Source organism: Adlercreutzia murintestinalis, from assembly GCF_943192905.1.
GTDB lineage: Bacteria > Actinomycetota > Coriobacteriia > Coriobacteriales > Eggerthellaceae > Adlercreutzia_A > Adlercreutzia_A murintestinalis.
Window position 1 is genome coordinate 57,103 of sequence record NZ_CALPCC010000003.1, and the last position, 57,217, is coordinate 114,319.

The 57,217-nt window shown below is 59.5% G+C and carries 53 protein-coding genes (2 of these 53 running past the window's edge); 41 read left to right on the plus strand and 12 right to left on the minus strand.

Annotated features, from left to right (window positions below):
- From NFR19_RS01380 to NFR19_RS01400, 5 genes are all read left to right on the plus strand, one after another.
- Nucleotides 1-785 carry the 3' portion of a coiled-coil domain-containing protein gene (locus NFR19_RS01380; RefSeq protein WP_251211983.1) on the plus strand. It extends 241 nt beyond the left edge of the window, so 785 of the gene's 1,026 nt are visible here — the last part of the coding sequence; its start codon lies beyond the left edge, outside the window; it ends in the stop codon at nt 783-785.
- 123 nt (nt 786-908) lie between these two features.
- The gene (pheS, locus tag NFR19_RS01385; RefSeq protein ID WP_251211984.1) at nt 909-1,970 is read left to right on the plus strand and encodes a phenylalanine--tRNA ligase subunit alpha; all 1,062 of its coding nucleotides are present in this window, start codon (nt 909-911) and stop codon (nt 1,968-1,970) included.
- Between the two features lie 46 nt (nt 1,971-2,016).
- Nucleotides 2,017-4,497: a phenylalanine--tRNA ligase subunit beta gene (gene pheT, locus NFR19_RS01390; protein WP_251211985.1), complete on the plus strand. Its 2,481-nt coding sequence runs from the start codon at nt 2,017-2,019 to the stop codon at nt 4,495-4,497.
- Between the two features lie 171 nt (nt 4,498-4,668).
- Nucleotides 4,669-4,836, plus strand: a complete 168-nt coding sequence (locus NFR19_RS01395) for a hypothetical protein (protein ID WP_251211986.1) — start codon at nt 4,669-4,671, stop codon at nt 4,834-4,836.
- Between the two features lie 275 nt (nt 4,837-5,111).
- Nucleotides 5,112-6,032: an SPFH domain-containing protein gene (locus tag NFR19_RS01400; protein ID WP_251211987.1), complete on the plus strand. Its 921-nt coding sequence runs from the start codon at nt 5,112-5,114 to the stop codon at nt 6,030-6,032.
- Nucleotides 6,033-6,243: 211 nt separating this feature from the next.
- Here the strand turns inward: NFR19_RS01400 and NFR19_RS01405 are convergent, their stop codons facing one another.
- On the minus strand, nt 6,244-7,059 hold the full coding sequence (locus NFR19_RS01405) for an MBL fold metallo-hydrolase (protein ID WP_251211988.1): 816 nt from the start codon (nt 7,057-7,059) through the stop codon (nt 6,244-6,246).
- Nucleotides 7,060-7,220: 161 nt separating this feature from the next.
- On the opposite strand from NFR19_RS01405, the gene NFR19_RS01410 reads away from it, so the two are divergent.
- From NFR19_RS01410 to NFR19_RS01450, 9 genes are all read left to right on the plus strand, one after another.
- On the plus strand, nt 7,221-10,247 hold the full coding sequence (locus NFR19_RS01410) for a molybdopterin-dependent oxidoreductase (protein ID WP_251211989.1): 3,027 nt from the start codon (nt 7,221-7,223) through the stop codon (nt 10,245-10,247).
- Complete coding sequence (locus NFR19_RS01415) at nt 10,247-10,828, plus strand: 4Fe-4S dicluster domain-containing protein (protein WP_251211990.1); 582 nt, start codon at nt 10,247-10,249, stop codon at nt 10,826-10,828. Before NFR19_RS01410 ends, NFR19_RS01415 begins: the two co-directional genes overlap by 1 nt.
- On the plus strand, nt 10,825-11,826 hold the full coding sequence (nrfD, locus tag NFR19_RS01420) for an NrfD/PsrC family molybdoenzyme membrane anchor subunit (protein ID WP_251211991.1): 1,002 nt from the start codon (nt 10,825-10,827) through the stop codon (nt 11,824-11,826). The genes NFR19_RS01415 and nrfD overlap by 4 nt, the downstream gene beginning before the upstream one ends.
- Before the next feature lie 94 nt (nt 11,827-11,920).
- On the plus strand, nt 11,921-12,973 hold the full coding sequence (locus NFR19_RS01425) for a heterodisulfide reductase-related iron-sulfur binding cluster (protein ID WP_251211992.1): 1,053 nt from the start codon (nt 11,921-11,923) through the stop codon (nt 12,971-12,973).
- Nucleotides 12,974-12,979: 6 nt separating this feature from the next.
- On the plus strand, nt 12,980-15,217 hold the full coding sequence (locus NFR19_RS01430; protein WP_251211993.1) for a molybdopterin-containing oxidoreductase family protein: 2,238 nt from the start codon (nt 12,980-12,982) through the stop codon (nt 15,215-15,217).
- A 16-nt stretch (nt 15,218-15,233) separates the two neighbouring features.
- Nucleotides 15,234-16,097, plus strand: a complete 864-nt coding sequence (locus tag NFR19_RS01435) for a TIGR04282 family arsenosugar biosynthesis glycosyltransferase (protein ID WP_251211994.1) — start codon at nt 15,234-15,236, stop codon at nt 16,095-16,097.
- 150 nt (nt 16,098-16,247) lie between these two features.
- A complete protein-coding gene (locus NFR19_RS01440) occupies nt 16,248-17,573 on the plus strand; it encodes a radical SAM protein (protein ID WP_251211995.1) in 1,326 nt (441 codons plus the stop codon).
- Nucleotides 17,566-18,543, plus strand: coding sequence for a DUF169 domain-containing protein (locus tag NFR19_RS01445; RefSeq protein WP_251211996.1), 978 nt, complete (start codon nt 17,566-17,568; stop codon nt 18,541-18,543). Before NFR19_RS01440 ends, NFR19_RS01445 begins: the two co-directional genes overlap by 8 nt.
- Before the next feature lie 2 nt (nt 18,544-18,545).
- A complete protein-coding gene (locus tag NFR19_RS01450) occupies nt 18,546-18,980 on the plus strand; it encodes a GNAT family N-acetyltransferase (protein ID WP_251211997.1) in 435 nt (144 codons plus the stop codon).
- Here NFR19_RS01450 and NFR19_RS01455 read toward each other — a convergent pair.
- Entirely contained in the window at nt 18,977-19,426 is a 450-nt protein-coding gene (locus tag NFR19_RS01455; protein WP_251211998.1) for a PadR family transcriptional regulator, read from the minus strand. The two genes, NFR19_RS01450 and NFR19_RS01455, sit on opposite strands and share 4 nt — an antisense overlap.
- 220 nt (nt 19,427-19,646) lie before the next feature.
- Between NFR19_RS01455 and glmS the strand changes: the two genes are divergently transcribed.
- The 5 genes from glmS (at nt 19,647) to efp (ending at nt 25,512) form a co-directional block, all read left to right on the plus strand.
- Nucleotides 19,647-21,503, plus strand: a complete 1,857-nt coding sequence (glmS, locus tag NFR19_RS01460) for a glutamine--fructose-6-phosphate transaminase (isomerizing) (RefSeq protein WP_251211999.1) — start codon at nt 19,647-19,649, stop codon at nt 21,501-21,503.
- 1 nt (nt 21,504) lies between these two features.
- A complete protein-coding gene (acpS, locus tag NFR19_RS01465) occupies nt 21,505-22,035 on the plus strand; it encodes a holo-ACP synthase (protein ID WP_251212000.1) in 531 nt (176 codons plus the stop codon).
- Nucleotides 22,035-22,925, plus strand: a complete 891-nt coding sequence (locus NFR19_RS01470) for an NAD(P)H-hydrate dehydratase (protein WP_251212001.1) — start codon at nt 22,035-22,037, stop codon at nt 22,923-22,925. Before acpS ends, NFR19_RS01470 begins: the two co-directional genes overlap by 1 nt.
- Nucleotides 22,926-22,998: 73 nt before the next feature.
- On the plus strand, nt 22,999-24,885 hold the full coding sequence (locus NFR19_RS01475) for a hypothetical protein (RefSeq protein WP_251212002.1): 1,887 nt from the start codon (nt 22,999-23,001) through the stop codon (nt 24,883-24,885).
- A gap of 63 nt (nt 24,886-24,948) precedes the next feature.
- Complete coding sequence (gene efp, locus NFR19_RS01480) at nt 24,949-25,512, plus strand: elongation factor P (RefSeq protein ID WP_251212003.1); 564 nt, start codon at nt 24,949-24,951, stop codon at nt 25,510-25,512.
- Here efp and NFR19_RS01485 read toward each other — a convergent pair.
- Nucleotides 25,509-26,387, minus strand: a complete 879-nt coding sequence (locus NFR19_RS01485; RefSeq protein WP_251212004.1) for a LysR family transcriptional regulator — start codon at nt 26,385-26,387, stop codon at nt 25,509-25,511. The genes efp and NFR19_RS01485 overlap by 4 nt on opposite strands.
- A 189-nt stretch (nt 26,388-26,576) precedes the next feature.
- On the opposite strand from NFR19_RS01485, the gene NFR19_RS01490 reads away from it, so the two are divergent.
- Entirely contained in the window at nt 26,577-27,545 is a 969-nt protein-coding gene (locus NFR19_RS01490) for a TDT family transporter (protein ID WP_251212005.1), read from the plus strand.
- Here the strand turns inward: NFR19_RS01490 and NFR19_RS01495 are convergent, their stop codons facing one another.
- Nucleotides 27,546-28,670, minus strand: a complete 1,125-nt coding sequence (locus tag NFR19_RS01495; RefSeq protein WP_251212006.1) for an aldo/keto reductase — start codon at nt 28,668-28,670, stop codon at nt 27,546-27,548.
- 131 nt (nt 28,671-28,801) lie between these two features.
- Here NFR19_RS01495 and NFR19_RS01500 point away from each other — a divergent pair, with 131 nt between their 5' ends.
- Nucleotides 28,802-29,257, plus strand: coding sequence for a MerR family transcriptional regulator (locus NFR19_RS01500; RefSeq protein ID WP_251212007.1), 456 nt, complete (start codon nt 28,802-28,804; stop codon nt 29,255-29,257).
- A 16-nt stretch (nt 29,258-29,273) separates the two neighbouring features.
- On the opposite strand, the gene NFR19_RS01505 is transcribed toward NFR19_RS01500, so the two are convergent.
- The gene (locus NFR19_RS01505; RefSeq protein ID WP_251212008.1) at nt 29,274-29,753 is read right to left on the minus strand and encodes a zinc ribbon domain-containing protein; all 480 of its coding nucleotides are present in this window, start codon (nt 29,751-29,753) and stop codon (nt 29,274-29,276) included.
- A gap of 274 nt (nt 29,754-30,027) precedes the next feature.
- Here NFR19_RS01505 and NFR19_RS01510 point away from each other — a divergent pair, with 274 nt between their 5' ends.
- Entirely contained in the window at nt 30,028-30,873 is an 846-nt protein-coding gene (locus tag NFR19_RS01510; RefSeq protein WP_251212009.1) for a patatin-like phospholipase family protein, read from the plus strand.
- A gap of 690 nt (nt 30,874-31,563) precedes the next feature.
- Complete coding sequence (locus NFR19_RS08905) at nt 31,564-31,698, plus strand: hypothetical protein (protein WP_285813423.1); 135 nt, start codon at nt 31,564-31,566, stop codon at nt 31,696-31,698.
- 380 nt (nt 31,699-32,078) lie between these two features.
- On the opposite strand, the gene NFR19_RS01515 is transcribed toward NFR19_RS08905, so the two are convergent.
- Entirely contained in the window at nt 32,079-32,510 is a 432-nt protein-coding gene (locus tag NFR19_RS01515) for a cupin domain-containing protein (protein ID WP_251212010.1), read from the minus strand.
- A gap of 203 nt (nt 32,511-32,713) precedes the next feature.
- Here NFR19_RS01515 and NFR19_RS01520 point away from each other — a divergent pair, with 203 nt between their 5' ends.
- Nucleotides 32,714-33,169 (plus strand): hypothetical protein, encoded by a 456-nt coding sequence (locus tag NFR19_RS01520; RefSeq protein ID WP_251212011.1) that lies wholly within the window; start codon nt 32,714-32,716, stop codon nt 33,167-33,169.
- A 30-nt stretch (nt 33,170-33,199) separates the two neighbouring features.
- Here NFR19_RS01520 and NFR19_RS01525 read toward each other — a convergent pair whose 3' ends face one another.
- Nucleotides 33,200-33,748, minus strand: coding sequence for a hypothetical protein (locus NFR19_RS01525; protein ID WP_251212012.1), 549 nt, complete (start codon nt 33,746-33,748; stop codon nt 33,200-33,202).
- 151 nt (nt 33,749-33,899) lie between these two features.
- Between NFR19_RS01525 and NFR19_RS01530 the strand changes: the two genes are divergently transcribed.
- From NFR19_RS01530 to NFR19_RS01540, 3 genes are all read left to right on the plus strand, one after another.
- Nucleotides 33,900-34,835, plus strand: coding sequence for an AEC family transporter (locus NFR19_RS01530; RefSeq protein ID WP_251212013.1), 936 nt, complete (start codon nt 33,900-33,902; stop codon nt 34,833-34,835).
- A gap of 114 nt (nt 34,836-34,949) precedes the next feature.
- Nucleotides 34,950-35,903, plus strand: a complete 954-nt coding sequence (locus NFR19_RS01535) for an L-lactate dehydrogenase (protein ID WP_251212014.1) — start codon at nt 34,950-34,952, stop codon at nt 35,901-35,903.
- Between the two features lie 198 nt (nt 35,904-36,101).
- The gene (locus NFR19_RS01540) at nt 36,102-36,827 is read left to right on the plus strand and encodes a B3/B4 domain-containing protein (RefSeq protein ID WP_251212015.1); all 726 of its coding nucleotides are present in this window, start codon (nt 36,102-36,104) and stop codon (nt 36,825-36,827) included.
- A 66-nt stretch (nt 36,828-36,893) separates the two neighbouring features.
- Here NFR19_RS01540 and NFR19_RS08960 read toward each other — a convergent pair whose 3' ends face one another.
- Entirely contained in the window at nt 36,894-37,166 is a 273-nt protein-coding gene (locus NFR19_RS08960; RefSeq protein WP_432762712.1) for a ferrochelatase, read from the minus strand.
- A gap of 77 nt (nt 37,167-37,243) precedes the next feature.
- Here NFR19_RS08960 and accB point away from each other — a divergent pair, with 77 nt between their 5' ends.
- From accB to dxs, 6 genes are read left to right on the plus strand one after another with little or no spacing between them, the layout of a single operon-like run.
- Nucleotides 37,244-39,133 carry an acetyl-CoA carboxylase biotin carboxyl carrier protein gene (gene accB, locus NFR19_RS01545; protein WP_251212016.1) on the plus strand — a complete coding sequence of 630 codons (1,890 nt, stop codon included), beginning with the start codon at nt 37,244-37,246 and terminating at the stop codon, nt 39,131-39,133.
- 1 nt (nt 39,134) lies between these two features.
- Nucleotides 39,135-40,487, plus strand: a complete 1,353-nt coding sequence (gene accC / locus NFR19_RS01550; RefSeq protein ID WP_251212017.1) for an acetyl-CoA carboxylase biotin carboxylase subunit — start codon at nt 39,135-39,137, stop codon at nt 40,485-40,487.
- Nucleotides 40,484-40,834, plus strand: coding sequence for an Asp23/Gls24 family envelope stress response protein (locus tag NFR19_RS01555; protein WP_251212018.1), 351 nt, complete (start codon nt 40,484-40,486; stop codon nt 40,832-40,834). Before accC ends, NFR19_RS01555 begins: the two co-directional genes overlap by 4 nt.
- Nucleotides 40,835-40,838: 4 nt before the next feature.
- Nucleotides 40,839-41,288, plus strand: coding sequence for a transcription antitermination factor NusB (gene nusB, locus NFR19_RS01560; RefSeq protein ID WP_285813424.1), 450 nt, complete (start codon nt 40,839-40,841; stop codon nt 41,286-41,288).
- Nucleotides 41,281-41,622, plus strand: coding sequence for an exodeoxyribonuclease VII small subunit (locus NFR19_RS01565; RefSeq protein ID WP_251212020.1), 342 nt, complete (start codon nt 41,281-41,283; stop codon nt 41,620-41,622). The genes nusB and NFR19_RS01565 overlap by 8 nt, the downstream gene beginning before the upstream one ends.
- Nucleotides 41,615-43,492, plus strand: coding sequence for a 1-deoxy-D-xylulose-5-phosphate synthase (gene dxs, locus NFR19_RS01570; RefSeq protein WP_251212021.1), 1,878 nt, complete (start codon nt 41,615-41,617; stop codon nt 43,490-43,492). The genes NFR19_RS01565 and dxs overlap by 8 nt, the downstream gene beginning before the upstream one ends.
- Before the next feature lie 50 nt (nt 43,493-43,542).
- Here dxs and NFR19_RS01575 read toward each other — a convergent pair whose 3' ends face one another.
- Both NFR19_RS01575 and NFR19_RS01580 read right to left on the minus strand, forming a co-directional pair.
- Entirely contained in the window at nt 43,543-43,881 is a 339-nt protein-coding gene (locus NFR19_RS01575) for a P-II family nitrogen regulator (protein WP_251212022.1), read from the minus strand.
- Nucleotides 43,882-43,893: 12 nt separating this feature from the next.
- Nucleotides 43,894-45,165 carry an ammonium transporter gene (locus tag NFR19_RS01580; protein WP_251212023.1) on the minus strand — a complete coding sequence of 424 codons (1,272 nt, stop codon included), beginning with the start codon at nt 45,163-45,165 and terminating at the stop codon, nt 43,894-43,896.
- A 185-nt stretch (nt 45,166-45,350) separates the two neighbouring features.
- Here NFR19_RS01580 and NFR19_RS01585 point away from each other — a divergent pair, with 185 nt between their 5' ends.
- The 3 genes from NFR19_RS01585 to NFR19_RS01595 all read left to right on the plus strand — a co-directional run bounded on the left by NFR19_RS01585 (nt 45,351) and on the right by NFR19_RS01595 (nt 48,182).
- Nucleotides 45,351-45,599 carry a TIGR03905 family TSCPD domain-containing protein gene (locus NFR19_RS01585; RefSeq protein ID WP_251212024.1) on the plus strand — a complete coding sequence of 83 codons (249 nt, stop codon included), beginning with the start codon at nt 45,351-45,353 and terminating at the stop codon, nt 45,597-45,599.
- 96 nt (nt 45,600-45,695) lie between these two features.
- A complete protein-coding gene (locus NFR19_RS01590; protein ID WP_285813425.1) occupies nt 45,696-46,919 on the plus strand; it encodes a threonine/serine exporter family protein in 1,224 nt (407 codons plus the stop codon).
- 69 nt (nt 46,920-46,988) lie between these two features.
- Entirely contained in the window at nt 46,989-48,182 is a 1,194-nt protein-coding gene (locus NFR19_RS01595; protein WP_251212026.1) for a bifunctional 3,4-dihydroxy-2-butanone-4-phosphate synthase/GTP cyclohydrolase II, read from the plus strand.
- 56 nt (nt 48,183-48,238) lie between these two features.
- Here NFR19_RS01595 and ahcY read toward each other — a convergent pair whose 3' ends face one another.
- Nucleotides 48,239-49,501, minus strand: a complete 1,263-nt coding sequence (gene ahcY, locus NFR19_RS01600) for an adenosylhomocysteinase (RefSeq protein ID WP_251212027.1) — start codon at nt 49,499-49,501, stop codon at nt 48,239-48,241.
- A gap of 152 nt (nt 49,502-49,653) precedes the next feature.
- Here ahcY and NFR19_RS01605 point away from each other — a divergent pair, with 152 nt between their 5' ends.
- Nucleotides 49,654-50,964 (plus strand): glycosyltransferase family 2 protein, encoded by a 1,311-nt coding sequence (locus tag NFR19_RS01605; RefSeq protein ID WP_251212047.1) that lies wholly within the window; start codon nt 49,654-49,656, stop codon nt 50,962-50,964.
- Nucleotides 50,965-51,068: 104 nt separating this feature from the next.
- On the opposite strand, the gene NFR19_RS01610 is transcribed toward NFR19_RS01605, so the two are convergent.
- Nucleotides 51,069-51,812, minus strand: coding sequence for a ComF family protein (locus NFR19_RS01610; protein ID WP_251212028.1), 744 nt, complete (start codon nt 51,810-51,812; stop codon nt 51,069-51,071).
- 365 nt (nt 51,813-52,177) lie between these two features.
- Between NFR19_RS01610 and NFR19_RS01615 the strand changes: the two genes are divergently transcribed.
- The 4 genes from NFR19_RS01615 to NFR19_RS01630 all read left to right on the plus strand — a co-directional run.
- Nucleotides 52,178-53,080 carry a substrate-binding periplasmic protein gene (locus NFR19_RS01615; protein ID WP_251212029.1) on the plus strand — a complete coding sequence of 301 codons (903 nt, stop codon included), beginning with the start codon at nt 52,178-52,180 and terminating at the stop codon, nt 53,078-53,080.
- 78 nt (nt 53,081-53,158) lie between these two features.
- Nucleotides 53,159-56,068, plus strand: coding sequence for an insulinase family protein (locus NFR19_RS01620; protein ID WP_251212030.1), 2,910 nt, complete (start codon nt 53,159-53,161; stop codon nt 56,066-56,068).
- A gap of 57 nt (nt 56,069-56,125) precedes the next feature.
- Nucleotides 56,126-56,449, plus strand: a complete 324-nt coding sequence (locus NFR19_RS01625; protein ID WP_251212031.1) for a hypothetical protein — start codon at nt 56,126-56,128, stop codon at nt 56,447-56,449.
- 32 nt (nt 56,450-56,481) lie between these two features.
- A protein-coding gene (locus NFR19_RS01630) for a histone-lysine N-methyltransferase (protein WP_251212032.1) crosses the window boundary here: on the plus strand, nt 56,482-57,217 show its 5' portion. Its footprint extends 230 nt past the window's final position; only the first 736 of its 966 coding nucleotides appear in the window; the start codon lies at nt 56,482-56,484; its stop codon lies off the right edge, out of view.

Sequence of the window (57,217 nt, forward strand, 5' to 3'; positions counted from 1 at the left end):
TCTACGAATACCGTGGCGGCTCCATCTCTACCATCTTGGGCGTTTTGATGGGATCAACCGATATCGCTGAGCTCACGCGCAATGTTGGGTACGTGAACCAGATCATGGATCACCAAGCCGAAGAGATCAACACTCAAAAAGAGCTCAAAGAGCAGTTCACGAAAGTATCCGACCAGCTTACTGCTCAAAAAGACGAGCAGGATGAGAAGCTGGAAGAGTTGGCTACTAAACGCGAAGAGGCCACGGCGGTGGTCGAAGAGGCCAGCGTGAAGGTCGAGGCCGACAACGCCCGTATCGAGCAGATGCGCAAGCAGGCAGATCAGTTCATTTGGGGCGGAGTGAAGGAAGAACCCCAGCCTGAACCTGAGCAGAAGCCTGCGTCGTCGAGCAGTTCGTCAAGCAACAACGGCGGCGGTGGTGGTGGCTCATCCGCAGCGCCGGGCGATCTGTCCGGTTTCCGTTCGGTGGTCGCCTCTGCGTACGGCGGCAGCAGTGATCCGAGCACCGGTGCGGTGGCAACCACGGCTACCGGCGCAATCTGCAATGATAGCTCAATGGGTGTTGCCATTCCGCTTTCATGGAGCAACCGTGCTAGCTATTACGGCAAAACGGTGGAAATCGTCTATAACGGACGTTTGGTCTACGCCACCATCAACGACTGCGGCAACATGGATAAGTACGGTTGCGAGCTTGATCTGCAGCCCGGCGTATGGAAAGCGCTTGACCCCAGTTGCACCACGTGCAACCAGTGGGGTCACCGCAACGTCAAATACCGCGTTCTTTAAGAGATAAGGCGGCATCATGCCGCCCGCATTGCGCTATAGTAATCCGCACAGAAATTCGATTCGGTACGCGATGGCCCATGGTCGTCGCGTGCATGCACATATCGCGAAAGGGAAGAGGCGACCATGGCATTGACGGACGAACTTGAGGGGTTGCGCAGCGACACGCTTGAACGGGTGGCCCGTGCGGAGGACCTTGCGAGCCTGGATGAGGTTCGCGTGGCGGTCATCGGCAAGTCTGGAACCTTGACCAGCTATCTGCGCAATATGGGCAATGTTGCCAAGGAGGAACGGGCCGAGGTTGGCAAAGCGGTCAATGCGGCACGTCAGGCGGTAGAAGACGCTCTTGAGACGCGGCGCACTGAACTAGCTGCCGCCGAGCTTGATGCGCGCATTCAGGCGGGTGCGGTGGATATCACCCTTCCCGGACGTGCTCAGCAGATGGGCAGTCGCCATCTCATCAATCGCATGATAGACGAGCTCAACGACATCTTCTTGGGGCTCGGGTACACGGTCGAGTCCGGTTTTGAGGTCGAGACCGACTACTACAACTTCACGGCTTTGAACGCGCCTGCCGATCACCCGAGCCGCAGCATGCAGGACACGTTCTACGTGAAGGATCTCTCGGGTGACGCTGCCTCGGTGCGCGGCGAGAGCGACGTGCTGTTGCGCACCCAAACGTCCGGCGCTCAAGTGCATGCCATGGAAGACTGGGAGCTTCCGATCTACATGGTATCCCCTGGCAAGGTGTATCGGCGTGACGTGGCCGATCCGAGCCACCTTCCCCAATTCCATCAGATCGAAGGGCTCGTCGTGGATAAGGGCATCACGTTCGGCGATCTGAAGGGCACGCTGGAATACGTGTGTCGAGCTATCTTCGGACCCGATCGGCGCACGCGTTTTCGCGCGCACTATTTCCCTTTCACGGAGCCTTCCGCTGAGGTCGATGTGAGTTGTGCGGTGTGTGGCGGTGAGGGATGCCGCATGTGCAAGCATACAGGCTGGCTTGAGATCCTCGGCTGCGGCATGGTGGATCCGAACGTGTTGCGCATGAGCGGCATTGACCCTGAGGTATATTCCGGTTTCGCGTTCGGCTTTGGAATCGAGCGCGTGGCTGCGCTCAAATACAACGTGCCCGATCTGCGCATGCTGCTGGAGGGCGATATGCGCTTTTTGCGCCAGTTCTGATGTTGGGGCGGATGTGGTGAAGGGCCGATAGGGAAAGAAGTAGACGATGCTTGTTTCATTGAAATGGTTAAGCGAATACGTGAAGGTGCCAGAGGATCTGCAAGCGTTTTGCGATCGTCTGGACTTGACCGGCACTGGTGTAGAGGGCGTCGAGCAGGTAGGGGATGCGTTTGCCAACATCGTGACAGCGAAGGTGGTCGGCAAAGAAGCGCATCCTGGCTCTGACCATCTCTGGGTTTGCCAGGTGGATGTGGGAGCGTGCAACCTTGATGAGACTGGCCAGCCACAACCTTTGCAGATCGTCTGTGGCGCGCAGAATTTCAACACGGGCGATCATATCGTGACCGCGCTGATCGGCGCCGAGCTGCCGGGAGGCGTCAAGATCAAGAAGGGCAAGCTACGCGGTGTGGCATCGTGTGGGATGAACTGCTCTGAGCGAGAACTGGGCCTGGGGAGCGGGCATGACGGCATCATGATCCTGCCCGAGGATGCGCCAGTGGGCATGCCGCTGGCGGAGTATCTGGGAAAGAGCGATACGGTCCTCGACCTTGAGATCACACCGAATCGTCCCGATTGTCTTTCGGTGACGGGCATGGCGCGCGAAGTCGGTGCGATGTATCAAGAGGACTGGGCCGATCCTCTGTTGGATGCGGCAGCACGGTTGGGCCTTGCTGGCGAGGCGCCTGCCGATCGCGTGAGCGTGACGATCGAGGATGCGACGCGGTGTCCGCGCTACACAGCGCGGGTGATCCGTGGCGTGAAGATCGGCCCCTCGCCAGACTGGCTGGTTGAGCGTCTGGCGGCGCTTGGACAGCGCTCTATCAACAACATCGTGGATGTGACCAACTACATCCTGTTCTTGTACGGGCAGCCGCTCCATGCGTTCGACATGGAGAAGCTGGCGGATGCAGCGGGCAACGTGGATGTGGTGGTACGCGCTGCTCATGCGGGCGAGAAGCTGCAGACCCTTGATGGACAAGAGCGCGTGTTGAACGAGGACATGACCGTGATCGCCACACCGAGCGCCGGTGCGGTCGCGCTTGCGGGCGTGATGGGCGGTCTGGAAAGCGAAGTGACGGAAGAAACGACCGATATCTTCCTTGAGGCTGCGACGTTTCAGCCTGGTCGCACGAGCCGCACCAGTCGCAATTTGGGTCTGATATCCGAGAGCAGCATGCGCTACGAGCGCGGCGTTGACGACCATGGCATGCTGGAGCGCTCGGCGGCAGCGGCGGCGCTCATGGTGGAAGTAGCAGGGGGTCAGGTGGTGCCGCTTGCGGGCGAGGGCTTCATCGACGAATGGCCGCAGCCGAGCGAGGCACCTCATCTGACGTTCCGCATTAAGCGTTTCCAAGAGTTCGTCGGTGCTGATATCCCGTCCAGTTTCACGATGGATACGCTGCGGCGGTTAGGGTGTTCGGCGGAAGATACGGGAGAGGGCACGCTTGAGGTGATTGCTCCTACGTTCCGCCCCGACCTTGAGCGAGAGATCGACCTGTACGAGGAAGTGCTGCGCTTGTGGGGAATGGATCGCGTTTCCTCCACGTTGCCCGCAAGTCCCCATCGAGTAGGTGCTCGTACGCCGCGCCAGCTGATCAACATGAAGGTGAACGAGGTGCTTCGCGCGGCTGGTCTCAATGAGACCATGACCTATTCGTTCGCGGAGCCAGCTGACGTGCAGCGCCTTCGGCTGGAGGAAGGCGCGCTCGGCTTAGCGGTCGAGGTGCTCAACCCGCTCAACGCTGAGCAGTCGATCATGCGTCAAACGTTGCTGCCGGGGTTGTTGCGCTCGCTTTCCTATAATCAGAATCGCGGCGTACCGAACGTTCAGCTCTACGAGATAGGCACCGTGTTCACCGCGACCGAGGGTCGTAAAAATCCCAAGGAGCGTACGAAAGTGGCCAGTGTTCTCGCGGGCCATATGCTGGCGCGAACATGGAACAGTGATCCTGCTGCGTTTGACTTCTTCGATGGCAAAGGAGTGCTCGAGAGCCTTGCACGTGAACTTGCACTGCCCAAGGTGCGCTTCAAGGCTCTGGATGCCGATGAGGCGCCTTATTTGCAGCCGGGTCGTGCTGCGCAGATGCTCGCAGGTGGTATCGTCATCGGCTGGGTGGGCGAGGTGCACCCGCTTGTGAGCGCAGCTTTCGATGTTGACGGTACGGTGGTTGCCTTCGAGTTGGATATGGATGCGCTCCAAAAGGCGTCGCAGCCCGCGCGTCCCTTCAACGACGTTCCCGCCTTCCCGCCGATCGAGGTCGATCAGAACCTTGTGGTTGCCGAAGAGGTGACTCATGAGAAATTGGTGCAGGTGATGTCGTCTGCGGGTGGCAAGCTCTTGGAAAGCATTCGTCTGTTCGATGTGTATCGAGATGATGCGCGCGTGGGTGCAGGGAAAAAGTCCATGGCATATACGCTGACCTATCGTGCTCCCGATCGTACGCTGACCGCTGATGAGGTGGAACGCGCTCACGAACGTGTGGTGAAGAAGACCGCGAGCGCTACGGGAGCTGAGGTGCGCGGGTAGTTGCGCGATGCAAGGGCTTTTCTGTGCATGAGCGCGCACGCGCGCACTGAGAAGGTTACGCCATGGTAAAGGCAGTGTATCAGGCTCTTTGCGCTTGGCGCTCGGGGTCTCTTTCTTCATGCGCGCTGCCGATAATGAATTCCAGAGAGGCGCAGGCGATCGGACTGCGTCATGGCAAGCGAACTGGAAGAGGTGGTCGAGATGGCAACTGAAGAGAAGATCGGTCAGACCGAGGTATTCGACTCTTTCGAGTCGAACGTGCAGAACAAGATCTCAGAGCCGAAGGCGAAGGCGCAAGAAGCAGTAGCCGAGAAGGTGCGCGCTACTGAAGGCAAGTAAGCGCTTGCATTCGAGAGACGCTTGAAAAGAGCCCGTAGTCGGATGGCTGCGGGCTCTTTTCATATGCGCGATCGATCCCCTCGCGCAAGATCGGACACGCTTAAAACCGTGCTCATAGTGGTGGTGTGGATGATAACATCGCCTATTCTGCTTATACTTCTCTGGAGAGCGTTCTCATAAGGCCCTTTGCGCAGGCGCAATCGCTTTCGCAGGGAAGAGGGAAGGAGGGCGCATTCGCTTTTCATGGTTCGTGGTTCGAGTGGAAAGGAGCCTCCATGCTCTTCACGCTTCTCTCATCGGTGTCCTTCATTGCTTTTGTGGTGCTCGTTGTCGTTGCGGTGGGGATCCTCGTTGCGGGTATCTATGTGGTTCCGCAGCAAAGCGTCTATATCATTGAGCGCTTCGGCAAGTTCCACCGGCTTGCCGATCCCGGCATTCACGTGAAGATACCTCTGGTTGATCGCATTGCGACGAAGGTGTCCATGCGCATCCATCAGATGGATCAATCCGTGACCACCAAGACGGTCGACAACGTGTTCGTGAACCTGAATGTATCGGTGCAGTATCGCGTTGACGAAAAGAACATCGCGGCATCGTTTTATGAGCTGAGCAGCCCCGAGACGCAGATCCGTGCGTATGTGGAGGACAATATCCGCAATGCGGTGCCCACGCTCACCCTTGATGACGCCTTCGTGCAGAAGGACAAGATCGCCAACGATGTCGAGGATACCCTGCGCGCCTCCATGAGCCAGTTCGGTTTCGTCATCATCCGCACGCTCATAACCGATATCGAGCCGGATGCGGCCGTGCGTGATGCTATGAACTCCATCAACGAGAGTCAGCGCCGCAAGGAGGCGGCACGTGAGCTGGCCGAGGCCGATAAGATCACGGTGGTGGTGAAAGCCGAGGCGGAAGCTGAGCAAGCGAAGCTGCATGGTGTGGGCATCGCCAATCAGCGCAAGGCCATCGTGGATGGTTTGCATCGCAGCTTCGAAGAGTTGAAGCAAGACGGCATGACGGAAAGCGAGATCATGTCCATCATCTTGACTGAGCAATACCTGGATGTGCTGAGCCGCTTCGCGGACAGCCCGAACATGAAGGTGCTTATGATGCCCTCGGATATTGGTGCGGTAGGGGAGATGCAGCAGAGCATCATCGCCAGCATCGAGGCCACCAATGCCTCGTGCGGACGCTAAGGCTTGATGCATCGGGCGAGCAGCCGACCAACTACGGGCAGAGATCGTCTTCTGCAAAGCTTCGATGCGGGCAGCGCACCTTCGGTAGAGGCGCAAGGGGCGCGATCAGGTCGCCAATTGCTGATCAGGAAAGAAAGCCCGCGCGCCCTTTCTGCTTTCAGATCTATCGCTTTCGTTTGTCAGGTGCGGATGCGACGTATCACTGCGCGCATCAGATGGCGAGTGAGAGCCCATCTTGCGCGACCTTTACGCGTCCCTCGTAGCGTTCAAGATAGTCAACCAGCTCAGCGTGGGTGATGGGCTCGTCGTAGTGCATGCAAAGATGTGTGAGGTAAGTGGTTCCAGCATCAAGGGAGAGACCCTCGGCGATGCATTCTTGGATGGAATGATGATCGTTCGGATTCCAGTTGTTATTCCAGAACGTGGCATCCATGGCTAAGATGTCAACTCCGCGGATGCGCTCGGCGGTTTCGGAAGGCAAAGGCCCGGTATCCGAGGCGTAGAACAGGCGCGTCGTGTCCGTCTCTATCAAGTAGCCGTACGTGCCCGGCGCGTGCGTGACGGGCAGTGCTGTGTAGCGCACTCCGTCAAAGACATGCTCATCGAACGGCTCGATCTGCTCGCAGTCCAAGCAATAGCCCATGTAGTGGAATTCGGCCAAGATGCCCTGCAGCGCCTCAGGTGAGGCACCCACGGGCAGTGGTGCGCCCTTGCGTACGAGCTGCACGAGGTACTCGTATTCCCCCAGGCCGCCAATGTGGTCGAAGTGGCAGTGGGTGAACAGGATCTCGTCAACATGGCGCACCCCTTCGCGCAGAAGCTGATGGCGCGCATCAGGTGGCGTGTCGATCACGAGCGTGGGCGTATCCGCTTCGGGTAATCCCGACCGGCGCACCATCACACCGCAATCGCCCCGTGCAAGCTGCGGGTTCGCCCGCGCTTCGGTGCAGGCCGGACAATCGCAGAAGAACGAGGGCACGCCGCAGCCAGCGGCGGTGCCCATGAACGTGAAAAGATGGTCTGCCATGGTTCCTCCTTTTATGCCCGATTATAGCCGCAGATGGGAAAAGTGATGGCCCCTGTCTAGTATCGGGCGCGCTACGGTGGCTATAATGAGCGCAGCAAGCATACAGCGGGTGCTGCGCATCCGCTGCCGTGCTGTAAGAAACGAGGAGAAGAGGAAGGTCGATGGCCGAGAAACCGAGCATTTTCGACGAAGGCGTAGAATGCATCAAATCGCTGTGCTATTTCTGCCATGCGAATTGCGGCGTCCTCGCTTACGTCAAAGATGGCGAAGTATTCAAGATCGAAGGCGATCCTGATTACTCCAGCCAGGGCGGTCTGTGCTGCCGCGGAACGAGCGCTCTGCTTCATGTGAACCATCCTGCTCGCGTCAACCATGCGCTCAAGCGCGTGGGCGAGAAAGGTGAGGGAAAATGGGAGCAGATCGATTACGATCAGGCGATCCAAGAGGTTGCCGACAAGCTGAACCAGATCAAGGCGGAAAGCGGTGCTGAGGCTGTGGCGTCCGCTGGTGGCACCACGCGTACCGATGACTGGGCACGCCGCCGCTTCTTGAATCAGTTCGGCACCCCGAATGGCTTCCACAATGCGCTTTTGTGCTGGATCCCGACCTTCATGGCCGAGACCTGCGTGGCCGGTTGGTCTCCATTCGAGACCGATCTGGGCGCGGCGCGTTCGCTGATCCTGTGGGGCATGAATCCGGCTGCATCCACGCTGGGCGGCATGCACGGCTACACCGATCTGAAGATGAACGGCATGAAGATGATCGTGGTGGATCCGCGCTACTCTGAGACCGCTTCGAAGGCCGATCTGTGGCTGCCGCTGCGACCAGGTTCTGATGCGGCGCTGGCAATGGCTATGCTGCACACCATCATCTTCGAGGGGCTCTACGACATCAACTTCGTGACCGAGTGGTGCGAGGGCTTCGATGAGCTGCAAGACCACATGATCGACTACTCGCCCGAGTGGGCAGCGCCCATCACGTGGCTTGATTCCGAGCAGATCCGTGCTGCGGCGCGCATGTACGCCATGAACAAGCCCGGCTGCATTCAGTGGGGCTGCACGTGGGACCAGAACGGCTCCACGTCCACCACGGCAAGCCATGCGCTGGCGCTCATCCGCGCCATCTGCGGCAACCTGGACATCCCGGGCGGCGACGGCATGCCCGGTCCGGCGCTCAACTTCCTGACCGACGAGGAACTGGAGCTCAACCAGCTGCTGCCCGAAGAGGTGAAGGCCAAGCAGATCGGTTCTGACAAGTTCAAGCTGACCAGCTGGCCGGGCTATCAGCTGATCTCCGATAACGCTATGCGCAAGTGGGGTAAGACGCTGCCGACCGAGTGGTTCTGCGAGGCTCATGGCCCGAGCGTCTTCAAGGCTATTCTGACCGGTGACCCGTATCAGATCCGCGCGCTGATCTGCAATGCCACGAACCCCATCAACTCCTATGGCGATGCCAAGATGACGTTGGCTGCGCTCAAGAAGGTGGAGTTCTTGGTGGTGGTGGATTACTGGATGACGCCGACCGCTCTGCAGGCCGACTACGTGTTCCCGGCCGCAGGCGCGCTGGAGCGTCCGACCATCATCACGCACTATGGCGCCACCGACTCGCTCATGGGCGGCCGTCGCGCCATGCAGCCGAAATACGACCGCCACACCGACATGGTGTTCTGGCGCAAGCTGGGCTTGGCTTGCGGGCAGGATCCGGCCAACTGGCCTTGGGAGACCGAGGAAGAGGCATACTGGGCCGTTATCGAGCCTTTGGGATTGCCGATCAGCAACTACAACGAGTTCGTCGATCAGGTGCGCATGTACTTCCCACCGCTGCACCAGACGAAGTACGTGCAAAATGGCGGCTTCTGGACGCCTTCGGGCAAAGTGGAGTGCAACAGCTCCATCTTGCGCACGCTGGGTTATTCGGGCATGCCCATCTACACCGGCATGGCGGAAAGCGAACTGACCACGCCTGAGGTAGCCGAGGAATATCCCATCGTGCTCACCACCGGCGGCGGCTTCATGCCATATCACCACTCCGAGCACTTCCAGATGCAGGGCATCCGCTACCTGTATCCCGATCCGTTCTTCTGCATCAATCCCAAGCTGGCTGAGAAGCTCAAGATCAAGAATGGCGATTGGTGCTGGATCGAGACGCGCCGCGGTCGCATCAAGATGCGCGCGGGCGTGGAAGAGATTGTGGATCCGCGCGTGGTCATGTGCCCGCGTGGTTGGTGGTTCCCTGAGCGCGACGGTGCGGCTGATCCGGATAACCCGTTCGGCTGCCTTGAGTCCAACGTGAACACGTTGACCTCGGTGGACGACTGGGATTGCGACCCCATGGGCGGTTCCTGGAACAACCGTGGCCTGATGTGCAAGGTGTACAAGTGCGGCGATCTGGACGTGAAGTTCACGCACGATGACGCGCAGTTCTCCATCCCGGGCTCTGCCAAAGAGCCGGGCATCCACATGACCTACTCCGAGATGAAGACATGCCGCGAGCCCATTCCGTTCGAGGCGCCCACGACCGACCGCGAGGTGCCGGAAGGCTACGTGTGGACGTGGCAGGACGACAGCATCTACCAGAAGGGCACCGGCTTCAAGCTGGATGACTCCGGCTGGCTGATCGACCCGAAGGACAAGTCCTACGTGGATGCCTACACCGGTTGGCGCTACGACGACAACCAGAAGTGCCTGGTGGACATCACTACGGGCAAGAAGTACACCCTCGAGCGTGAGGAGATCCCCGAGCTCGCAGGCATTCGCCTGTATCCCGGCGTTGAGACCGCGCCGTTCGAGATCGCCAGCGAATTGCTGGTGTGGGATGCCGCGAAGGGATACGCCACGTTCGCCGGCGCCAAGGGCGACGGCAAGATCTACAACCCGGATACCCAGTGGGTCATCGGCATCGAGGACAACGTCTATTACGACCAGTATCGTGGCTACGCCTATGATCCGACCGACAACACGTTGGTCGATATGGAGAGCGGCGTGCGCTACACCATGGCCTATGAGCAGATAACCGGCAACGACGAGCTTCCGGTGAACACGGTGGCGGCTGAAGCTGAAGCGGCTGCGAGCACCGATGCGGCCGTTGAGGCTCACATCGAGGCCGATGAAGCAGCTGCTGAGTTGGCTGCCGAGGGCGACTACGCTGACGCTCAGGCTGCTGCTGAGGCTTCGAAGGAGGTTAACTAATGACGCGTTATTGCATGGTCATCGACCAGCGGCGCTGCATCGGCTGCCAGTCTTGCACGGTGGCATGCCGCACCTGGAACGAGCTGCCGCTCGATATCGTCTACAATCCGGTGCTGACCGAAGGTGTGAAGGGCGAATGGCCCAACGTGCACCGCAACTGGGTGCCGACGCTGTGCATGCACTGCGAGAAGCCGGCGTGCGTGCCGTGCTGCCCGACCGGGGCGAGCCAGCAGGATGCCGACGGCACCGTGTGGATCGACTACGATAAGTGTATGGCATGCTTGGCATGCGTGAACGCGTGCCCCTACGGCATGCGCGATCAGTCCAAGTTGCAGCCGCATCTGCATCGCTTCGTGCGGAAGTGCACCTTCTGCCGCGATCGCCGCAACACCGAGCCGGGTCGCGACCCGTACTGCGTGCAGACGTGCCATCAGAAGGCGCGCATCTTCGGTGATCTGGATGATCCCGAGTCAGAGGTTTCCAAGCTGATCGGCTCTGCCGAGACGTTCCGCCTGTTGGAGGACATGGGTACTGGTCCGCAAATCTATTACATTCCTGACCTTGGAGGTACGGCAAAATGAGACATCACTTTTGGAAATGGCCGATACCCGTCTATCTGTTCCTCGGCGGTCTCGGCGGCGGTATCTTTTGCCTTGCCGCTATCCTTACGCTGTTCGTGTTTCCCGGAGTGGAAGCGGTGCCGCAGGCGCTGGCATGGCCGGGCTTCATCTCCATCCTCTGCCTTGGCTTCGGCTGCTTGATGTTGGTGGCCGACCTGGGTCAGCCCATGGTGTTCTATCGTGCGTTCGTGAAGAGCACCAGCGTGCTGGCTTGGGGTGCTCGCCTACTGACGGTATGCATGATCTTCGGTCTGCTGTGGTTCGTGAGCTACATTCCGTGGGAATGGTTCAGGCCCATCGCTGACTTCTTCGTGTTCTTCCGTCCGCTCAACATTGCCATCGCAGGCATTGCTGGCACGTGCATCATGCTGTATACCGGCATCTTCCTGTCCACCTTGAAAGCCCATGCCTTCTGGGCAACGCCGGCACTGCCGGTGCTGTTCACCATCTCGGCGCTCTCAACCGCCTGTGCGGCCATCGCGCTCTCCATCGGTTGGTGGCCGGCGGATACCTCCATCCAGAGCGCTGCGGGTCTGGCGGTTCTTGAGTACTCCGCGGAGGCAAGCCATATCCTGCATCTGGTGGATGTCATCTTGGTGGTATGCGAGATCGTGGTGCTGCTGGTCATGGTGCTCTCCTTCCTGGGCGCGGGCAACAAGACGGCGAACAAAGTGGGGCACAAATGGGTGCACGGTTCCTACGCGCTAGCGTTCTGGGGCGGCATGATGGTGATGGGCTTGGGGCTGCCCGAGTTCATGTATATCTTCATGGACGGTACGGTCGCGTCAACGACTATCGCTCCCATCCTGGTGCTCTGTGGTGGCTGCTTGCTGCGCTTCATGGTCGTGAACAGCGACGAGCGCGCTCCGCTGCCTGGTGAGGACCAGTTCTTCGAGAAGCTGCCGCCGCGCGATGCGGAGTTCATCACGAAGTGGACGTACGGCGAGAACATCTACTAAGCGCTGTGTTTCTTTCGGGTGCGCCAATCGCCTGGAAGAGTGAGTTATTATGAAGGAAGGGCCTCGCCCTTCCTTCATGCTATCAGGAGGCTTCGTGGAGGATTTCGTATTCATAGATGCGCTCAGCGGGGATGCTATCGGGCTGACCTATGCGGGCGGCGACGCGACGATGCAGCGCGGAGATGGCACGCTGCCGGCATGCACATCGGTCTTTTTCCCTGGCTGCTCGTTTCTCAACTATGCCATGCCGCTGGTATCGGCGGTCTATGACACGCTGGTGGATGCCGGGCAAGTGGACGGCATATCGGTGTTGTGCTGCGGCAAGATATTGAGCTACGAACCCAATGGCGAGTCGGTGCGCGCGGCTTTTGAGGAAGAACTGTGTGACGCGGTGGCGGCATCGGGCATCCAGCGTTTTGTCTGCGCGTGCCCAAACTGCGTCAAAGCGCTTCGCGAGGCGTTCGCGTCGGATGCGCGGACGGCTCACGTAGAGATAGCGGTGCTGCCGCACGTGCTGGCTGATCTAGGATATCGTCTCGAGAAGGACACCTGTGCCCTTCTGGTGAAAGGCGATGCGGACGCGCCGGTGCTCTTCTGCACGCACGATTCGTGTCCTGACCGTGAGTACGGTGACTTCGCCCGGGGATTGCGGGCGCTCATGCCCGATGAGCTGTGGAAGGATCCTATGCACTGTCGGCGTCGTTCGATCTGCTGTGGGTCGCTGCCGCGCGCGGCGGGCAAGTTCGAGCAAGCCGATCGCTGTGCGGATCGCAACGGCCAAGAGGCGCTCGAGATAGGCGCCGATGCCATCATCACGGCCTGCGTAAGCTGCGATTTCCAGCTCAATATCGCCCAAAGGCATCTGCCGTGCGTGCATTATCTTGAGATGCTGTACGCGTGGCGCATCGATTGGCGGGCTGCGGCAGGCTGGATGAAGTTGCGCTTTTTGTTCAACGGAACACTCGGTGCTCTTGAGAAGGGTGCGGGAGAGCGCGCGTTCGCCGGCGTTGGTGCGCCCGTAGGCGCGCCGCCAGCAACCATCGCCGATACGGTCGTAGGGGAGCACGAGCCGGAACTCTCAGAGGCGGATCGCCTTTCCGCGTCGGATGCTGCTCTGAGCAACCGCAACACCTGCGAGATGGATTGAGGGCAGATGAAGGTCGAGAAGCAGACGAACTGCCATTTCTGCGGCTATTTATGCGGACTGATCGCCACGGTTGAGGATGGACGGGTGGTCGATGTGCGTCCCGACCCGACCCGCTACCCTTACGACGAGCGCATCATGGCGGGGTGTCGGCGCTGGCGCATGAATCTTGATGTGCTCGATGGCGCCGATCGTGTGAACTATCCATTGCGGCGCGTGGGAGAGCGCGGATCAGGTCAGTGGGAGCGCGTGAGCTGGGATGCCGCGCTCGACGATATCGCAGCACGGCTTGAGGCGTTGCGCGCAGAGCATGGGGCCGCTACGCTTGCCTCGATGATCGGGGGACCGCACACATCGTTTTGGCCTTTGCATCGGTTCATGACGCTCTTCGGATCGCCGAACAACATGGGCATCGGGCAGATATGCTGGAATCCACGCATTTGGATGGATGTCATCACGTTCGGCTGGACGGTGGAGGCCGATATCCGTCCTGAGACCGGATGCGTTTTCATATGGGGCACGAACCCGGCTGAATCTGACAACTCTCTATTCTGGCGCACGGTGCTCAAGACGGGAAAGGATGAGACCACCAAGCTGGTCGTCATCGATCCGCGCTTCACCCGTACGGCTCGTGCAGCCGATTTATGGTTGGCACCGCAGCCGGGCACCGACTGCACCTTGGCGCTCGCGTTTCTGAACGTGATCATCGACGAGGACCTCTACGATCACGCCTTCGTGGACGCCTGGTGCCATGGTTTTGACGAACTGGCGGCGCATGTGCGTTCGTATACGCCCGAGCATGCGGCTCAGGTGTGCGGCGTGAAGGCGGACGATATCCGCATGGCGGCCCGCTGGTTTGCTTGTGAGCGGCCGAGCGCTTTGGTGTCAGGGCGCGGAATCGACCAGGTGGGCGCCTCCGTTGCCCCTACTCACCGCGCCATCTGCTGCCTTCGGGCGATCACGGGAAACGTGGATGTTCCCGGTGCTTGCGTGCTGGCTGATGCGAGCGACTTCATTCAGGAAGCCGACCTTGAACTGACCTTGGAACATGCAGACGAGCTCTCGTCGCGCTGTCTGAACACAGCGGAAACGCCCTTGCAGTGCTATGAGGGCTACGCGCAGGTGGAGGCGCTCACCGAGCGTTTCGGTCGCAAGCTGCCGGTGCGGTATTTGACTTCCGCTCATCCTGATCTGGTGCTGCGTGCCATGGAGACCGGCGAGCCTTATCCGGTGCGCGCTCTCATCGTCGAGGCGACCAACCCGCTTCTCACCTACGCAGACACTCATCGGGTTTATAAGGCGCTGATGGGTCTCGATCTTATAGTAGTGCTGGAGTATTACCTGACGCCCACCGCGCAGCTTGCCGATTACGTGCTTCCCGCTGCCGGTGCCATCGAGCGCCCGACGTTCCAGGCACACGGAGGGGTGGGAAACATTGCCTATGGTGGTGCGGCGGCGTGCGCTCCCTATTACGAGCGTAGAACGGATTACGAGATACTTCGCGCATTGGGGTTGCGCTTGGGGCAGCGGGATGCTTGGCCTGACGCCACCTTCGAAGAGGCCATCGCGCGCACGTTGGCGCCTGCGGGCATGACATGGGAGCACTATTGCGAGCAGGGGATGTACTTTCGCCCGCCCTGGTATATGAAGCACGAGATGACCGATGATGCCATGCGACCAAAAGGATTCGCGACGACGACAGGCAAGATCGAACTGGCGAGCGAGCTGTTGCCGAAGCTGGGAGGTGCGCGTCTGCCGCAGCCGGACGAGCCTCGTGCGCTGTGCAGTGACGCGTTCATCGCGGAGCATCGGAGCAGGGGTTGGCAGCATGTGAAGCTGATGACGGGCGCTCGCAAGCAGCCCTATAATGCATCGATGTATCTGAACAACACCGCATTTCGTGCGGCTGTTCCCGAGCCGGTGCTTGAGATGAGTCGGCGTACCGCTGAGGATCTAGAGCTTGTGGCCGGAGATACGGTGCAGATAGCATCTGATAGTGGCAAGGCGCTCTTCAAGGTTGCTACAATCACGATGGCAGACGGTGTGGTGCAGGCCGATTATGGCTGGTGGCACCCCGAGTGGCCATGGGATGATCGCGAAGGCGGTATGTGGGAGAGCAATATCAACTGCTTGACCTCGTGCGCGCTCGATCAGACGGAGCCGTTGATCGGCACCTGGTCCTACAACGCGATCGATTGCATGATAAAGAAGACGGATGAGACCCTCAGCTGGGAAGAGCTGGGGTAGGTATCAGGAGGATACTATGGCTGAGAAGAGACAGGCGCTGCTGATTTTCAGCAAACCGCCCATTCCGGGCATGGTGAAGACGCGTCTGACCCAGGCGCATGGCGGCTTTCTCACCGACGAGCAAGCGGCACAGTTCTTCAAGTTGTCGCTCTACGATGTGGCTGAGGCCAGCATGCAGGCGCTGATGGAGCTGCAAGCGGAAAACGATGCCTTGGTTGCAGCCGACCCAACGGCTGATCGCATCAGATACGACTTCTTCGTATCCACCACGCCCGCACAGAATCTTGAGCTCATGCGGCAAACGTTCGATGCCATCGGTCCGTGGCCCATGGAGATCCACTACATCACTGATGAGGGCGCCACCTTCGACGATCATTTCGATGATGCGTTCCGTCAGATATTCGCGATGGGGTATGAGCATATCGTGTCGGTGGGAGGCGACATCCCCACGATGCCGAAATCCCATGTGACGCAGGCATTCCAGTGGCTCGATTATTACCGCTCGCTTGGCACGCCTGGGTTCGTATGCGCGCCGTGTCAGGAATGCGGGACCTCACTGGTGGGCTTTAGTTGCGACACGCCCATCAATCATCAGGGGGTCTACTACAACACCAACGGGGTAGCTGCGCTTGATGCGTACATGGCCAAGACTGCTGCGATGGGCATTCCGGTATCGTATTTTGCGCCCATCGCCGATATTGATGAGAAGGTCGATCTGGCGCATGCGATCAGCTGCATGAACGCCATCGCGCAGGCGGCGCGGTATCAGCATGAGCTGTTCGTGCCCCATCGCGTGCTGAACTGGGTGAATTTCATGGGTATCACCGTCAGCACGCCGCCTAACGAAGAGCATGATCCGCGGCAGTACATCGACTCCTAAGTGGACGCTGCGGCTCTCACCAGCGCATGCATGTGTTGCCCAAGCGCTCGCCGCGTAGCGAAGGAGGCTACGACGCGCTTTTAGGGCAGTGATAAGCTCTGGGAAAACCTTTGTCGACCGACTACGCTAAACCAGCAACGTGAGGTGCTTGTGAACGAACTCGAGAAGAAGCGGGTCCTTCATCGTACCGGGGCGCTGTGCCCGGTGTGCTTGAAGGAGTATCCGGCCGAGGTGTACGCCGATGCAGACGACGTGGTGTGGATGAGCCGCACGTGTCCAGAGCATGGGCCTTTGACCACGCGCATGTGGCCCGATGCCACCCATTACGAATGGCTGCGCTCTGGGGCGTTCCCGAAGGTGCGCCCCGAAAACCCCGAACCGATACGCGACGCGTGTCCGTTCGGCTGTGGCACCTGCGCACGCCATGAGCGGCGCGGCACGTTGCTCGAGATCGAGGTGACGCGCAACTGCAATCTGCATTGTCCGGTGTGCTTCGCAAGTTCTGAGACGGGTGAATACGATCCGACCATGGATGAGATTTCTGCCATGTACGACGCGATTGAGCGTGCCGTGGGCACCGATGGCGCGGTGCAGCTGACCGGTGGCGAGCCGACGTGTCGCAAGGACTTGCACGAGATCATCTTCATGGGGCGAGCAAAGGGGTTTTGGGGCATTGAGGTGAACACGAACGGATTGGTGATCGCCTCGCGCCCCGGTTATCTGGAGGAACTGGTGGCGGCGGGCCTGACGGGGGTGTATCTGTCTTTCGACGGGCTGACCGGTGAGGTGTATGAGGCCACGTGCGGGCGCGATATCTTGGATGTGAAACTTCGTGCCATCGAGCGATGCCGCGAGGTGGGCATCCAGGTGGTGTTGTCGGTGGCGGTGGTGGCTGGTCTCAACGATAGGCAGATCGGCGATATCGTGCGCTTCGCGCTTGAAAACTCCGATGTGGTGGCCGGGGTTGCCTTGCAGCCCGCCTTCACCTCGGGGCGTTTTGAAGCTGATCGCGCCATGCCCATGAGCGCGGGGGATGTCATCTTCGCGCTGGCTGAGCAATCCGAGGGATTGCTTGACGTGCGCGATATCTGGCCGCTCGGATGCAGCAACCCGCTTTGCGATACTGGCGTCTTTCTCGTGAAGGATGCCACATCTGAGCACCCTTCGGGCTTCTATCCTGCAACGCGTCGCATGACCTCGCAGGAATACGCCGAAGGGTATAGTCCCGATTCGCCCCAGGGTTCGGTGTTCTTGGATATCCTGCACAACAAGGGCGTTGAGGTTGATAGCGGGGTATCGATCATCATCATGAACTACATGGATGCGGTGAGCATGGACACCCAGCGGTTGCGCGAATGCTCCATGATGGTGTGCGTGCCGGATGGTCGCGCGCTGCCGTTTTGCGCATACCATCTGACCGATTCATGCGGCAGACGTATCTACGCCCCGTGGTGCAAGGAGGATATCGATGGCTGAATACCGGATATCACATAATCCCGACCTATGCGTGCGCTGTGGGCTTTGTGTAGCATTTTGCCCCATACCCGGCATCTTGGAAGAGGGGCCTGACGGCGCTCCTGTGGTTGCAGATGTTGAAGCGTGCGTTGGTTGTCAGACCTGTTCGGGTAACTGCCCCAAACGCGCTCTTACGATCGAGGCGATCGGCGATGCCACGTTCGATCCCTTCGCGGACGAACCGCGCGCCGAACCGATATCGCCTGAAACGCAGGAGCAGTATGCCTCGTGGCAGCGCATATGCATGGAAAAGCTGGGACTGCGTTGGCAACCCATCGCGGTCAGCTTGATCGATCGCGACGAGCTGTTGCCCGATGTGCCGATGCCGCCCGAGAACCTGCGCTTTTGCCAGGCTATGATGGCGGCGCGCCGAGGAGCGTCCATTCTGATGCCGCCGCACCGACACTCGTGCCCGGATGGAACGTCCATCTTCGGCATGACCGGCGTTCCGGAGAAGCTCGCCACCGGTGAGATCTACGTGCTGTTCCACAAGCTGGTGAATGCCGAGGCCGCTGCGCGCATGGTGGCCGAGCGACCCACCTTGCCGGAGAAAAGCCGTCGGGCCACCTACGTGGCGCCGCTTGCGAAGACGGTGCGCGAACCTGAGGTGGTCGTATTCACGGGAACGCCCGAGCAGATGATGTGGTTGTGCATGTCGATGAGCTACTACACAGGCCATCGATTCGACTTTCATGCGAGCGGATATAACTCGATGTGCGTAGAGGCGGTGCTCTATCCGCTGATGGAGCATGAACCCAACATTACGTTTGGCTGCTACGGTTGCCGCGCGGCGAGCGATATCGGCGAAGATATGATGTTCATGGGGGTGCCTACCGCGATGATGCCCACCGTCGTGCAAGGGCTCACCGAACTGGCGAAGAAGGCGATCTCGGATTCGCGTAACAAGATCTACGTCGAACCGATCATGTAGCTATGGCGGCACTGTTCACGTTGCGCGCTGCGCGCGAAGACGATCGAAGGTATCTGGATTCCTATACGTATCGCGAAGGGATGGACTACCTGCCATCACTTGAGCGCGTCACGGTGGCGGTGAATGCCGATGACGAACCGGTTGGCTTTATTCGCATCTCGCTTGGCAGAGCGGGCGTGGCGCGCGTGAATCCCATCGTCGTGCATGAGAGTTGGCGGGGGTACGGCGTTGGCCGCGCGTTGATCGACGAGGCTCAGGACGCCTACGGTGAGCTCAGGCTCGTGTCGCGCGGATCAAGCAAAGCATTCTACGATGCTCTTGGTTTCGAACCCTGCGCGTGGGATCTGATCGAATCGGACGTAATCGAGGATTGTGATGGCTGCCCGCTCTTCGATGAGTGCGAACCATGCCCCATGAGGCGGGCGGATCGCAGCTAATCGTCCTCGTAGCGCGGATGCGAGCAAACGGGCGTGGGGGGCAGATCGATGCCGAGCGCTGTTGCCGCCTGGGCGCGCAGCTCTTCGATGGTGAGCGTATAGCAGGCGAGCGCATCGATCCAGCGGCGCAGGCAGTCGTACCCCTTCTGCGTCAGGGAGAACATGCGCTTGGCTGAGCCCTCTTCGGGCGTTTCCCATTCCGAGGTGACGAGACCCGCTTCTTCCATGCGCTTGAGCGCGCGGTAAATACCCGTTGCGTCTGGCTTTTTCCCGCCGAACATGGGGGAGTCTGCCGCTTTTTGCACGATGATGTAGCCATGCATGGGCTTGCCGTATTGCGCCATGATGATCAGGATGGTTGGCTGTGAAAGGCGGCTGAGCGATTTTCCGAGCTCGGCGCATTCTTTCATGTCTTCGTCTGATCGGGGATGGCAGCTGCTCCACATGTTGGCAGTTCCTTTACTTGAGCGGATTCGTCATGATTCGTTGTATTAAAGCACACCTATTGTCAGTCTGCCAATAGTTTGATAATGAACGGTTTCAAAAAGCCGCTATTTCGGGATGCCATCCCATTATGGACGCGAAGGCGCGCGTTGAGGCGATATGAAGGGGCTCCCGCGCGGTGCATCCTTTACAATGACGCATACGCAAACGAAAGGCGAGACAATGTGCGGCATAGTTGGGTACACCGGTACACGCCAGGCATGCGAGGTGCTGCTTGAAGGTTTGAGTAGGCTGGAATACCGAGGATACGATTCTGCGGGCATTGCCGTGCAGCATGGTGGTGCCATGGAGGTCATTTGCCGCACGGGCAGGGTTTCGCAGCTACGTTCGTCGGTGGAGGCGGTCGGTGTGCCGGGGACATGCGGCATCGGTCATACGCGCTGGGCAACCCATGGGCGCCCTTCCGAGGCGAACGCGCATCCGCATACCTCGTGCGACGGGCGTATCGCGGTGGTGCATAACGGTATTATCGAGAACTTCAACGAGATACGAGAGAGGCTTGCAGCTGCGGGGCATGACCTGCGCAGCCAGACTGACTCGGAAGTGGTGGCGCACCTCATCGAAGAGGCGTATCCGCGTGCGTGCGCAAAGGAGGGGACGGATGCGCTCGTGCGCGCGGTGGCCGATACCGTTGAGCAGCTGAGCGGTTCGTATGCGCTGGCCGTGATCTGCGACGATGAACCCGATGCCATCGTGTGCGCGCGCAAGGATTCGCCGCTGGTGGTGGGCATGGCCGAAGATGGAGCCTATGTGGCATCTGATGTGATCGCCATGCTGGATGCCACGCGCGATATCGTGGTGCTCGCTGATGGTCAAATCGCACGGTGCACGCCGGATGCCCTTACCTGCTTTGCGCGGTGCGGGGATGATCTGCGCACCTTCGACGCTCAAACCACCCACATTGATTGGGATATGGATGTGGCCGAGAAGACGGGGTATCCCGACTTCATGTTGAAGGAGATCCATGAGCAGCCTCGCGTCATTCGCGACACGCTGGCTGGACGGTTGGTGGGGAACAGCATCCAGATCGATGAGCTGCAGCTCACGCCCGAAGAGCTGAACTTGATCGATCGCGTGTACATCATCGCATGCGGCACCAGCTATCATGCAGGGCTCATTGCGAAGAACCTGATAGAGGGGTGGGCGCGCATTCCGTGCGAAGTGGAGGTGGCGAGCGAATTTCGCTATCGCAATCCCATCATCACGCCCACCACGTTGGTCGTGGCGGTCTCGCAGTCAGGCGAGACGGCGGATACATTGGCGGCCATCCGCGATGCACGGGTGAAGGGCGCGCGCGTATTCGGCATCACGAACGTCATCGGCAGCCCGGTAGCGCGCGAAGCTGACGGGGTCATCTACACCAAGGCGAACAAAGAGATCGCTGTGGCGTCAACGAAGAGCTTCCTTGGACAGGTGGTGTCTTTGACGTTGTTGGCGTTGGTGCTCGCGCAGGCGAAAGGGAAGATGACCTCGGGCCATATTCGACAACTCTACACCGAGCTGGCCAACACCGCCGAGTTGGTTGAGCGGGTGCTTGAGGATACCACGGCCATCGATGAGGCGGCCCATGCCTGTACGGATGCGGCAAGCGCGCTGTTCATCGGACGCGGCATGGGTGCTGCGGTTGCCCATGAAGGCGCGCTCAAGCTCAAGGAGATCAGTTATCTTCATACGGAGTCGTATGCGGCGGGCGAGATGAAGCATGGGCCTATTGCGCTCATAGACGAGGGGTTTCCCGTCATTGCGATCGCAACGCGCTCGGCGGTCTATGACAAGGTGGTCTCAAATCTGCAAGAGGCTCGGGCACGTGGTGCGGTCGTGGTGGCTCTTGCGACCGAGGGTGACGAGGATATTCGCGCGCATGCAGACCATGTGCTCTTCATTCCTCCGGTACGCGATGCGTTTAGCCCCATTGTGGCGAGCGTGCCCTTGCAGCTGTTCGCGCGCTCGGTGGCGCTTGCACGTGGGTGCGATGTGGATCAGCCCCGAAACCTGGCAAAGTCTGTGACGGTGGAGTGATATGGCACGTTCAAAGAAAACCCAAGCCGCGCTGGATGAGGCGCTGGCGGCTCCCATGACGCAAGGTCAAGTTGGCCTGGGCGTCGATATTGTGCCCGTTGCGCGCATGCGGGCGATCTTGAAGCGTACCCCGTCGTTTCCTGCGCGCGTTTACTCGGCCGACGAGCGCGCATACTGCGATGCGACGGCCGACCCGGCCATTCATTATGCCACCCGGTTCGCTGCGAAAGAGGCGGTGGTGAAGGCGCTCGGGACTGGCTTTTCTGGCGGCGTGGGTGTGCGCGACATTGAAGTGCGGCGTGCGAAGAACGGCAGGCCGTATGCGGTGCTGTTCGGTGCCGCCAAGCGCAGAGCCGAGCAGTTGGGCGTCACCGAGGTGCCCATCTCGCTTTCCTATACAGCAACCGATGCCATCGCATGCGCTATCGCCATTACGCGCTCATCGCTTGAAGCGGGAGAGAAGCGCATCGATGCTGCCGAGGAACTGTCGAAGCGCTTCAAGGAAGCGCGCGGCATGCTGGATGATCTGTGATGCATATTGACGAATATTCCGCAGAGAGGCTGGTGGCGTTGTTGCCCCATCCGGCGCACGATGCTAACAAGTACACGCGCGGGAAGCTGGTGTTCGTGGGCGGGGCCGCGCAGTATCCAGGTGCGGCGGCGTTGGCGATCGGCGCCGCGCAGCGGATGGGGGCTGGATATGTGGAGGCATATTGCGATCCATCGGCGGTTTCGGTGGTGCGTAGTACGCGCCTCTCGGCGGTTGTGCGCCCTTGGAATGAATTGTCCTGGCCAGACCATCCCAGCAGCGCCAAGCACCCATGGGCTTGCCTGATGGGAAGCGGCATGGATGCCACCGATGCTCTCCAAAAAGCGCAGGTGCTCGAAGCACTCGCTGCCTGTACGGAGCCGCTCGTGCTCGATGGGGGCGCGCTTGGCTCCCTTGCCTGTGAAGCGGGGTGCGCGCGAGCGGCTGCTCGTGCGGATCGGGGTGAGTCGCTCGTGCTGACTCCCCATGGAGGCGAGGCAGCGCGGTTGGCTGCGGCGGCGGGCATTCAGCCGCCAGACGCTGATGCCGGTTTTGAGGATCGTGCCGCGTTCGCGTGCGAGCTGGCCTGCGCGTGGGGTGCGACCGTGCTGTTGAAAGGTCCTGTCTCCTTCATCGTTTCACCTCGGAACCCGGATCGAGCCATCATCATGCGGTGCGGGACGCCCGCATTGGCGAAGGCGGGAACGGGCGATGTGCTCGCTGGCATGGTGGGTGCGCTCAGCGCGCAGGGGATGGGTGCGACCGAGGCATGCGTGCTGGGAGCCACCTTGCATGCTCAGGCGGCTCGGTGCGCCGAAAAACGGTGGGGAGATATCGCGATGATCGCCGAGGATGTGCTTGCCTGCCTTGGAGAGGCTACGCTAATTCTGTAAACGTTGTGTAACATGAAAACCACGAACCTGCGCCGATATCAGGATGCGCAGACCCGTGTGTATAATGTTCACAATGGCATTTTATCCTGACAACCACGGCTTAGAGGACGACCTGGACAGCATAACGCTGCAAGAGCTGGGACCTATGAATTCCAGCCCTTATGTGCGCATATCCTTGGACGTGCCTCCTGAGACTGCTACCAGCGTAGAGCGTGAGCAGCGCCGCCGTCAACGCGAGGCTGAGCGGCAGCGTGAGATCGAGCGTCAGAAGCAAGCCGCGAAGAAGCGTCAGGCTGCCGCACAACAGCGTCCGCGCACGCCCGATCCATCGCTGCATGTCATCATCGAGCGTGCCTCCGAAGATCTTCCCCCTGACGATCATGGGTATGATGCGCCGACGTATCGTGGCTACGACAGCGCTCCCATTCCCGAACCCACCGTTCGGCAACCGTCAACATCCGAGCGCACGAAGCCCGAGGGGCATTCCCGGGGGAAAGCAGAGGCATCCGAGCGTTCGGCCAGCTTCCCGCGCATTCCGGATAACATGGTGTATCAGGTTGACGAGCCAGAGCCTTCGGCGCCGCCTTCGGTGGTGCTGCCCAATGGAGGCTGGGGTTCACAGCGCAGCCACTATCCGGGCATGACGCCCAGCCCGTCTTCGCCGTATGGCTACGACGGGTTCAGGCCGCAGGCGGTCTCGACCGACATTCCTCTGTACTTCAATTCGTCGAACGGCTCATCGGGTACCGCCGAGCGCCGACCCAAGATAGAGCCTTTAGGAGCGCACACCACGCGCGAGTCTGCTTCTGGCGTCATCAAGCGTCCTTGGTCGGAGTCGGCATTCAATGATCATGCGGCGTTCGCGTCTCACCAGACAGGAGCGCCCACCGTTCCAACGCCGAGCGCTCCGGCAGGACAGGTTGCTGCATCTCCCAATGCGCAGCCCACCCCACCGCAAAGGCAAGCTCCCACGACCCCTACGGTAACGCTGAACGGATTCAACCGGCAGACGCCAAGCTCACAGCCAACGCAAAGTCTCGATCGGGGACGCGTTGAGCAGCGTCCCTTCAACATGGGGGAGGACCCCTACGCTGCGCCGCGCGGGATGGGTTCGTGGAAGCGCAACGCTGCTGAGGCGGTTCGGCGCGAACAGGCGAACAATCCGCGTCCGGTGGGCACGGGCACGGTCAATATCCAGATGAACCCTGCGGCTGCCCCTCCGAATGCCTCCGAAGGCGGCAACCTGCATCTGAGCCGCGAATCGCTCAACAGCATGGGTGTCAATCTGCCGCCTCAGCGCCAGAGCACGGTTCGCACTTTCAGCACGCCGCTGATAGAGGATAACGCGCTGAAGGAATCGGTGATGTTCGAGGAACCGCCGATCTCCATCGCTGATGGCTTGAAGTCGGCCGACAGCAGACGCAAGCGCCGACGCGGTATCATCATCGCGGTCGTGGTGGTGATCCTTGCTGCGGCCGCCCTTTTCGGGGCGCTGCTCTACACGGGCACCATATCGCTGAACGGTTTCGGGGCATCTTCGTCGGCGCATACCTCTGCGGGCACTCCCGGCAGCGCCTCGCACGGTGCTGCTGCGAACAGCGCCTCTTCTTCGTCGTCGTCGCGCTCATCGAGCGCGAGCGACCAATCGGGCACGGTGATCTATGAGTATACGGCCACTACCTCTGACGGCGTGTCGTATAAGGTCAACGATACAGTGACCTACGATGCGGAAGGGAAGTGCCAATCCACTACGATGAAACTGGAGTTCCCCGACGAGGCTGCCTGCAACGATTTCCTGGCGAACCTTGAGCGCGATTACGGCAGTGCCTATCGGCTTGATACGCAATCGGGCACTACAGCCACGGTCACCATCGATATCAGCGCTTTGAAATTCGATCGTGAGGAATACGAAGATGCTTTGCGCTACAGTGTTGAAGAATTGACGGTTTTGAAGAAGTGACGCGGGCTTTCCGCGACTGGTATAATCAACTCATCCGCGTAACAGAATACCTATGGAGGGAACATGGCGACCATTTCAACGGCCGATTTCAAGAACGGCATGTGCATTATCTTCAATGGCAAGATGTACACCATCATTGAATTCCAGCATGTGAAGCCGGGCAAGGGGTCAGCGTTCGTGCGCACCAAGCTGAAGGACATCAAGTCCGGCCGCGTCATCGACAATACGTTCAATGCTGGCGTGAAGCTGGAGAACGTGCGTTTGGAGACGAAGAAGCTCCAGTATCTGTATAACGACGGTGTTGATTACCATTTCATGGACAACGACACCTACGAGCAGATGAGCATGCCCGCCTCTGATGTGGGGGACGCTGCTCAGTGGTTGAAGGAAAACGATGAGGCGTCGTTGCTATATGCAGGCGATGAGCTCATTTCGGTGGAGCCGCCCATGTTCGTGGAGCTTGAGGTGACTCATACCGAACCTGGCTTCAAGGGGGATACCGCAACCAATACCACGAAGCCCGCCACGTTGGAGACGGGCATAGAGTTGCAGGTGCCCACGTTCATCGAGATCGGTGATGTGCTTCAGATCGACACGCGCGACGGCCGCTTCATCAAGCGCGTTTAGAGCGCAAGTTCCGCGAACAGGCGCGACAGCTCGCTGGTGAACACGCTGTTGCGCAAGCGAACGAATGAAATATCGTGCTGTATGGGGGCGCCTTGGAGGGATACCACTTGCAAGGCGCCTTCTTCTATCTCGCGCTCGACGGCAGCCTCGTACATGAACGAAATGCCAAGTCCTTCCGAGACGAACACCTTGATGATGTCGAGGCTATCGATCTGGCATGTGTCCGCAAACGACGAGAGCGAGAGATTGCGCGTGGCCAGTGCTCGTTCGAGCACTTCGCGCGTGCCCGATCCCTTCTCGCGAATGAACAGCTGCATTCCGAGAAGCTCTTCAAAGGAGCGCTGTCCGCGCGGCATTCTACCAGGCGCGCATACGCAGACGAGGCGTTCGGTGCAATACGTGTCCCATTCATAGGGCTCCTTGTCGAAATAGCCTTCGACGAAAGCGCAGTCGAGCGTACCAGCGTCAAGCGCCTCAAGGAGCTCTTGGGTGCTCGCGGAGCGCACGGTGGCGCGCACCTCGGGATGCTCGGCAAGATAAGCTGCAAGGGGAGCAGCTACGATGTATTCGCCCGCGGTGAGCGTCATGCCGATGCGCAGCTCGATCCGGGTGCCTGATGCGAGCGCTGACACGCGCTCACGCAAGAGCGTTTCGTCGTGCGCCATGGTGGAAAGGGCGTTGCGCAGCATCATGCCAGCAGGGGTGAGGCTCAATCGCTTGCCGTCGCGCCGGAAGAGTTGAGCGTCGTATTCGCGCTCGAGGAAAGCGATATGCTGGGAAACAGCGGGCTGGGTGATGTGAAGCGCTTCGGCGGCGCGGGTGTAGTTCATCGTGCGGCATACTTCGAGAAACGTTCTGACCCGTGAGTCTTGCATGGGGCGCTCCGCTCAACCATAAGAAATCATTATGAAACTATAATAGATGATAATTTTACATTCTGGTATCCCTCGTTGATAATGAACACATCAAGCGTTCCCCCTGCTGCTGAGCGCAAGACCGGCAGCGGGGGTCTGAACCAGAGTAATCAAGCATTGAATGCGCTATGAACCGAGAGGGGACGCGTTATGCGCGAAGTCATAAAGAATGTGCCCATACCAGCAGCGGGAGTAGCGTTAGGGCTCGCTGCGCTGGGGAACTTGCTGCAACCCTATGCGGGTGCGGTATATTCGCTCTGCGGCCTGTTGGCTGCGTGCGTTGCTGCGTTGGTGGCCGCAAAAGCCATCCTGTTTCCCGAAATGGTGGCACAGGATTTCAAGAATCCACTTCTTGCCAGCGTATCGGCCACGTTCTGGATGGCGGGGATGCAGTTGAGCACCTACATCGCGTCGCTCGCGTTCATTCCAGCGGCGTGCCTGTGGGCTGCATGCGTGGTGGCGCACCTCGGGCTTATCTGCTGGTTTACCGCACGCCATGCGCGGCAGGTGACGCTCGACCAGGTGTTTCCCACCTACTTCATCTGCTACGTGGGCATCATCGTCGCTTCAGTCACCTCTCCCGTATTCGGTATGGAGTCGCTGGGAAGCGCGCTCTTCTGGTTTGGGTTCGCCTGCTATCCGGTGCTGCTGGTGGTAGTGACGGCGCGCTACGTCTGCTGCCCGCCTCCCGATGCGGCGCGGCCGCTGTTCTGCATTTATTCGGCACCAGCCAGCTTGTCCCTGGTCGGGTACCTGGCCATCGCGCCACAGCCGAATATCACGTTCGTGGCGATCATGCTGATGTGCGCGCAGGCGTTCTTCATGGTGGCGTTGGCGCGGGTGCCGCGGTTCGTATCGCTTGGGTTTTATCCCAGCTTCGCGGCGATGACGTTTCCCTTCGTGATCACCGCGACCGCGCTTGGTCAGGCGCTTGAGGCGCTGAATGCATCCGGCGTGCCGTTCTCGCCCGTGTTTGACATGCTCGTGCTCGTTGAGACGGCGATTGCGGTGGCGATGGTGGCATTCGTGGTCATCCGCTACGCTATATTCCTGACCGCGCCCCTGCGCGAGCGCGGTCAGTCAGATGCGATGGTGGAGATAGAGGGAAACGTCGCATGATTATTCGTAGCAGTCCGCAGCTGCTTCCAGCTGGTTGATGATGTCGATCTGCTGGGGGCACATCGTCTCGCAGAGCCCGCATTTGATGCACGTGCTCGCTTTTCCCTCGGCTGCTTGCCAGCTGTACAGACCCTTGACGAACTCATGGTCACCCGTCATGGCCTCAAGGTTCAAAAGTCCCATGATCTGGGGGATCTTCACGCCAGCCGGGCAACCCTTCACACAGTAATTGCACGCAGTGCATGGCACCGACGTCAGGGCGCGCAAGGAGGCGATGGCCTGGTCGAGCGCCGCGCGCTCCGCAGGTGAGAACGGCTCGTTCGCGGCGTAGGATGCAAGGTTCTCCCGCGCTTGCTCTACCGTGGACATGCCGGAGAGCACCGCGATCACATCGGGCAGGTTCCAGCAGAAGCGGTAGGCCCATTCGGCTTGCGTGGAACCCGGTTTTGCGGTTGCCAGGACCGCGGCTGCCTCGGCGGGTAGATCGCACAGGCGTCCGCCACGCGCCGGTTCCATGATGATGACCGGCTTGCCATGGGCTTTCGCCACCTCCACGAGACGGCGCGCCTCGTTGACGGGGTCATCCCAGTCGAGGTAATTCACCTGAAGCTGCACGAAATCCATCTCCGGGTGCTCCTTGAGCAATGCATCTAGGCAATCGGCATCGTCGTGGATGGAGAAGCCGACGAAGCGCACTTTGCCCGCTGCCTTCTGTTGCTGCGCATATGCCCACATATCGTATTCGTCGAACTTTGCCGTGCGCTGACCGCCCACATTGTGTAACAGGAAGTAGTCGACGTAGGCGATGCCAAGCCGTTTGAGAGACACATCCAAGCAAGCTTGCGCGGCCTGCTTGTCGGGCATGGCCCATGCGAGGCATTTCGTGGCGATGGTGAACGATTCGCGCGGATAACGCGCGACGAGCGCCTGCCCGAGCGCCACTTCCGATTCGCCTTCATGGTAGACAAATGCGGTGTCGAAATAGGTGTTACCCGCTTCCATGAACAGGTCGACCATTTGGGTGAACTGCGGTAGGTCGATGCTCTTCGGGTCGTTCTCGTCGGTAAGGGGCAGGCGCATGCAGCCAAAGCCCATCTTGGAAGTGGGGAATATCGTGGTGTCCATACCGATCCTCTCATCCTCTCTTTTCGGATTCACGTACCTGCTTTGCAGGCATGAAGAAACCTGGTAAAGTTCGATTTATATCCTAATCATTAAAGCGCGCTTTAAGTCAAGCGCTTTTCAGGGAGGACGGCATGGTCTATTCGATTGCGGATGCTGCGAAGGCTGCAGGTGTGCCTGCGTCGACGCTTCGCTATTACGACAAAGAGGGGTTGCTGCCCGAGGTGGAGCGTCTGGGTGGCGGCTCGCGCGTATTCTCGGAGCATGATCTTGCTTGGATTCGCGTCATCGAGTACCTCAAGAAGGCGGGATTGACCATCAAGGAGATACGCCGCTACACCGATCTGGTGCAGCAAGGCGATGACACTCTGGATGCTCGACGTGCGCTGCTCTACGAGCGACGCGATGCGGTGGAAGCGGAACTAGCACGGGTGCAACGCACGTTGGATTTCATCACGTACAAGTGCTGGTTCTATGATGAGGCGGTGCGCTTAGGCAGCGAAGGGGCGGTGCAGGCGCTGCCCGATCAGGATGTTCCCGCTGAGATGCTCGCTATACGGAAGAGGTGCTTGGAAGGTGACGAGCAGTGAGGGGCTGCAAGAGCGCTCACTGCTCGCTTGAAGATGCCCGTAGAGGCTGGCCCCATCGCTTGAGATGCGGTAGCAGCGTTGCCATCAGCGAGACAGCTTCTTCGCGCGATATGCCCATGGCGTCGGCTTCCATTTGCGCGGTCGCCTCGATGAACTCGTCCATATCGACACCTTTTGCGGTGAAATCGCCTTGCTGATAGCAGTATTTGCAGTAGTTCTCGCTTGGGGAGCCGTCAGCTTCGGTGCCATGCAGCTCTGGTTGTGGAATGGGCATTGAGCAGCATTGGCAGTAGTACTCCAGCGGCATATCGAAGAAGCGCTCAAGCGGCACCTGAAACGTGGTACAGATGAGCTTCACCATATCGATGCTCGGAGCGGTTTCGCCGGTTTCCCAACGTGAGACCGCTTGCCGGGTCACGTAGAGCTTGCGTGCCATCTGTTCTTGGGTGAGGTCCTGCTCCTCGCGAATCTGCGCGATGGTATCCTTCATTGCCATGATATGCCTTCCGTAGCGGTTGGTATGATGCTCTCGATTATTCCGCATCCCATGCGGTTTGCAAGCAACAGCTTGTTGCGCACAGCGCTCAGTCGTCATGTGCGTGTTCGAAGAAAGGGCCTCCTTGTTCTTCTGGTGCTGCTGCGAGGTGTTGAAATTGGCGTGCAGGAGTAGCTGGATTGTAGAGTACGAGCCATCTGCTACGTTTTGCGCACAGCGAGCGAAAGCTCTATAGTCGGGATCGAGCAATTGGACGCGTACGAGGGTTGTGACCATGGGAAAGATTGGTTTGGTAGATGTTGGGGGCGGGTTTCGCGGAATCTATGCCGCTGCCGTTCTTGACCGCTGCCTTGATGAGGGCGTTACGTTCGATCTGTGTATTGGCGTGTCTGCGGGCAGTGCCAACATCGCTTCGTTCGTGGCGCACCAGAAAGGGCGCAACTACCGCTTCTATACCGAGTATGGGCGTCGGAGCCGTTATGCGAGCATGCGCAACTTCCTCTTCAAGCACACGTTTATAGATCTGGATTATGTGTATGCGACCTTGAGCAATTCTGATGGCGAAGACCCGATCGACCAGGAGACGTTCTTCGCGAGCCCGACCGAGGTGATCGTTGTTGCCGCCAATGCGAACACGGGAGTAGCGCGCTATTTCACCAAGAGGGACGTGAGCTATGATGATTTCAGCATCTTGAAGGCATCAAGCGCTATACCGGGCGTATGCAAGCCCTATCAGGTGCAAGGGACCTACTATTTTGATGGCGCCTTGGGTGACCCGGTGCCAGTGCAGAAAGCTTTCGACAAGGGATGCGACAAGGTGGTCGTGCTGCTGACGAAACCGCGCGATATGGTGCGGACGACCGATGGTGATGTGCGGCTCGCATCCATGATCTGCCGGAGGTATCCGGCGGCCGCTCAGGCGCTCCGTCAGCGCGCAGCGCGCTACAACGAGGGGGTGGCCCTTGCGAAGCGCTACGAGCGTGCCGGATCGGTTTTGATTGTGGCACCTGACGATACGTGTGGCGTTTCCACGCTGACCCGTAAGCGAGAGCGGCTCGATGCGCTCTACGCGAAAGGATACGGCGATGGTGCAGTCATCAAGGGGTTCTGCATGGCATAGAGAACCCCTGCTTTCGGAGTCGTTCGAGAAGAAACAAAGCGAGTGTATTGGTCTAGATCATTTCTGTGTTTCTGAATCTGTGAACTCTTCTTTGGGCGAAACGTATTGACTTAGGCGGCTTTCGCGAAGCGTGAGGTGGTGTTTAGTTATAGTTGCGGACCCAAACATGTGGTCGGTCGTGTTGGTGAACCTGACTGATGTGCATATGATGCACTCGTTCTGCGAGCCGCGGGCGTCACGGGGATGCAGCGGGTCGCGACGGAATCTTTCGCGAGACAATGATGGCACAGGGTGTAAGCAGGGAGGGACGGCCCAAGCGATTCGCTGTGCGATCGTTGCGGGTGCGTGAACAGGGGTGGATATTTCATTTGCGCCGTGTGCATGCTGGGGCGGACGTTGCCGTCGCGTCCGACTTCTCTAATACGTCGATCATCGGTTGCGGGCCTTATCAAGGTTATAGGGTGCATAGCGGAACGTGCACACGCACTTGCTCATCGAGACCGTGAACCGCTAGCTGCTGAATTCGAAAGGTTTTATGCGTTCGCTGGCGAGTATCTATGCGAATGCTGAGTCTCTTTTTCAGTGGTGTTCATACAGGTGTAACCCTATTGCTCGGTATACCTGCACCTTACGCTACGTTCGAGGACAAGATCGTCTGTCTCCGAGCACACTCGCGATCTACGATGATCCGTGCTGATCGTTTATGGAAGCGCTGACAAAGTGGTTGATGTCGGATATACGCAGCGGGTGCCTGAGGTGGGGTATCCCGGGTCTTCTGAGGTGATGCGCTTTAGCATCCCCGGTAGCTACACGATCGGTTGGTAGAGGATCTGGGCACTCGCGCTGACAACAATGCGTTTAGGTTGTGTATCCGTACCGCGAAAGCCCTGTATTATCGGCGATAATGGGTGCCACTTGCTCTGTTTTGCTTTGCCCTACAACAACAATGTGTCCGCACTTCGTTCTGGCTGCGATGTGGCGACAGCCGCTCCGCGCATCGCGTCCGCGGAAGGGAGGTAGATTGTTTGCTTCAGTGGATGGGCAACTGATCTGCGTGCATTTCTGCAACCCAGCCGACTGCGCGTTTCATCCTGATCTTATCGATGACGATCGAGTTTACGGGATCTTTCTCGGATTGGTGTTTGGTTAACTAGTCTGATACTTCAGATAGAAGATTATGTCCTCGCTTTTTTAGGAAGATTAGCTTACGGCAATTTGTTGTAGTCGGTAGCGCTCACGGGCTCTAGCCATTCGTTGCTGCACCCACGCCCGGGCGCCTCGAAGGCCACATGCGAGAACCAGCTATCGCGTGCTGCGCCATGCCAGTGCTTCACGCCAGCAGGGATGAACACGACGGCACCCGGGTGCAGTTCGTGTGCCTCTTCGCCCCAGCATTGATACCAGCCGCGTCCGTCGGTGCAGAGTAGTATCTGTCCGCCCCCATCATTGGCATGATGGATGTGCCAGTTGTTGCGGCAGGACGGCTCAAATGTCACATTGGCCACGAACTGGGTCTGCTGTGGGTCGGTCAGCGGGTTCAGGTACGATTCGCCCACGAAGTACTGGGCGAAGGCGGTATTGGGCTGGCCGAGTCCGAACAGGCAGCGTTCGGGGCGGTGCTGATCGTTGGATGCCATAGCATGCTCCTTGTCAACAGTTGTAAGCAGTTCGCGTGTGCTTGCCCTAGCTATACCACATGGAGTGCACTCGAAGTCAAGACGTTCATTTGGGGGAGAACGGCAATTCATGTGTTGGTTTAGGGGCGATACTGAACTGCTGCCCACGCGCTATACTGTACCCGTGTAGCATCGTGTGCAAGCGAGGCGGAACGGAGGATATCATGTTCAAGGTGCGTGCGAGATATCTGTTGCTCATTGCGGCGGCTGTCTGGATCGCGGCTGGTCTCAATATCGTGCGTTTGGGTGCGCTTGCGTGTGCTGAAGGCACAGCGCCACTGATCGTGCTCATACTGGGTATTTCGGCGGTATTCCTGGTATTCCATCCCATGTTCAGCAAGCTGGTCGGAAAGCACGCTGACCGCATTCGCGGCTATGGCGAGGACCGCATGCATGTGCTGCGCTTCTTCGATGTGAGGGGTTACGTCATCATGGCCATCATGATGGGCGGCGGCATCGGGTTGCGCGCGGCAGGGTTCGTGCCCGGATGGTTCGTGGCCTTCTTCTACACTGGCCTTGGGGCGGCGCTCGTGCTGGCAGGCATCGGTTTTCTCGTGCATTACGCGCATCGTGGCGGCACGATCACCTGCCCCGTGACGAAGAGAACGCGCCTGGCTTAGACGCTTTTCACGCTGTTTGGGGATTCGCGATCACGCAGAACGCGTACGAACGGCGGTCAGCCCGCCCCGGATAAAGGAATCGATCGCCTGCTTCACGGTGTGCCAATCCTCCGATTCCGGCACAGCCCGTGCGGCACCGATGCACCCGGCCAACTGGAACGCGTAGAGGGCGAACGCGATGCTCTTGTCGTGGCAGGCCTCGGTATACATATCCAAGGTCTCTTCGTCGAAGGCCGTCGTGCTCTCGTCCATCAGTATGGACATGAAGCGATCTTCGTTGAGCAGGCTGTGGTAGGCGCCGCCTCTGCGGATCAGTTCGCACAACGGTTTTCTCTGACCGCCCTCTGCGCAGGCCGAGCAACGCAGTTGTGGCAGGATGCTGCTCGTCTCCAAGGCGAGCTTCCTGACGAGTGCGCGATACACCTCGCCGACATTCGAGTAATGCGTATAGAAGGTGCTCCTGCTCACGTGGGCCCGTGCGCAGAGGTCGACCACCTTGATGCGCTCGAGCGCGGTCGTCTCCAACAGCGTGAGCAGCGCGTGGTCGATTCGTTCCAAACCTGGTTTCGTGTGGCCCATGATGATCCTCTCGCGTCTCCATCAGGTGAACAGATCATATCGTTTTGTTCATTTTTCCGAGAGATGAGGCCATAGACTTTACCCGAATGGCCTGTATGGTGCAGCGGTGATGCGACGGCATCGGTACGGATATGAGCGGCAAGGCGATACGATGATCTTCCAGCAGACCCTTGAGCATATGGCGGTGTTCTTCCTCGTGTTCGCGGTCGGCTTCGCGGTGGCTAAGGTCGGCGTCGTGAAGGAGGGGTATCTTCCCGGCATCGCGCAGATCATTACGAAGGTGCTGTTGCCAGCCATGATCTTCTTTTCGACGTATGCCAACTGCACGCGTCAGACTATCATCGACAACGGGCAGATGGTGTTGCTCGCAGCGCTGTTCTACGCCCTCATCAGCCTCATCATGTTCATCGTGGCGAAAGCGCTGCGCATCGAACACGATAAGGATAGGGTGTTCCAGTTCTGCTTCATCTTCGGAAACACCGGTTTTGTGGGGATACCGCTTCTGGCAGCGGTGTTTCCCGATGCGGGCCTCGTATACATGATGATGTTCTCCATCGTGGACCAGCTGGTGTTCTGGACCTATGGCGTATGGCTCTCCACCGAGCGCGATCACCATCACAGTGCCGCTTCGCATATCAGTTGGCGCTCGCTGATAACCCCGAATACGGTCGCGATCATGTGCGCGGTCGCCTTCGTGCTGCTCGAGGCTCCGGTTCCAGGCATCATCCAAGATGCGCTGGGAACGATCAGCTCTGCGACCTCGGGGCTCTGCATGCTCTATCTCGGTGCGCTTGCCAGCTTCTCGCATGTCGTGCCCGTTTTGAGACGCCCCGAGCTCTACGTGGGCATCGTGGTCAAGATGATCGTGCTCCCAGTCGTCATCGGGCGCGCTCTCATGCTCGTAGGTCTTTTCCCGCAGTCCATGGTGTTGGCGCTCTCGATCATCATGGCTCTTCCCGTGATGACGGTCGTTCCCTTGCTCGTTGCAACGAACGGGAAGGAATCCGAATACGCTACCGGTATCACGGTGGCGACGCTCGTGGTGAGCATCTTCACGATCCCGCTCGTGGTATTCCTGGTGGGCTGAGGGGCTGCCGCGCCGAGCTCCATTCGCGCGCATCTGTTTCCGTTCGGTTCACAGACAGGAAATACAGGCATGCTAGACTGCTAGGCAACGTGGATGCGAGAAAGGCGCACGAATATGCCAGAGAAGATCAAAGGCCGCAAGGTCGCCATCATCGGTTGCGGTTTCGTGGGAGCGACGAGCGCGTTCGCCTTGATGGAATCGGGGCTGTTCTCAGAGATGGTCCTCATCGACGTCGACCAGGACCGGGCAGAAGGCGAGGCGCTCGATATCTCGCACGGCCTGGCGTTCGCCCGACCCATGGATATCAGCGCGGGCTCGTATGCCGACCTTGCGGATGCGGATGTGGTCATCGTGACCGCGGGCGCTTCGCAGAAACCCGGCGAGAGCCGTCTTGACCTGGTCAGCAAGAACGTCGCCATCTTCGAAGGGATCATGGCGCAGATCAAGGAGAGCGGTTTCAGCGGCATCCTGCTCATCGTCTCCAACCCGGTGGATATCCTGACGCACGTTTCCATCCAGCTCTCCGGGCTTCCCGCGCAGCGCGTCATCGGCTCGGGCACCGTGCTCGATACGGGCCGCTTGAAGCAGATCATCAGCCAGCGGCTCGGCGTCGATCCGCGCAACGTGCACGTGCGCATCTTGGGCGAGCATGGCGACAGCGAGCTGATCGCCTGGTCGAGCGCGCATGTGGCGGGCATCCCGCTCGAGGACTTCTTCAACATGCGAAGCGCAGGGTCCTACGAGCAGTTCCGCTCTGAGGTCAGCAGCCTCGTGCGCAACTCGGCCTATGAGATCATCGACAAGAAGAAGGCCACCTACTTCGGCATCGCCATGGCCATCAAGCGCATCTGCGAATGCATCGTTCGCGACGAGAAATCGGTTCTGTCGGTATCCAACTCCATGCAAGGGGAGTACGGCATCGAAGGCGTGGCGCTCTCTACGCCATGTGTGCTCGGTAGCGACGGCATCGAGGTGCGGATGCCGCCTTCGCTGAGTTATAAGGAGCAGGCGCAGCTCAAGGCATCGGCCGAGCAGCTCAAGGAGGTCATCGCCGGGCTCGATCTGTAGGATCAGCAGCGCTTCGGCGGCGTCTTCGACATCTTCGGCATCACCATCGGCACTGCCATCCTTCGTCGAAGTGTGGTATATTCACCCCGTACAGAGACCTGCCGCCGGGTAGGAGAGCACTCGTTTGATGCGTATCGTTAGGCCTTTGAAGACGCGCATCGGATGGGTGCTTTTTGTTTGTGAGCGAAAGGAGGCCGCATGAAGCGGTTCATAGCGGAGGATTCGTTCTGGGAGCTTTTCCCAGATGCGAGCATCGGCATCGTGGTGGCGCATGGAATGCAGTCGGCCGATCAGGTGAGCGATGAGGATGCGAAGGCTCTTCGGCAAGCGCTTGCGCAGGCTAATGCAGCCGCCGATCAGCACCTGACATCGAATACCATATCCCAGAACCAGGTGGTAGCGGTATGGCGCGATGCCTACCAGCGGTTCAAGACGAAGAAAGGCGCGCGCTGTTCGGTGGAGAACCTGCTGAAACGCGTGCTCAAGGGCAATCCGGTCGGATCCATCACGCCTTCGGTCGATCTGTACAACACCATTTCCTTGAAGTATGCGCTGCCAGTGGGCGGAGAAGACATCGAGGCTATGCAGGGCGACATCCGCTTGGGCATCACCGAGGGCGGCGATGCGTTTCGTGCGCTCGGTGAAGACGAGGATGCGCCGACGCTGGAAGGCGAGCTGTGCTACCGCGACGATGCGGGTGCCATTTGCCGCTGCTGGAATTGGCGCGATGGCCAGCGTACCGCGCTGACCGATGAGAGCCAGAAAGCCTTCCTCATCATCGAATCGGTCGATCCGGCCCGCGCAGCTGACCTGCAGGCCGCCGTTGATGAGATGGCGCATCTGGCCGAGCAGCATCTGGGCGCCACCATCTTCGCCAAGCATATCATCACGCGCGAGGATCCCAGTCTGGTCATCGACGAGTGAGCAGATGGTGCAAAGGGCATACGCGCGCTGCAGGTGGATGCGCGCGAGGATATTATAAGAGCCTTGCTAGCGTAGAGTGCGTCTTGCCGAGGACGATTGCGATAGTGGGGTGCGTGCTTTGCGAATAGAGGGCAACGCGAGCACCTCTGTGCAACAGCGCTCTTTAAGGTCGCGCAGGACACTTTCGATGGAAGGGCTGCCATAGCTCATAGCATGCTGCACCACCTCGTCTGAGTCTGCTGCGTTTAGATGAACTTGGAGCTTCTGGGTAAGCGATACTATGCCCGTGATCTGTGGGGCTTCAGAGCGGAATGGTCGCTCATTCATGCATTTTGCCATCGTGCTGCTCTGCGGCAGTGCGCATACTCTATAATAGTTGTTTCGGACTTTGACGTAGGTACAAGGAGGTGCGCAACTTGGCCAGACTTCAGATCATGGACACCACGATCCGCGACGGCCAGCAGAGCCTTTGGGCCACGCGCATGCAGCTGGGAGACATGCTGCCCATCCTGCCTAAGATGGACAAGGTGGGGTATTGGGCTATCGAGGCATGGGGCGGTGCGACGTTCGACTCGTGTTTGCGCTTCTTGGACGAGAACCCCTGGGAGCGTTTGCGCTCCATCAAGGCGAACACGCCGAATACGCCGCTCGCTATGCTCTCGCGCGGCCAGAATCTGGTGGGGTACAAGCATTATTCGCGCGATATCGTGTTTCATTTCATACAGTGCGCGCATCGCAACGGCATCGAGGTGTTCCGCGTGTTCGACGCGTTGAACGACATTCGCAACGTGGTGGACAACGCCGAGGCCATCAAGGAGTGCGGCGCGCATTTCGAGGGCGCCATCAGCTACACCATCAGCCCCGTGCATACGCTCGATAGCTTCCTCGAGTACGGCCAGCAGCTCAAGGAGCTGGGAGCCGACTCTATTGCCATCAAGGACATGGCGGGCATGCTCACGCCGTACCGCACCGAGCGCATGGTGAAGGCGTTCAACGCCGAGATCGGGTTGCCGGTGCACATCCATTGCCACTATGTGGGCGGCATGGCTCCGGCGAACATCATCAAGGCAGCTGAGGCGGGCGCGGCCATCGCCGATACGGCCCATGCGCCGCTCGCGTTCGGCAATAGCCATCCGGCAGTTGAGATGATCGTGGCCGCGTTCCAAGAGAGCCGCTACGATACCGGGCTGGATCTCGGGCTGCTCTTCGAGATATCGGAGTATTGGGAAGAGATCCGCAAGCGCAACCACTACAAGCGCGGCGTTTCGTCGCTGACGCATATGAAGGTATACAGCCATCAGGTGCCCGGCGGCATGATGAGCAACCTGATGAGCCAGCTTGAGGTGCAGAAGGCAACCGAGCGCTTGCCCGAGGTCATGGCTGAGATCCCGAAGGTGCGCGCTGAGGTGGGCTATCCGCCGCTGGTGACCCCGCTGTCGCAGATCGTGGGCACGCAAGCGGTGTTCAACGTGCTCACTGGTAAACGGTGGAGCGTCATCAGCAAGGAAATGAAAGACTACATCTGCGGGTATTACGGCAAAGCGCCAGGACGGATGGATCCTGCGATCGTTGCCAAGGTAGCCGGGGATGCTGACATTCTCGACCCGGATATCGCTCCGGGGTCGCTTGTGACCACCACCTATGAAGAGGTGGCCGAAGAGATAGGAGACCTCGCCCACAGTGAGGAAGACGTGCTGATGTACGCGCTGTTCCCCAACGAGGCGCGTACCTATCTGAGCAAGCATCGCACGTCGGAAAAAGTTGACTTCATGTTGGAGCAAGAATCCAGCAGCACCAAGGAGGACGATTACGTGGACATCAATCAGATCCGTGAACTGGTGAAGGTTGCCGAAGAGAGCGGCGTTGGCGAGATCGTGGTGGAAGAAGAAGGCGTGCGCATCGCCGTTCGCATGCCCGGCGAGGGCGCGGTGGCACCCATGGCGGCGCCGTCGCTTGCCGCTGCTGCACCGGTCGCGGCAGCGCCTGCGCCAGAAGCAGCGCCCGCTCCCGCAGCCGAAGAGCAGCGTCCTTCCAATTGGTATGCGGTGACCGCACCCATGGTCGGCACGTATTACGAGGCGCCGGCCCCCGGTGAGGCGCCGTTCGTGCGCGTGGGTGATGAAGTGGCGGCAGGCGAGACGCTCTGCATCGTTGAGGCTATGAAGCTGATGAACGAGATCGCAGCAGAAGAGATGGGCACGGTGCGCGAGGTGTGCCTCGAGGATGCCACCCCGGTCGAATTCGGCACGGTGCTGTTCTATGTTGAGCCGCATGAGTCCAATAACGCCGTTCCGGAGCAGGCCTAACATGTTCGATAAGATACTGGTTGCGAACAGGGGAGAGGTTGCGCTGCGCGTCATGCGCGCGGCGAAGGAGCTTGGCGTGAAAACGGTGGCGGTGTATTCCACCGAAGATGAGGATACGCTGCCCGTTCGGTATGCTGACGAGGCCGTATGCGTGGGTCCGGCACCGGCCAATCAGAGCTATCTGGTCATTCCGAACATCATCGCAGCGGCGAAGAATACCGGCGCGCAGGCCATTCATCCCGGGTACGGCTTTTTGGCCGAGAACGCCGATTTCGCACGCGCCTGCGTTGACAACGACTTGGTATTCATCGGCCCTTCGGCTGATTGCATCGAGTCAATGGGTGACAAGGCAACAGCCCGTGAGACCATGATGGCGTGCGGGGTGCCTACGGTTCCCGGCTCCGATGGTGTGTGCGACACTGTGGAAGAGGCGCGAAGCTTCGCCTCGTCGGTGGGGTATCCGGTACTCATCAAGGCAACGGCGGGCGGCGGCGGCAAGGGCATGCGCGAAGTACATGATCCGGCCGATCTGGAAGCGCAGTACAAAGCGGCGCGCACCGAAGCGGGTGCTGCGTTTGGCAATGATGGCGTGTACCTGGAGAAGCTGGTGCTCAATCCACGGCATGTAGAGGTGCAGATTCTGGCGGACGATTTCGGCAACCATATCGCTTTGTGCGAACGCGATTGCTCCATTCAGCGCCGTCACCAGAAGCTTGTTGAGGAAGCACCTTCGCCAGCGCTCACGGACGATCTGCGCCGTGCCATGATGGTGGCAGCGGTCAAGGCCGTGCGCGCGGTGGATTATCGTAATGCCGGTACCATCGAATTCTTGCTTGACGAGCGCGGCGAGTTCTACTTCATGGAGATGAATACGCGCGTTCAGGTGGAGCATCCGGTCTCGGAGATGGTCACCGACACCGATATCATCAAGGAGCAGATTCGCATCGCTGCTGGCGAGCCGATCAGTTGTGCCGATCGTGCTCCGTTTGCGCCGAATGGCCATGCAATCGAGATGCGCATCAACGCCGAAGACCCCGAGAACGGCTTTCGCCCTTGTCCGGGCACCATCACGAAGTTCGTGGTGCCGGGGGGGCCAGGAGTGCGCGTGGAGACGTATGTGGGCGAGGGGGCGCGCATATCGCCGTATTACGATTCCATGGTCGCGAAGCTTATCGTGCATGGGCAAGACCGCGATGAAGCCATTGCGCGCGCTAAGCGGGCTTTGGACGAGTTCCAGATCGAGGGCATTGCCACCACCATCCCGTTCCATAAACGCGTGATGGACAATGCCACCTTTATTGCGGGAGACGCTACCACAGCCTTCATACCCAACGAGATGGGGGATCTTCTATGACGGATCAACTGAACGCGAACGGCATGAGCATCGCTCCCGGTGTGGTGGATACCATCATCGCCATTGCCGTGGAGGAAGTTGACGGTGTTGCCGGTCTCGGCCAAACACCTGGTTCTAATATCCGCCTGCGCATCGCAGGCAAGCAAGCCTCTGCGGGCATAGAGACCGAGATCACGCCGGAAGGCAAGCTGGCCATCACGCTCCATATTGACGTGAAATACGGATACGTGCTTCCCGATCTTGCTGCCAAGGTGCGCCAGGCCGTGAGCGATGCGCTGTTGGTGCAGGTGGGTGTCGAGGTGTCAAGCATCGACATCTACGTGGATGGAATCTCGTTCCAGCAGTAGGGCTATGGCACGTCAACACGAAAGAACCGCATCTCGCAAAAGCGCTGTACAGGTGCTCTACGCCGGTGTCATTCGCAACAGGCGCGCCTCTGAGTTGCTCTCGGGTGGTGAGATCCTCTGCCTTGACGATGCGCTCTCCGACTATGCGCTCATGCTGGTAGAGGGCGTGGAAGTGCACGAAGCTGAGATCGATGAGCGTTTGGAGAGCATCTCCGAGAACTGGTCGGTGGGCCGTATGCCCATCATGGATCGAACGATCCTGCGTCTGGCTCTGTTCGAGATGCTCTATGTGGACGATGTGCCCACCAGCGTTTCCATCAACGAAGCGGTGGAGTTGGCCAAGGAGTTCGGCGGCGAGGACGATAGCCCGCGCTTCGTGAACGGCATGCTCGGGCGCGTAGCGCGTCAGATGGAAGCGGGCGAGCATGGGATGGCAGGAGCAGAAGATGTCTGAGCAAGCGAAGACACCATCTTTTGATGCGGTGAAGGAGCGCCTCGAGCGCATTGCTGAGGAAGTAGCGCGGGAAGATATCGCGCTCGACGATGCGCTCACGCTCTACGAAGAGGCGGTTTCCTTGGGCCTTTCTGCGTGCGATTTGAGCGAAGCCGATTTGGTTCAAGATGCTCAAAACGAGCAAGCATCCGAAGCCGCTTCGGATGCGGCCGCGCCCTCAGAGATGAACGCTTCCGACGATGCGGTCACCGCAGTGGCCACCGAGACGGATGCGCCTGCGGCGGATGCGTCCCACGATGCCGCATCGCTGCGTCCAGGGGGCGAACTTGGCTGAGCATCGGATACTCGACTGCATCGCCTCACCGGCCGATCTGCATCTGCTCACGGTATCAGAGCTGACGATCTTGGCTGATGAGATTCGTCAGCAGATCATCGAGACCACTTCCAAAACGGGAGGCCATGTTGCCTCCTCGTTAGGTGCGGTCGAGATCATCTTGGCATGCCATAGCCTTTTGAACACGCCCACCGACAAGCTTATCTTCGACGTGGGCCACCAAGCATATGCGCATAAGCTGGTGACGGGTCGTCTGGCACGCTTTGATACGCTGCGTACGTATCAAGGCATCTCCGGTTTCCCGCGTCCTGGTGAGAGCTCTTATGATGCGCATCCGTCCGGGCATGCTTCCGACTCTCTTTCAGTGGCATCCGGTTACGCGAAGGCGCGCGTCATGAATGGCACCGATGAGAAGATCGTCACCGTGATAGGCGATGCGGCGGTGGCGGGCGGCATGGCGTTCGAGGCGTTGAACTACATCGGTACCGAACAGCTGCCCATGGTCATCATTCTGAACGACAATGAGATGTCCATCTCTCGCAATGTTGGCGCGCTGATGAAGCATTTCGGCAATCTGCGCGCAACGAACGGGTACCGGGCTGCGCGCGAGAGCATGCAGGACCGCTTGGAGTCGGGAGGTGGATTCAGCCGCGCGTTCGCTGAGCTTGGCAAACGCACCAAAGATTCCATGAAGCACATGTTTTTGCCCGAGGCGATGATCTACGAACAGCTCGGCATCGTGTGCACGCCGCCCATCGATGGGCATGATATCGGCCAGCTGCGCGAGATGCTGCGATTGGTGCTGGAGATGGATGGCCCCGTCATGATGCACGTGGTGACGAAGAAAGGGGCTGGGTACGCGCCTGCCATGGCCGATCCCGAGCGCTTCCATGGCGTGGGCTCCTTCGATCTGGAAACCGGTGAGGACGTGCCCGCTACGCGCTCAGGGCTCACGTATACCAAGGCGTTCGGTGAGGCGCTTGTGGCGGAAGCGGAAGCTGATGAGCGCATCGTCGCCATCACGGCTGCCATGGAGGGAGGCACCGGCCTCAAGGCCTTTCATGAGCGTTTCCCGGAGCGCTTCATCGATGTGGGCATCGCCGAGGAACAAGCGGTGGGCATGGCGAGCGGTTTGGCTGCGGCGGGCAAGAAGCCGGTGGTGGCGGTGTATTCCACCTTCATGCAGCGCGCGATCGATCAGCTGGTGGTGGATTGTGCTCTGCCGAAGCTCGATGTGGTGTTCGCGCTCGATCGAGCGGGCATCGTGGGCAAGGATGGTCCGACGCATCACGGCGTGCTCGATATCTCGTATGCGCGCATGGTGCCTAATCTGCGCGTGCTGGCACCCGCGGACACGCTCGAACTGAAGAGCGCCCTCAAGACCGCGTTGCGCATGGGCGGTCCGTTTGCGGTGCGCTACCCGCGCGCCACTGAGAAAGATATCGTGCAGGGTGTTCCTGTGGTGCTGGAGGTCGGTCGTGCGCGCGTTGTGCGGGAAGGCGCCGATGCTGCCATTCTCTCGTTCGGCACGCTGCTCAATCGTGCGCTGGAAGCTGCCGATCTGCTACAAGACGAGGGCATGAGCGTTCGCGTGGTCGACATGCGCTGGGTGAAACCGCTCGATTCCGAGGCGATCGCTGCAGCGGCGGCCACGCCGCTGGTGGTAACGCTTGAAGAGGGAACGGTGTGCGGCGGCGCTGGTGAAGGCGTGCTCGACGAGCTCTCGCGCATGGGGGCCACGCCGCGCACGCTCGTGCTGGGCATTCCCGATCATTTCATCATGCAAGGCGAGACGGCATCGCTGCTTGCCGAGATCGGGCTCGATGGTCCTTCTCTTGCTGATGCGATACGCAAGCGGCTTGCCCAGTAAAGAGCGGCGATGCTCGCGTCCCACCCTGTATCTGCGTTCTGCGCTGCGGCTTAGAGCGCTTCCGTTCCCGCTTCTCCTGTTCTGATGCGGATAACCTCTTCGATGGGACTGATGAAGATCTTGCCATCGCCCACCTCTCCGGTGCGCGCGGTCTCTTGGATGGTGCGCGCGATGTCGGTCACAGCCGCATCGTCGGCTACGATCTCGAACTTCACCTTCGGTACCATGTTGAGCAGCACTTCGGTTCCACGGAAATGCTCTTTCCAGCCGTGCTGGTTGCCGCAGCCGCTCACTTGGCTGATGGTCATGCCGGTGACCCCGCATGCGAAGAGAGCCTCTTTGAGCGATTCCATTTTCTCGGGTCGCACGATCGCTATGATTCGTTTCATGTATTGTCACCCCTAATCAAGACCGGTAAAGGCTGGATAGGCGGATTCGCCGTGCTCGGCAACGTCGAGCCCGCCCGCTTCCGCTTCGTCGTCAACACGGAGCCTGCCATGGAAGCAGAGCTTCACCAACAACCCTAGCACGATACCGCAGATGCCCACGAATACGATGGTCACCACGATGCCGAGCACCTGACTTCCCAGAAGCGCCCAGTCCCCGGTGTACAGAAGCCCTCCTGCGCCGGTCCATGACAATTCGGGCATGCAGAATAGCCCTGTCATGATCCCTCCTGCGATGCCGCCGACGCAATGACAGCCAAAAGCGTCAAGGGCGTCATCGTAGCCGAGCTTTGGCTTGAGCCACGAGATGGCCCAATAGCACAGCGGTGACGTGAGAAGGCCCATGACCAGGGCAGCCCATGCTTCGACGAAACCAGCGGCTGGCGTGATGGCAACAAGCCCTGCGACCAACCCCGTGCAGGCGCCGATGAGGGTCGGTTTGCCCACGCAGATGCGCTCCACCACCATCCAGGAGACAACACCAGCGCCGCTCGCGCACACGGTGTTCACCAGCGCGAGCGCGGCTATCCCATCGGATGCAAAGGCGCTTCCTGCATTGAAACCGAACCAACCGAACCACAAAAGCGCAGCACCCAGCGCAACGAACGGCACGTTATGTGGTCGGTAGCTCATGGCGCCGAAACCGTGGCGTCGTCCAACCAAGACGGCCAGTATGAGCGCGGTGAGCCCGGAAGAGATGTGCACCACATCCCCTCCCGCGAAATCCAGCGCGCCGATGGTATCGCCGATGAGCGACCCTTCGCCGCCCCACACCATATGGGCAAGAGGCGGATAGACGACCATCGTCCATACGACCAGAAACGCCATAACGGCGCCAAAGCGCATGCGCCCCGCAACGCCGCCGGTGATGATGGCGGTGGTGATCATGCAAAACGCCATCTGGAAGACAACGTCGGTGATGGCCGGATAGACGATTTCGCCATCAGGCGCTTGCGCCTCGGTGAGCATGTCGGTCGTGCTGGTAAGCAGCATCAGCTGGTCGAATCCGCCGAAGAAGGGATTTCCCCCGTTGCCTCCATAGGCGAATGACCAGCCGCATACGCTCCAGGTGAGCGCGACCACGCCGATCACGGCGAACACCATGATCATCGTGTTCCCAACGTTCTTGCGCCGCGTGAGCCCTCCATAGAAGAACGCAAGCCCTGGCGTCATGAGAAGCACCAACATGGTGCAAACCAGCATGAAGGCGCTTGTTCCCGCATCCATTTTGTTCCCCCTATCATCGTATCGTGTCGTTCATGCATTCCATCGTGCCACCCTTTTATCAATGCGGGAGTTGCAGCTCGTTTTTTAACACGCTCGCATACGCGATTTAACAGGTGCGACATCGTGTTGTCACATAGCGGAAACATGCGCGGTTGGCTAAAATAGAGGCACGGTAAGGAGGGAGCATGTCAGAACATATCTATACGCCCCGTGGCGTTTGCTCGCGTCAGATAGAATTCGATCTGGAAGAAGGCCGTATTCACAACGTCCGGTTTACGGGCGGCTGCGATGGCAATCTCAAGGCCATCGCCAAGCTCGTCGAAGGCAAGCAGGCATGCGAGATCATCGATCTGCTCGAAGGGAATACGTGCGGACCGCGCACTACCAGCTGCGCCGACCAGTTGGTTCGCGCTTTGAAGGCAGCGAGCGCATAGCGAATGCTGCCTGGACACACGCTCGCGTTCCATCCGATCCCTCCCTGCGTTGATGCGGAGACGATCACGCACAAGGTTCTCCCGTGCCTGCTTGACATGGGGGAGAGCATGCTCATCGCCGGTGCCGACGTCAACTTGGTCGAGTTGTTGTTGCGCCGCGTGGGTCATGCCTATGGCGCCTACAAGATGAATGTACTGGTCATCACGGCATCCATCATCGTCACCATGACGTTGCCCGATCGCCGGGAATATACCCAAACGCGGCGCATCGAAAACCCAGGGGAAACGGATTTCGAGAAGCTGGAAGCTTTGACGCAGTTGTGCATGGACTGCTATAAGGACCCGTTGCCACCCGACGAGCTGCGAGCCCGCTTCGAGCAGATTCGCACAAAGCCGTTTCCGGCCACCTCACTCTACATCGGTGGCATCATAGCTGCGTCGAGTTTCGCGGTCTTTTTCGGGGGCTCGTGGGTGGATGCGGTGATGACTGCGGTCTTTTCGATCGTGATCTGCTTGCTGCTGACCTACTTGAAGCCGATCACTCCCAATCTGATCGTGTTCAATTTCATGGCATGTGCTCTGGTGGGGCTTATGATCGGCGGTGTGGCGCATCTGATGCCGCAGATGTCGGTCGATATGGTTACCATTGGCGTCATCATACTGCTCGTGCCCGGTGTGGCCATGACCAACGCAACGCGCGATATGATATCGGGCGATACGATATCGGGGGTCATGCGCTTCATCGAAAGCTTGCTCTTGGCAACAGCCATCGCGTTGGGATTCATGGCATCGCTTTGGGTGGCGGGCCTCTCCACGGGAGAGTTCGCGTCGACGGCGGCGCCCTTGATATCGCTTGCCGCCTGCGTGCCAGCCGCGTTTGGCTTTGCGCTGTTCTTCAACGTGCGCCGCTCTTTGCTGGCGTTGGCAACCATCGGCGGAGTGTGTACCTGGGGCATCTACTTGGTCATGAACGAGTATGTGATACATGATGCGTTCATGCCCACCTTCATCGCTGCTATTTTTGCAGCAGTGCTCTCGCAGGTGGTCTCCAAGCAGTTGAAGGTTCCCGTGTCCGTCGTGTTCATCACATCGGTCATCCCGCTGATTCCTGGCCGCGCACTCTATTTCACCATGAAATGCGCCCTGCTCGGCTCGTGGACGCAATGTGGAGAATTTGCGTTGCTCACGTTACAGCCGGTTTTAGGCATCGCTCTTGGCATCAGTTTTGTATGGGCTATTGCTCGTACCTGGTCAAATTTCTGCCTGCACCGCGCCCGTGCGACTAATACGATGGACGCGGGGCAGAAAGCGGATTCATAACCGGGAACGCACAGGGTGTATCCGGTGCGGCATGCAGGTCGTTTCGCAGATACGAGCAAGGAGAGAGGCATGATCGACTACGATACTGTCGAAGAGGCGCTCGCTGAACTGCGCGCAGGACGCGTTATCTTATGTACGGACGATCCCGATCGTGAAGACGAGGGGGACATGATCTGCGCGGCCGAGTTCGCGAGCACGGAAAACGTGAATCTGATGGCGCGCGAAGCATGCGGGCTCATTTGCATGCCGATATCCAAGGAGAAGGCGGCTCAGCTTCATTTGCGCCAGATGGTGCGTGACAATACCGACAATCATGAAACGGCGTTCACCGTATCGGTGGATTACGTGGATACTACGACGGGCATCTCCGCCGAAGAGCGGGGGCTCACCGCGCGCAAGCTGGCCGAACCTGATGCGCGTCCTGAGCAATTCAGGCGCCCAGGCCATATGTTTCCGTTGGTAGCGCGCTCAGGTGGCGTGCTCGAGCGCAACGGCCATACCGAGGCGACCGTCGACCTCATGCGTTTGGCTGGCCTTCAAGAAGCAGGTCTGTGCTGTGAGGTAATGCGCGAGGACGGCCAGATGATGCGCGCGCCCGAACTCGCTTTGATGCGCGATCGCTTGGGGCTCAAGATGATCAGCATCAAGGCGCTCCAGGAGTACCGCAAGCGTCACGATACGTTGGTGGAGTGCGTAGCCCGCACGAAACTTCCCACCGTGCACGGCGATTTTGAAGCCTGCGCATACGTGAATCGCCTCAATGGCGAGCATCATGTGGCGCTGGTGAAGGGAGACATCGGCGCGGGAGAAGAGGTGCTCGTGCGCGTTCACTCCGAGTGCTTGACCGGAGATGCGTTCGGGTCGATGCGCTGCGATTGCGGCGAGCAGCTGGCAGCAGCGATGGATGCGGTGCAAGCAGAGGGGCGCGGTATCGTGCTGTACATGCGCCAAGAGGGGCGCGGTATCGGACTGGTGAACAAGCTGCGCGCCTATGAGCTGCAAGACGATGGCCTTGATACGCTCGATGCGAACCTGGCGCTGGGTTTTCGCGGGGATGAGCGTGAATACTACATCGGCGCTCAAATCCTGCGCGATCTGGGTGTGCGCACCATGCGTTTGCTGACGAATAACCCTGATAAGGTCTATCAGCTTGAAGATTTCGGCATCAGCATCACCGCGCGCGTGCCCATAGCAGCTGATCCGAACGAGTTCGATCGTCGGTATCTGGAGACGAAGAAGACTCGTATGGGCCATATGCTCTAGGAGATCGGCCCATACCCCTCGACGATGCTATGCGCTCGCTGTCAGCCGACGCTCGCTTAGACGGTGCCCACCTGCCAGGTGTTCATGTAGGCAATCTGCTCGGGCGTGAGCTCGTCGATATGTACGCCAAGCGTTGCGAGCTTGAGCGCTGCGATATCCTCGTCAATCTGTGCGGGCACGTCATAGACCTTCGGTTCCATATCGCGCGCGTGCTCGATCAGGTATTCGGAGGCGAGGGCATGATTGGCGAAGCTCATATCCATCACGTTGGCAGGATGGCCCTCGGCACCCGACAGATTCACCAAGCGTCCTTCGGCCAACAAGATGATGGTGCGACCATCCGGCATGGTGTATTCCTCCACCAACGGCTTGAGCGCTTCTTTGCGCAGAGCATGCTCTTCAAGCCACGGGATGTTGATCTCAGAATTGAAGTGGCCGCTGTTGCAGATGATGGCTCCATCCTTCATGGCTTCAAAGCACACGTCGTCGATAACGTTCAGGTTGCCCGTGACCGTCACCCAGATATCCGCCTCATGCGCCGCTTCTTCGCGCGGCATCACAGCGAAGCCATCCATGTGCGCCTCAAGCGCGGCCACTGGGTCAACCTCGCACACGATCACCCGGCAACCCATACCCTTCGCGCGCATGGCAAGCCCTTTGCCGCACCAGCCGTATCCGCTCACCACCAGCGTGCGCCCTGCGAGCAGACGATTCGTGAGACGAATGATGCCGTCAAGGGTGGACTGGCCTGTGCCATAGCGATTGTCGAAGAAATGCTTGGTCTTCGCATCGTTGACGGCGATGACGGGGTAGGCGAGTTCGCCTTCGGCAGCCATAGCAGCAAGGCGGATGACGCCGGTGGTTGTCTCTTCGGCTCCCCCGATGATGCCCGGCAGCGCATCGCGTCGGCTCTCGTGGATGCGGCCGACGACGTCGCCGCCGTCATCGAGCGTGATCTGGGGCTTGAAGTCGATCACGGCATCGATGTGCCGATAGTACGTTTCGTTGTCCTCGCCGCGGATGGCGAAGACCGATACGCCATAGTCGCGCACGAGCGAAGCGGCGGTATCGTCTTGAGTGGACAGTGGGTTCGAGGCGCACAGGCGCACCTCTGCTCCGCCCGCTACGAGGGTGCGCATGAGATTCGCGGTCTCAGTGGTCACGTGAAGGCATGCGCCGATCCGCACGCCTGCGAGGGGCTTTTCGCGCTCGAAGCGCTCGCGGATGCTTGCCAGCACCGGCATATCACGGTCGGCCCATTCGATGCGCGCCCGGCCTTCGTCGGCAAGAGCGATATCCTTGATGTCGCAATCGATCACTTTGGTTCCTTCCTCGGGTTCCCTTTGCTCCGACCCAGCATACCTCAAACTTACAATTTCGACATAATTCCTGTTCAAGGCAAGGGCAGGCAGCTATAATCGAGCCGTTTGCGTCACTTCTGCAGTTCGGATTAAGGAGAATCGTGATCGAAATGCTCGCCGAGTCGATGGCCCGGCTCTCTTTCGTTGACACGTTCAACTTCTGCGTTTTTCTTGCATTCACGTGCTGCTATACCTATCAGCTGTTCTACGTGTTCGTGGTATTGACCCGCAAAGCGCCTGTCGCGCGCGCCCAGCGCGACCATAAGTTCGCCGTGCTCATCGCAGCGCGCAACGAATCGGCGGTTATCGGGGACCTGATTCGCTCGATTCGCGCTCAGAATTATCCCGCTCACTTGATCGACATCTTCGTGATCGCCGATAATTGCACCGACAATACCGGCGAGATCGCACGCAGTCACGGCGCGCAGGTGTACACGCGCAACAATAAGGAGCAGATCGGGAAGGGCTATGCGCTCGACCACGGTCTGAAGGCCATCTGGCGCGATCATCCGCATGATGACTACGAGGCGTATTTCGTCTTCGATGCCGACAACGTGTTGGATGCGAATTACTTCCGCGAGATGAACGCGACCTTCGATGCGGGTGCGAAGGCATCTACCAGTTATCGCAATTCCAAGAACTTCGGTTCGAACTGGATATCAGCAGGATACGGCGTTTGGTTCATGCGCGAGGCGAAGTTCCTCAATCAGGCCCGTCTGACCCTGAACACCTCAGCCGCGGTCTCAGGTACCGGCTTTTTCATCGCGGCGGATATCTTGAAGGCGGCTGGCGGATGGAAATGGCATCTGCTGACCGAAGACATCGAGTTTTCCGCTTCATCCATCGCCGATGGCGTGCGCATCGCATATTGTCCCACGGCGGTGTTCTATGACGAGCAACCCACCACGTTCCGCGAATCGTGGAACCAGCGTTTCCGCTGGGCAAAGGGCTTCTATCAGGTGTTCGGGCGCTATTCTGGGCGCCTGGTGAAGGGCATCTTCACGAATCCGCGCGGATACCGTTTCGCTTGCTACGACATGCTCATGACGCTTGCGCCGGGCATGCTGTTGTCCATCATCACCATTACCCTCAATGCGGTCATCGTGGTGCTCGCTTTGACTGGCGTGATGACTACGGGCGTTGCCATCATGAGCTCGCTTTCGAGCATCTTCTTCTGTCTGTTCAACTACGTCATGTTCATGTTCGTCTATGGTGTGCTCACCACCTTTGTCGAATGGAACAAGATACACACGTCAACCGCGCGCAAGATCGGCAGCATGTTCACCTTCCCCTTGTTCATGCTCACCTACATTCCCATCGCGCTGGTCGCACTGGTGAAGAAGTGCACGTGGAAGCCTACGGCGCATACCATCTCGGTTGACGTTTCCGAATTCGCCGAATTGAAGAAGCAACAGGCTTGAGAGCGTTCGCGCGCGCCTGAGCATAACCCAGCTTCCTCAGTGCTTGAATCGCTGTGTGTCTCCAGTATGCTACCCAGACATGGCGCAAATGCAGGGAATTGCGCTCAATCAAGGACGCGACAGAAGGTGGTAGCGAACACCTGCTGGATGCCCGCGCGTCGTAGTGTGGCGGCTGCCGCATAGAGGGTCGCGCCGGTCGTGCAGACATCGTCGAGCAGAATTACGCGCGGCAAAGGCGGGATGGCGGGGCAGAGCTCGATCGCGTCAGCCATGTTCGCGAAGCGCTCTGCGCGCGTGAGGGCACGTTGATCGATGCTTTTGGGGCGCTCTAACAATCCAAGACAATCGCATCCCAGCATAGCGGCGGTAAGATTGGCGAGTTCGCGAGCGTGATCGAATCCGCGTCGCCTCATCGAGGCTTTCGTGTCGGGTACGAAGGTGAGCGCGCTGGGTTGGTCAAGCCATGCGGGCGGCACGCATAAGGCGATGCTCTTCGCGATCGTGCGCGCGAGACGCCGCTCTCCTTGATCCTTGTAGGTTTTCACGATCCTTCGCGTGGCGTCATCGGCGATGAAGGTGCTGGTCAGACCGTCCAGGGGAAAGCGCGACAGATTCGCAGCGGCGAGCACGGTAGCGTTGCATTCGGTGCATTGGACGCGCCCGTAGGGGGCACCGCATGTTGGACAGGCCAGGCACTGGTCGATAGAGGGCAGCTTACGCGCGCAGTCGGCGCAGAGCAGCTCTCCGGGCACATCGCATACCGCGCAGCGCGTCGGCCAGATCGTCTCGGCCGCCACATCCGCTGCGAAGGCGAGCGCGGTTCTCAGTTTGAGGCGAAGATCATCCATGCATCGATCATAGCGTTGCTCTCTGGTGTGGATGACGCATGGGTTTGGACGAAATCTGACGTGCATCTGACGTATAATGCACAGATGACTTCCCGGGTCTGTAGCTGCGGGGCGCTCACGCGTCCCAAGCCCATGGCAGATGCGGTCAAAAGGGTCCACGTAAGGCAGTGCGCAGCGCTGCTGAGCATGGCGTATTCTAGAAGTAAGACGCACCGCCCGGTACGACATTCCGCCACATGGTGTGGCGGCGGGCGAGAGGCCCAAGCGGAAACGCGCAAGTCCAGTGCGCGAGTGTGGGGGCAAAGGCTAGGTCAGCCGGGAAGTGCTGGATGCGGCCATGTATCGCCGCCGGAAGGAAGAAGTCTATGAAGTGTGTACGCATTGCGGCTGCTGTTGTGTTGTCCATCATGATGACGATGGCTCTTGCGGGCTGCGCGAGCAACGATTACAAGCCGGAGCTCGGCTCGCCTCAAGTGGAGCCGCCCACCATTGGCGAGGAGGGCACGCTGCGCGTCGGCGTGAACACCAGCAAGTCTCCCTTGGCCGGTATGGGCAACGATCGCATCATCGGCATCGATGTGGATATCGCGGCGGCTCTCGCGGACGAGCTGGGGTTGAAACTGTCGCTTGAAGATGTGGGGACGAGCCCCGATACCGCCCTCGAAGAGGGTAGCGTCGACATCGTGATGGGCATCGATAAGTCTGACTCCGATGCGGGCTTCTGGTTGTCTGCGGAGTATCTGCCCACCGGTGTTGCCGTATTCGCGACAGAAGGGTCGAATGCCGCTGTTCCCAAGAAGGATGACGGCTCGAAGATCGCCGCGCAGGTCTCGTCGAAGAGCGCATGGGCGGTCACCAATGCGTTTGGCGATAGCGCGCTCGAATCGGCGAACGATCTGAGCAGCGCCATCTCAGAGCTCGCCTCCGGGCAGGTTGACTATCTTGCCTCAGATGCGGTCATCGGCATGTATGCCGCTAATCGTGCAGGCACCCCGGTGGAGATCGTTGCGCTCATCGATTCTGCCAGCGGCTATTGCATCGGCGCCTCATCGGAGAACATCGCGCTTCAAAGTGCCGTTGCCGATGCGCTCTCAACCTTGCTGAACAATGGCACCATCGGGGTCATCGAGCAAAAGTGGCTCGGTTCGCTGCTCGATCTGAGCACCACGCCGACCGCAGAGGTCACGCCTGAGAAGACCGATAACGCCGATGAACCCACAGGGGATGCGGATGCCACCGCGCAATCATCCGCAGCGACAGCGGCGTAGTCGTCCGCACATCGATTCAACGCAGAGAGCACGATGCGGATGCGCGGGTCAGTGCTGCGTTCGAGCAAGGAGTAAGACATGGTAGGAGATATCGCCGAGCAGGCGGCATCGCACGGATTCCGCCTCATTGAAAGCCAGCGCGTTGACGAGCTTGAGGGAAGCGCGCATCGCATGGTGCACATGGCATCGGGTGCCAAGCTGCTGCTTTTGCGCAACAGCGATGAGAACAAGGCATTCGCCATCACCTTCAAAACGCCTGCTGCTGACAACACAGGCGTTTTCCATATCCTGGAGCACTCGGTGCTCTGCGGGTCTGATAAATTCCCGGTGAAAGAGCCCTTTGTGGATCTACTGAAAGGCTCCATGCAAACGTTTCTGAACGCGATGACCTTTCCGGATAAGACGATGTATCCGGTGGCGTCCACGAACGATCAAGACCTCATGAACCTGATGGATGTCTACATGGATGCCGTATTCCATCCGCGTCTCTATCATACTCCGGCTATTTTCCAGCAAGAAGGATGGCATTATGAGGTGGGCGAAGATGATGAGGGCGCACCACAGCTGACCTATAACGGCGTGGTGTTCAACGAGATGAAAGGGGCGCTCTCCGATCCGGATTCGGTGCTCTACGATACGCTTTCGGCAGCGCTTTTCCCGAATACCACCTACCGCTTCGAGTCGGGCGGAGAACCAGAGGCCATCGTCGATCTGACCTATGAGGCGTTCCTTGAGCAGCATCGCCGTCATTATCGGCCCGATAACAGCTATATCGTGCTCTATGGCGATCTCGATATCGAACGCGTGCTCGGCTTTCTCGACGAAGAGTATCTAGCCCCGCTCGCAGCGACCGGCGCTTGCACGGGGGAAGCGATCGCCATCGCGCATCAAGCGCCTGTGGTGAGCATGGGTGTGACCAGGGAAATGTGCACGACACCTGAGAACGCATGCGCTGCGTGCGGGTTTGTCGTGGGAGAGGCGTCGGCGCGCGAGCGGCTGATCGCGGCCGATATCCTCGTCGACGCGCTTTTGGGCTCTAACGAGGCTCCGCTCAAGCGCGCTATCTTAGATGCGCGCATCGCTGACGATTGCATGGCCTATCTTGAGGACAGCGTAGCTCAGCCATTCGTGGTGGTGAGCGTCAAAGGGTCGCGCCCGGGTACCGTCCAAAAGCTCGCGAACATCGTCGAAGATACGTGCGGTCGTCTGATCGAAGAGGGTATCGACCCCGCGCTCATAGAAGCCTCGCTCTCGCATGCCGAGTTCGTGATGCGCGAGCACGATATGGGCTACGCTGATGGCGTGGTGTATGCCATGACCGCGATGTCCGGCTGGCTCTACGATGACGATGCGGCGCTTTCCTATCTTCGGTATGAAGACGTCTTCGCCGACTTGCGCGCGAAGCTCGCCACGGGTTACTTCGAGGAACTTGCGCGCAGCATCTTCATCACTAACGATCATTATGCCCAGGTTGAGGTCGTGCCGGTCGAAGGTGATGGGGATGCTGCGCTCCGCAAGCGTTTGGTGGCAGTTCAGGAGCGGATGGGTTCCTTGGAGCTCGAGGAAGTGCAGCGCGCTGAGGCGGATCTGCGGGTGGCACAACTTGCCGCTGATAGCCCGCAGGCGCTGCTCACGCTTCCGCGGTTGCGCGTCGATCAGATCGGGGAGGCGCCAACGCGGCATCCGTTCGGGCTGGAACCGAGGGATGGGCTTGAGGTGCTGCGCCATGAGGTGCCCTCGCATGGCATCGCGTATCCGTATCTGTACTTCGATCTGGGCTGCCTGACCTTCGATGAGCTGCCGTATGCCGCCTTGTTGGCCATGTTGCTGGGGAAGCTGGATACTGCGCATCGCAGTGCAGCGCAGCTTGATCGGGATGTGCATGCCCAGCTTGGCAACCTCGGGTTTTTCTGCGAGGTGCACGAGCAGATGAAAGGGGATGGCTTTGCGGCGAAGTTCGTGGTGGCCACCTCGGCTCTTTCGGCGCATGCGGCTGATGCGGCAACGATCGTCAGCGAGATCGTCCGCACTACGGATCTGACCGATCAGGAGAAGATGCGCGACATTCTCGTACAGCGTCGTGTTGCCATGGAGCAGGCGTTTGCCTCTGCGGGGCACACGACCGCTTTGCGCCGCGCCGTGTCGTACCATATTCCGGCGGCGTGTGTGCGCGAAGCGCTCGGCGGCGTTGATTTCTACCTCTTCCTCAAAGACCTCTTGGAGCATTTTGATGAGCGCGCCGCTGCATGCTCTGCGAAGCTTGCCGAAGTGGCGCACCGCCTCTTCTCAGAGGGTAATTGCCTGCTCTCCTTCACCGGTGCCACGAACGATCTGACGCGTTATCTGGGGGCTGCCGAGCCCTTTGCGGCGCACGGCTGTCCGCAGCGCTTGGTCGTTCCCGAACCGCAGGACAAGCGCGAAGGGCTCATTGTGCCAACCGATGTGTCCTATACTGCGCTCTCAGCGAGCTTGGCCTCGGTCGGCGGTGCCTACGGAGGTATCTGGCCCTTGATTTCGCGCGCGCTCACCTATGGGTATCTGTGGCAGGAAGTCCGCGTGCTGGGCGGCGCGTATGGCACTGGATTCAGCGTTTCGGCAACGGGAACCGCGAGCTTCCATTCCTATCGCGACCCGCACCTCGATGAGACGGTAGCGCGTTTCGCGGGATCAGCGGCGTGGCTGGCCGATCTGTCCGTGCAGCCTGAGGAATTCGCGGGCTACGTCGTGAGCTCGGTCGCGGGCATGGACGCTCCTTTGAAGGCGCGCGAGCGCATGCGCAAGCAAGATGCCATGTTCTTCTCGGGATATACGCAGGATATGCGCGCTGAGGTGCGCGCGCAGTTGCGTGCAGCCCGAGAAGGCGAGGTGCGCGCACAGGCTGCCACTGTGGAGGCCCTCGTGAATGCGGGGCATCTCTGCTCGGTGGGAGGACGCGCGCTCCTTGCGTCCTCCGATGAGGGCCTTACGCTGGTCGATCTTGTTGGATAGGTGGGCGCGGGCGTCCATTTCGCGTATAATCGGCAAACCACGGACAGGAAGCGGAGCATGGCCGACCGAGCAGACTTCAAGCATATCCGCGTTACCGGAGCCGACGATGATGTCGTGATCGTTGCGGGGGCGCAAACAGAGGAAGCGGACCGAGCAGAGGCTGATCGTGCGCCAGCTGCATCGTCTGACGACCTCAGCGCCTCTTCGGAGAAAAGAGATGCCGTTTGCGCGCCAGGGCCAGAAGCCTCTACAGGCGCATATCATCCGACAACGCTGGAAGATATAGCGGAATCGAAGATGTCAGTGACGCAGAAGGTCGTGATCGCATTGGCGGTGGCTGCGGTCATTGTATTTTTCGTGTGGCGTTTCGTGGCAGGATAGATTGACGGTCAAAACGAAGATGGGATGCAGACGTGAGCGTTAAGGAAGACAAGCGGGACCATCGCGAAGAAGAGGTGCCCGAAGAGCAGATGATGCACGAAGATGAGGTCGATCGCACAGCAACAGAGACTGAAACCGCGACCCCTTCGTGCGATGCGGATGATGCGCCGGAGAGAGGCCTGAAGCACGGCAAGCACGGGAAAGTCGACGACGAGGTTCCCGAGTATCTCAAGCGCTCGCGGCGCATGCGCAGGATCCTCATTGCCGTACTCGTCGTGCTGGTGCTTTTGGTGGCGGCAGGAGCGGTGCTCGTCGTGATGCTCTTCGATACGGCCAATAACGCTGCTACTCAACAGGCGCAAAGCGCCGTGTCGCAGGTGGAGGCCATCGAGTCGGACGACGCTACCAAGGATGCTTCTACCACGACCACCAAACGGACCACGGTTCCCGATCTCGTCTCGTTATTGGGGCTGACGCAGCAAGAGGCGCTCGATCAGTTGCAGCATGGTGCGCAAGTAACGGGTTTGTCCGAGATCAACGAGGAAGGGAATCCCATCAAGCAGCAGGTCGATGTGGCTCTCTCTGACGAGCCAGCCGATTCGCGCTCTGGCACCCCGAGCGTCTACCTTGATCTCAACGAAGAGGGTCGCGTGCTGCGCGCGGGATATTCGGTAGCCATCGCCTCCATTGGGTACGGCTCGATCAGCTTCGCTGACGCGGTCAGCAACGAGGGGATCATCGAAGAGACCGTGCAGGAAGCCGGTCTCA

Bases quoted from the DNA above. Each gene is read 5' to 3' on its own strand.
- pheS (WP_251211984.1), top strand. From the start codon at position 909: ATGGCATTGACGGACGAACTTGAGGGGTTGCGCAGCGACACGCTTGAA.
- pheT (WP_251211985.1), top strand. From the start codon at position 2,017: ATGCTTGTTTCATTGAAATGGTTAAGCGAATACGTGAAGGTGCCAGAG.
- NFR19_RS01395 (WP_251211986.1), top strand. From the start codon at position 4,669: ATGGCAAGCGAACTGGAAGAGGTGGTCGAGATGGCAACTGAAGAGAAG.
- NFR19_RS01400 (WP_251211987.1), top strand. From the start codon at position 5,112: ATGCTCTTCACGCTTCTCTCATCGGTGTCCTTCATTGCTTTTGTGGTG.
- NFR19_RS01405 (WP_251211988.1), bottom strand. From the start codon at position 7,059: ATGGCAGACCATCTTTTCACGTTCATGGGCACCGCCGCTGGCTGCGGC.
- NFR19_RS01410 (WP_251211989.1), top strand. From the start codon at position 7,221: ATGGCCGAGAAACCGAGCATTTTCGACGAAGGCGTAGAATGCATCAAA.
- NFR19_RS01415 (WP_251211990.1), top strand. From the start codon at position 10,247: ATGACGCGTTATTGCATGGTCATCGACCAGCGGCGCTGCATCGGCTGC.
- nrfD (WP_251211991.1), top strand. From the start codon at position 10,825: ATGAGACATCACTTTTGGAAATGGCCGATACCCGTCTATCTGTTCCTC.
- NFR19_RS01430 (WP_251211993.1), top strand. From the start codon at position 12,980: ATGAAGGTCGAGAAGCAGACGAACTGCCATTTCTGCGGCTATTTATGC.
- NFR19_RS01435 (WP_251211994.1), top strand. From the start codon at position 15,234: ATGGCTGAGAAGAGACAGGCGCTGCTGATTTTCAGCAAACCGCCCATT.
- NFR19_RS01445 (WP_251211996.1), top strand. From the start codon at position 17,566: ATGGCTGAATACCGGATATCACATAATCCCGACCTATGCGTGCGCTGT.
- NFR19_RS01450 (WP_251211997.1), top strand. From the start codon at position 18,546: ATGGCGGCACTGTTCACGTTGCGCGCTGCGCGCGAAGACGATCGAAGG.
- NFR19_RS01455 (WP_251211998.1), bottom strand. From the start codon at position 19,426: ATGTGGAGCAGCTGCCATCCCCGATCAGACGAAGACATGAAAGAATGC.
- glmS (WP_251211999.1), top strand. From the start codon at position 19,647: ATGTGCGGCATAGTTGGGTACACCGGTACACGCCAGGCATGCGAGGTG.
- acpS (WP_251212000.1), top strand. From the start codon at position 21,505: ATGGCACGTTCAAAGAAAACCCAAGCCGCGCTGGATGAGGCGCTGGCG.
- NFR19_RS01470 (WP_251212001.1), top strand. From the start codon at position 22,035: ATGCATATTGACGAATATTCCGCAGAGAGGCTGGTGGCGTTGTTGCCC.
- NFR19_RS01475 (WP_251212002.1), top strand. From the start codon at position 22,999: ATGGCATTTTATCCTGACAACCACGGCTTAGAGGACGACCTGGACAGC.
- efp (WP_251212003.1), top strand. From the start codon at position 24,949: ATGGCGACCATTTCAACGGCCGATTTCAAGAACGGCATGTGCATTATC.
- NFR19_RS01485 (WP_251212004.1), bottom strand. From the start codon at position 26,387: ATGCAAGACTCACGGGTCAGAACGTTTCTCGAAGTATGCCGCACGATG.
- NFR19_RS01490 (WP_251212005.1), top strand. From the start codon at position 26,577: ATGCGCGAAGTCATAAAGAATGTGCCCATACCAGCAGCGGGAGTAGCG.
- NFR19_RS01495 (WP_251212006.1), bottom strand. From the start codon at position 28,670: ATGGACACCACGATATTCCCCACTTCCAAGATGGGCTTTGGCTGCATG.
- NFR19_RS01500 (WP_251212007.1), top strand. From the start codon at position 28,802: ATGGTCTATTCGATTGCGGATGCTGCGAAGGCTGCAGGTGTGCCTGCG.
- NFR19_RS01505 (WP_251212008.1), bottom strand. From the start codon at position 29,753: ATGGCAATGAAGGATACCATCGCGCAGATTCGCGAGGAGCAGGACCTC.
- NFR19_RS01510 (WP_251212009.1), top strand. From the start codon at position 30,028: ATGGGAAAGATTGGTTTGGTAGATGTTGGGGGCGGGTTTCGCGGAATC.
- NFR19_RS01515 (WP_251212010.1), bottom strand. From the start codon at position 32,510: ATGGCATCCAACGATCAGCACCGCCCCGAACGCTGCCTGTTCGGACTC.
- NFR19_RS01520 (WP_251212011.1), top strand. From the start codon at position 32,714: ATGTTCAAGGTGCGTGCGAGATATCTGTTGCTCATTGCGGCGGCTGTC.
- NFR19_RS01525 (WP_251212012.1), bottom strand. From the start codon at position 33,748: ATGGGCCACACGAAACCAGGTTTGGAACGAATCGACCACGCGCTGCTC.
- NFR19_RS01530 (WP_251212013.1), top strand. From the start codon at position 33,900: ATGATCTTCCAGCAGACCCTTGAGCATATGGCGGTGTTCTTCCTCGTG.
- NFR19_RS01535 (WP_251212014.1), top strand. From the start codon at position 34,950: ATGCCAGAGAAGATCAAAGGCCGCAAGGTCGCCATCATCGGTTGCGGT.
- NFR19_RS01540 (WP_251212015.1), top strand. From the start codon at position 36,102: ATGAAGCGGTTCATAGCGGAGGATTCGTTCTGGGAGCTTTTCCCAGAT.
- NFR19_RS08960 (WP_432762712.1), bottom strand. From the start codon at position 37,166: ATGGCAAAATGCATGAATGAGCGACCATTCCGCTCTGAAGCCCCACAG.
- accC (WP_251212017.1), top strand. From the start codon at position 39,135: ATGTTCGATAAGATACTGGTTGCGAACAGGGGAGAGGTTGCGCTGCGC.
- NFR19_RS01555 (WP_251212018.1), top strand. From the start codon at position 40,484: ATGACGGATCAACTGAACGCGAACGGCATGAGCATCGCTCCCGGTGTG.
- nusB (WP_285813424.1), top strand. From the start codon at position 40,839: ATGGCACGTCAACACGAAAGAACCGCATCTCGCAAAAGCGCTGTACAG.
- NFR19_RS01565 (WP_251212020.1), top strand. From the start codon at position 41,281: ATGTCTGAGCAAGCGAAGACACCATCTTTTGATGCGGTGAAGGAGCGC.
- NFR19_RS01575 (WP_251212022.1), bottom strand. From the start codon at position 43,881: ATGAAACGAATCATAGCGATCGTGCGACCCGAGAAAATGGAATCGCTC.
- NFR19_RS01580 (WP_251212023.1), bottom strand. From the start codon at position 45,165: ATGGATGCGGGAACAAGCGCCTTCATGCTGGTTTGCACCATGTTGGTG.
- NFR19_RS01585 (WP_251212024.1), top strand. From the start codon at position 45,351: ATGTCAGAACATATCTATACGCCCCGTGGCGTTTGCTCGCGTCAGATA.
- NFR19_RS01590 (WP_285813425.1), top strand. From the start codon at position 45,696: ATGGGGGAGAGCATGCTCATCGCCGGTGCCGACGTCAACTTGGTCGAG.
- NFR19_RS01595 (WP_251212026.1), top strand. From the start codon at position 46,989: ATGATCGACTACGATACTGTCGAAGAGGCGCTCGCTGAACTGCGCGCA.
- NFR19_RS01605 (WP_251212047.1), top strand. From the start codon at position 49,654: ATGCTCGCCGAGTCGATGGCCCGGCTCTCTTTCGTTGACACGTTCAAC.
- NFR19_RS01610 (WP_251212028.1), bottom strand. From the start codon at position 51,812: ATGGATGATCTTCGCCTCAAACTGAGAACCGCGCTCGCCTTCGCAGCG.
- NFR19_RS01615 (WP_251212029.1), top strand. From the start codon at position 52,178: ATGAAGTGTGTACGCATTGCGGCTGCTGTTGTGTTGTCCATCATGATG.
- NFR19_RS01620 (WP_251212030.1), top strand. From the start codon at position 53,159: ATGGTAGGAGATATCGCCGAGCAGGCGGCATCGCACGGATTCCGCCTC.
- NFR19_RS01625 (WP_251212031.1), top strand. From the start codon at position 56,126: ATGGCCGACCGAGCAGACTTCAAGCATATCCGCGTTACCGGAGCCGAC.